The 56,466-nt window shown below is 74.7% G+C and carries 52 protein-coding genes and 3 tRNA genes (2 of these 55 running past the window's edge); 15 read left to right on the top strand and 40 right to left on the bottom strand.

The genetic code is table 11. From position 1 onward, the window contains the following. Nucleotides 1-1,166: the 5' portion of a DAK2 domain-containing protein gene (locus ACI79R_RS05030; RefSeq protein ID WP_456572480.1), read on the bottom strand. Its footprint begins 448 nt before the window's first position; the window shows 1,166 of its 1,614 coding nt (coding positions 1-1,166); it begins with the start codon at nt 1,164-1,166; its stop codon lies beyond the left edge, outside the window. Between the two features lie 162 nt (nt 1,167-1,328). On the opposite strand from ACI79R_RS05030, the gene rpmB reads away from it, so the two are divergent. Further along, on the top strand, nt 1,329-1,520 hold the full coding sequence (gene rpmB / locus ACI79R_RS05025; protein WP_029339036.1) for a 50S ribosomal protein L28: 192 nt from the start codon (nt 1,329-1,331) through the stop codon (nt 1,518-1,520). Between the two features lie 87 nt (nt 1,521-1,607). On the opposite strand, the gene ACI79R_RS05020 is transcribed toward rpmB, so the two are convergent. The 3 genes from ACI79R_RS05020 to ACI79R_RS05010 are packed head-to-tail and all read right to left on the bottom strand — an operon-like array spanning nt 1,608 to nt 3,828. After that, nucleotides 1,608-2,258, bottom strand: coding sequence for a cytidylate kinase-like family protein (locus ACI79R_RS05020; RefSeq protein ID WP_456572479.1), 651 nt, complete (start codon nt 2,256-2,258; stop codon nt 1,608-1,610). 24 nt (nt 2,259-2,282) lie between these two features. Then, nucleotides 2,283-2,807, bottom strand: a complete 525-nt coding sequence (locus ACI79R_RS05015) for a GNAT family N-acetyltransferase (RefSeq protein ID WP_456572478.1) — start codon at nt 2,805-2,807, stop codon at nt 2,283-2,285. Beyond that, complete coding sequence (locus ACI79R_RS05010) at nt 2,791-3,828, bottom strand: thiamine-phosphate kinase (protein ID WP_456572477.1); 1,038 nt, start codon at nt 3,826-3,828, stop codon at nt 2,791-2,793. Before ACI79R_RS05010 ends, ACI79R_RS05015 begins: the two co-directional genes overlap by 17 nt. An 89-nt stretch (nt 3,829-3,917) precedes the next feature. Between ACI79R_RS05010 and ACI79R_RS05005 the strand changes: the two genes are divergently transcribed. After that, nucleotides 3,918-4,151 carry an Lrp/AsnC ligand binding domain-containing protein gene (locus ACI79R_RS05005; RefSeq protein ID WP_369203629.1) on the top strand — a complete coding sequence of 78 codons (234 nt, stop codon included), beginning with the start codon at nt 3,918-3,920 and terminating at the stop codon, nt 4,149-4,151. A 131-nt stretch (nt 4,152-4,282) separates the two neighbouring features. Next, complete coding sequence (locus tag ACI79R_RS05000) at nt 4,283-4,801, top strand: DUF3515 domain-containing protein (RefSeq protein WP_456572476.1); 519 nt, start codon at nt 4,283-4,285, stop codon at nt 4,799-4,801. Nucleotides 4,802-4,803: 2 nt separating this feature from the next. Here the strand turns inward: ACI79R_RS05000 and ACI79R_RS04995 are convergent, their stop codons facing one another. Next, nucleotides 4,804-5,460 carry a hypothetical protein gene (locus ACI79R_RS04995; RefSeq protein ID WP_456572475.1) on the bottom strand — a complete coding sequence of 219 codons (657 nt, stop codon included), beginning with the start codon at nt 5,458-5,460 and terminating at the stop codon, nt 4,804-4,806. Then, nucleotides 5,457-6,587 carry a D-alanine--D-alanine ligase family protein gene (locus ACI79R_RS04990; RefSeq protein WP_456572474.1) on the bottom strand — a complete coding sequence of 377 codons (1,131 nt, stop codon included), beginning with the start codon at nt 6,585-6,587 and terminating at the stop codon, nt 5,457-5,459. The genes ACI79R_RS04995 and ACI79R_RS04990 overlap by 4 nt, the downstream gene beginning before the upstream one ends. Nucleotides 6,588-6,699: 112 nt before the next feature. On the opposite strand from ACI79R_RS04990, the gene ACI79R_RS04985 reads away from it, so the two are divergent. Beyond that, nucleotides 6,700-7,515, top strand: a complete 816-nt coding sequence (locus tag ACI79R_RS04985; protein ID WP_456572473.1) for a CDP-alcohol phosphatidyltransferase family protein — start codon at nt 6,700-6,702, stop codon at nt 7,513-7,515. On the opposite strand, the gene ACI79R_RS04980 is transcribed toward ACI79R_RS04985, so the two are convergent. Genes ACI79R_RS04980 through ACI79R_RS04965 form a run of 4 tightly spaced genes read right to left on the bottom strand, consistent with a single transcriptional unit; the run spans nt 7,508 to nt 12,025 of the window. Beyond that, nucleotides 7,508-9,139 carry a TIGR03767 family metallophosphoesterase gene (locus ACI79R_RS04980; RefSeq protein WP_456572472.1) on the bottom strand — a complete coding sequence of 544 codons (1,632 nt, stop codon included), beginning with the start codon at nt 9,137-9,139 and terminating at the stop codon, nt 7,508-7,510. The two genes, ACI79R_RS04985 and ACI79R_RS04980, sit on opposite strands and share 8 nt — an antisense overlap. Nucleotides 9,140-9,159: 20 nt before the next feature. Then, the gene (locus ACI79R_RS04975; protein ID WP_456572471.1) at nt 9,160-10,302 is read right to left on the bottom strand and encodes a cystathionine gamma-lyase; all 1,143 of its coding nucleotides are present in this window, start codon (nt 10,300-10,302) and stop codon (nt 9,160-9,162) included. Then, on the bottom strand, nt 10,299-11,294 hold the full coding sequence (locus ACI79R_RS04970) for an NAD(P)H-dependent glycerol-3-phosphate dehydrogenase (RefSeq protein ID WP_456572470.1): 996 nt from the start codon (nt 11,292-11,294) through the stop codon (nt 10,299-10,301). Before ACI79R_RS04970 ends, ACI79R_RS04975 begins: the two co-directional genes overlap by 4 nt. Then, the gene (locus tag ACI79R_RS04965) at nt 11,291-12,025 is read right to left on the bottom strand and encodes a lysophospholipid acyltransferase family protein (protein WP_456572469.1); all 735 of its coding nucleotides are present in this window, start codon (nt 12,023-12,025) and stop codon (nt 11,291-11,293) included. Before ACI79R_RS04965 ends, ACI79R_RS04970 begins: the two co-directional genes overlap by 4 nt. Nucleotides 12,026-12,252: 227 nt before the next feature. Between ACI79R_RS04965 and cofC the strand changes: the two genes are divergently transcribed. From cofC to ACI79R_RS04950, 3 genes are read left to right on the top strand one after another with little or no spacing between them, the layout of a single operon-like run. Then, entirely contained in the window at nt 12,253-12,879 is a 627-nt protein-coding gene (gene cofC / locus ACI79R_RS04960; protein WP_456572468.1) for a 2-phospho-L-lactate guanylyltransferase, read from the top strand. Nucleotides 12,880-12,929: 50 nt separating this feature from the next. Beyond that, the gene (locus ACI79R_RS04955; RefSeq protein WP_456572467.1) at nt 12,930-15,011 is read left to right on the top strand and encodes an RNA degradosome polyphosphate kinase; all 2,082 of its coding nucleotides are present in this window, start codon (nt 12,930-12,932) and stop codon (nt 15,009-15,011) included. A gap of 4 nt (nt 15,012-15,015) precedes the next feature. Beyond that, the gene (locus tag ACI79R_RS04950) at nt 15,016-15,930 is read left to right on the top strand and encodes an NUDIX hydrolase (protein ID WP_456572466.1); all 915 of its coding nucleotides are present in this window, start codon (nt 15,016-15,018) and stop codon (nt 15,928-15,930) included. A gap of 68 nt (nt 15,931-15,998) precedes the next feature. Here the strand turns inward: ACI79R_RS04950 and leuD are convergent, their stop codons facing one another. Together leuD and leuC are read right to left on the bottom strand one after the other, a co-directional pair. Continuing rightward, nucleotides 15,999-16,598, bottom strand: coding sequence for a 3-isopropylmalate dehydratase small subunit (leuD, locus tag ACI79R_RS04945; protein ID WP_456572465.1), 600 nt, complete (start codon nt 16,596-16,598; stop codon nt 15,999-16,001). Nucleotides 16,599-16,603: 5 nt separating this feature from the next. Next, a complete protein-coding gene (gene leuC / locus ACI79R_RS04940) occupies nt 16,604-18,028 on the bottom strand; it encodes a 3-isopropylmalate dehydratase large subunit (protein WP_456572464.1) in 1,425 nt (474 codons plus the stop codon). 109 nt (nt 18,029-18,137) lie between these two features. Between leuC and ACI79R_RS04935 the strand changes: the two genes are divergently transcribed. After that, nucleotides 18,138-18,815: an IclR family transcriptional regulator gene (locus ACI79R_RS04935; protein WP_456572463.1), complete on the top strand. Its 678-nt coding sequence runs from the start codon at nt 18,138-18,140 to the stop codon at nt 18,813-18,815. A 3-nt stretch (nt 18,816-18,818) separates the two neighbouring features. Here the strand turns inward: ACI79R_RS04935 and ACI79R_RS04930 are convergent, their stop codons facing one another. The 5 genes from ACI79R_RS04930 to ACI79R_RS04910 form a co-directional block, all read right to left on the bottom strand. Further along, nucleotides 18,819-19,109 (bottom strand): hypothetical protein, encoded by a 291-nt coding sequence (locus tag ACI79R_RS04930; RefSeq protein ID WP_456572462.1) that lies wholly within the window; start codon nt 19,107-19,109, stop codon nt 18,819-18,821. A gap of 25 nt (nt 19,110-19,134) precedes the next feature. Further along, a complete protein-coding gene (locus ACI79R_RS04925) occupies nt 19,135-20,817 on the bottom strand; it encodes a sodium:solute symporter family protein (RefSeq protein ID WP_456572461.1) in 1,683 nt (560 codons plus the stop codon). A gap of 27 nt (nt 20,818-20,844) precedes the next feature. Next, a complete protein-coding gene (galK, locus tag ACI79R_RS04920) occupies nt 20,845-22,014 on the bottom strand; it encodes a galactokinase (RefSeq protein WP_456572460.1) in 1,170 nt (389 codons plus the stop codon). Next, nucleotides 22,011-23,105: a galactose-1-phosphate uridylyltransferase gene (gene galT / locus ACI79R_RS04915; protein WP_456572459.1), complete on the bottom strand. Its 1,095-nt coding sequence runs from the start codon at nt 23,103-23,105 to the stop codon at nt 22,011-22,013. Before galT ends, galK begins: the two co-directional genes overlap by 4 nt. Before the next feature lie 136 nt (nt 23,106-23,241). Further along, nucleotides 23,242-23,314 (bottom strand) — tRNA-Glu (locus ACI79R_RS04910). A gap of 183 nt (nt 23,315-23,497) precedes the next feature. Here ACI79R_RS04910 and ACI79R_RS04905 point away from each other — a divergent pair. Genes ACI79R_RS04905 through ACI79R_RS04895 form a run of 3 tightly spaced genes read left to right on the top strand, consistent with a single transcriptional unit; the run spans nt 23,498 to nt 27,495 of the window. Then, entirely contained in the window at nt 23,498-24,907 is a 1,410-nt protein-coding gene (locus ACI79R_RS04905) for an aldehyde dehydrogenase family protein (protein WP_456572458.1), read from the top strand. A 21-nt stretch (nt 24,908-24,928) separates the two neighbouring features. Next, nucleotides 24,929-25,861, top strand: coding sequence for an alpha/beta hydrolase (locus tag ACI79R_RS04900; protein WP_456572457.1), 933 nt, complete (start codon nt 24,929-24,931; stop codon nt 25,859-25,861). Further along, nucleotides 25,858-27,495: a flavin-containing monooxygenase gene (locus ACI79R_RS04895; protein ID WP_456572456.1), complete on the top strand. Its 1,638-nt coding sequence runs from the start codon at nt 25,858-25,860 to the stop codon at nt 27,493-27,495. The genes ACI79R_RS04900 and ACI79R_RS04895 overlap by 4 nt, the downstream gene beginning before the upstream one ends. 54 nt (nt 27,496-27,549) lie before the next feature. Here the strand turns inward: ACI79R_RS04895 and ACI79R_RS04890 are convergent, their stop codons facing one another. From ACI79R_RS04890 to ACI79R_RS04865, 6 genes are all read right to left on the bottom strand, one after another. Continuing rightward, a complete protein-coding gene (locus tag ACI79R_RS04890; protein ID WP_456572455.1) occupies nt 27,550-29,274 on the bottom strand; it encodes an N-acyl-D-amino-acid deacylase family protein in 1,725 nt (574 codons plus the stop codon). Between the two features lie 140 nt (nt 29,275-29,414). Continuing rightward, nucleotides 29,415-29,487: transfer RNA gene (locus tag ACI79R_RS04885), tRNA-Glu, on the bottom strand. A 42-nt stretch (nt 29,488-29,529) separates the two neighbouring features. Then, nucleotides 29,530-29,601 (bottom strand) — tRNA-Gln (locus ACI79R_RS04880). Beyond that, complete coding sequence (locus ACI79R_RS04875) at nt 29,587-30,888, bottom strand: CPBP family glutamic-type intramembrane protease (RefSeq protein ID WP_456572454.1); 1,302 nt, start codon at nt 30,886-30,888, stop codon at nt 29,587-29,589. Before ACI79R_RS04875 ends, ACI79R_RS04880 begins: the two co-directional genes overlap by 15 nt. Next, nucleotides 30,885-32,372, bottom strand: coding sequence for a glutamate--tRNA ligase (gene gltX / locus ACI79R_RS04870; protein WP_456572453.1), 1,488 nt, complete (start codon nt 32,370-32,372; stop codon nt 30,885-30,887). Before gltX ends, ACI79R_RS04875 begins: the two co-directional genes overlap by 4 nt. Further along, nucleotides 32,369-33,181: a fumarylacetoacetate hydrolase family protein gene (locus ACI79R_RS04865; RefSeq protein ID WP_456572452.1), complete on the bottom strand. Its 813-nt coding sequence runs from the start codon at nt 33,179-33,181 to the stop codon at nt 32,369-32,371. The genes gltX and ACI79R_RS04865 overlap by 4 nt, the downstream gene beginning before the upstream one ends. A gap of 53 nt (nt 33,182-33,234) precedes the next feature. On the opposite strand from ACI79R_RS04865, the gene ACI79R_RS04860 reads away from it, so the two are divergent. Beyond that, complete coding sequence (locus ACI79R_RS04860; RefSeq protein WP_456572451.1) at nt 33,235-33,621, top strand: VOC family protein; 387 nt, start codon at nt 33,235-33,237, stop codon at nt 33,619-33,621. Then, a complete protein-coding gene (locus ACI79R_RS04855; protein WP_456572450.1) occupies nt 33,618-33,947 on the top strand; it encodes a putative quinol monooxygenase in 330 nt (109 codons plus the stop codon). Before ACI79R_RS04860 ends, ACI79R_RS04855 begins: the two co-directional genes overlap by 4 nt. Before the next feature lie 122 nt (nt 33,948-34,069). Here the strand turns inward: ACI79R_RS04855 and cimA are convergent, their stop codons facing one another. Beyond that, nucleotides 34,070-35,638 carry a citramalate synthase gene (gene cimA, locus ACI79R_RS04850; RefSeq protein WP_456572449.1) on the bottom strand — a complete coding sequence of 523 codons (1,569 nt, stop codon included), beginning with the start codon at nt 35,636-35,638 and terminating at the stop codon, nt 34,070-34,072. A 217-nt stretch (nt 35,639-35,855) separates the two neighbouring features. Between cimA and ACI79R_RS04845 the strand changes: the two genes are divergently transcribed. Then, nucleotides 35,856-37,445: an AMP-binding protein gene (locus ACI79R_RS04845; RefSeq protein WP_456572448.1), complete on the top strand. Its 1,590-nt coding sequence runs from the start codon at nt 35,856-35,858 to the stop codon at nt 37,443-37,445. Here ACI79R_RS04845 and ACI79R_RS04840 read toward each other — a convergent pair. From ACI79R_RS04840 to ACI79R_RS04825, 4 genes are all read right to left on the bottom strand, one after another. Further along, nucleotides 37,424-38,938 (bottom strand): MFS transporter, encoded by a 1,515-nt coding sequence (locus ACI79R_RS04840; protein WP_456572447.1) that lies wholly within the window; start codon nt 38,936-38,938, stop codon nt 37,424-37,426. The genes ACI79R_RS04845 and ACI79R_RS04840 overlap by 22 nt on opposite strands. Continuing rightward, nucleotides 38,932-40,422 carry a class I adenylate-forming enzyme family protein gene (locus ACI79R_RS04835; protein ID WP_456572446.1) on the bottom strand — a complete coding sequence of 497 codons (1,491 nt, stop codon included), beginning with the start codon at nt 40,420-40,422 and terminating at the stop codon, nt 38,932-38,934. The genes ACI79R_RS04840 and ACI79R_RS04835 overlap by 7 nt, the downstream gene beginning before the upstream one ends. A 95-nt stretch (nt 40,423-40,517) precedes the next feature. Beyond that, nucleotides 40,518-42,116, bottom strand: coding sequence for a flavin-containing monooxygenase (locus tag ACI79R_RS04830; protein ID WP_456572445.1), 1,599 nt, complete (start codon nt 42,114-42,116; stop codon nt 40,518-40,520). Beyond that, nucleotides 42,113-43,066 (bottom strand): alpha/beta hydrolase, encoded by a 954-nt coding sequence (locus ACI79R_RS04825; protein WP_456572444.1) that lies wholly within the window; start codon nt 43,064-43,066, stop codon nt 42,113-42,115. Before ACI79R_RS04825 ends, ACI79R_RS04830 begins: the two co-directional genes overlap by 4 nt. A gap of 140 nt (nt 43,067-43,206) precedes the next feature. Between ACI79R_RS04825 and ACI79R_RS04820 the strand changes: the two genes are divergently transcribed. Continuing rightward, a complete protein-coding gene (locus tag ACI79R_RS04820) occupies nt 43,207-43,857 on the top strand; it encodes a helix-turn-helix transcriptional regulator (protein ID WP_456572443.1) in 651 nt (216 codons plus the stop codon). A gap of 73 nt (nt 43,858-43,930) precedes the next feature. On the opposite strand, the gene ACI79R_RS04815 is transcribed toward ACI79R_RS04820, so the two are convergent. The 12 genes from ACI79R_RS04815 to ACI79R_RS04760 form a co-directional block, all read right to left on the bottom strand. Beyond that, complete coding sequence (locus ACI79R_RS04815) at nt 43,931-45,013, bottom strand: ABC transporter ATP-binding protein (RefSeq protein WP_456572442.1); 1,083 nt, start codon at nt 45,011-45,013, stop codon at nt 43,931-43,933. Further along, on the bottom strand, nt 45,013-46,062 hold the full coding sequence (locus ACI79R_RS04810; RefSeq protein WP_456572441.1) for an ABC transporter ATP-binding protein: 1,050 nt from the start codon (nt 46,060-46,062) through the stop codon (nt 45,013-45,015). The genes ACI79R_RS04815 and ACI79R_RS04810 overlap by 1 nt, the downstream gene beginning before the upstream one ends. A gap of 9 nt (nt 46,063-46,071) precedes the next feature. Further along, the gene (locus ACI79R_RS04805; RefSeq protein ID WP_456572440.1) at nt 46,072-47,160 is read right to left on the bottom strand and encodes an ABC transporter permease; all 1,089 of its coding nucleotides are present in this window, start codon (nt 47,158-47,160) and stop codon (nt 46,072-46,074) included. After that, entirely contained in the window at nt 47,153-48,283 is a 1,131-nt protein-coding gene (locus tag ACI79R_RS04800; protein WP_456572439.1) for an ABC transporter permease, read from the bottom strand. The genes ACI79R_RS04805 and ACI79R_RS04800 overlap by 8 nt, the downstream gene beginning before the upstream one ends. Before the next feature lie 148 nt (nt 48,284-48,431). Further along, on the bottom strand, nt 48,432-49,841 hold the full coding sequence (locus ACI79R_RS04795; protein WP_456572438.1) for an amidase: 1,410 nt from the start codon (nt 49,839-49,841) through the stop codon (nt 48,432-48,434). A 99-nt stretch (nt 49,842-49,940) separates the two neighbouring features. Beyond that, the gene (locus tag ACI79R_RS04790; protein ID WP_456572437.1) at nt 49,941-51,554 is read right to left on the bottom strand and encodes an ABC transporter substrate-binding protein; all 1,614 of its coding nucleotides are present in this window, start codon (nt 51,552-51,554) and stop codon (nt 49,941-49,943) included. A gap of 74 nt (nt 51,555-51,628) precedes the next feature. Further along, nucleotides 51,629-52,060 (bottom strand): Zn-ribbon domain-containing OB-fold protein, encoded by a 432-nt coding sequence (locus ACI79R_RS04785; RefSeq protein ID WP_456572436.1) that lies wholly within the window; start codon nt 52,058-52,060, stop codon nt 51,629-51,631. A gap of 2 nt (nt 52,061-52,062) precedes the next feature. Next, nucleotides 52,063-53,262, bottom strand: a complete 1,200-nt coding sequence (locus ACI79R_RS04780; protein WP_456572435.1) for a thiolase family protein — start codon at nt 53,260-53,262, stop codon at nt 52,063-52,065. Next, nucleotides 53,262-53,699, bottom strand: a complete 438-nt coding sequence (locus tag ACI79R_RS04775; RefSeq protein ID WP_456572434.1) for a hypothetical protein — start codon at nt 53,697-53,699, stop codon at nt 53,262-53,264. The genes ACI79R_RS04780 and ACI79R_RS04775 overlap by 1 nt, the downstream gene beginning before the upstream one ends. Nucleotides 53,700-53,710: 11 nt before the next feature. Next, complete coding sequence (locus ACI79R_RS04770; RefSeq protein ID WP_456572433.1) at nt 53,711-54,226, bottom strand: FAS1-like dehydratase domain-containing protein; 516 nt, start codon at nt 54,224-54,226, stop codon at nt 53,711-53,713. A 9-nt stretch (nt 54,227-54,235) separates the two neighbouring features. Then, nucleotides 54,236-55,531 (bottom strand): CaiB/BaiF CoA transferase family protein, encoded by a 1,296-nt coding sequence (locus ACI79R_RS04765; RefSeq protein WP_456572432.1) that lies wholly within the window; start codon nt 55,529-55,531, stop codon nt 54,236-54,238. Beyond that, nucleotides 55,528-56,466, bottom strand: partial view of a CaiB/BaiF CoA transferase family protein gene (locus ACI79R_RS04760; RefSeq protein WP_456572431.1) — the 3' portion only. Its footprint extends 261 nt past the window's final position; only the last 939 of its 1,200 coding nucleotides appear in the window; its start codon lies off the right edge, out of view; its stop codon occupies nt 55,528-55,530. Before ACI79R_RS04760 ends, ACI79R_RS04765 begins: the two co-directional genes overlap by 4 nt.

Here is a 56,466-nt window from a genome sequence, read left to right as displayed (position 1 = left end):
CGGTCGGCCGCGCGGGAGGCCACCGGGGTGAGCGCCGGGTCGTTGGGCAGGACGACGACCTCCGCGGCGGCCGAGCCGAGCACCTCGTCGAGCACCTGCTCCTCGCTGACGCCGTCGGGACCGCAGGCGACCACCCGCACCCCCTCCCCCGCGAACAGCGCGCCCAGCCCCTCGCTCGGCACGATCGCGACCACCGCACGCTCGCCGGCCACCGGAGCCGGCGGGCGGACCGGCGCCAGCGGGGTGACCGAGATGCGGTACGGCCGCCCGGCCTCGATGCCGGCCTCGATCGCCGCGCCGATGTCGCTCACGTGCACGTGCACGTTCCACTCGCGGCCGGTCGGGGTGTCGACGCCGACCACCACGAGGCTGTCGCCCAGCGCGGCGAGCCGGTCGTGCAGCCGGGCGACGGCCACCTCGTCGGCGTCGGCGAGCAGGTACTGCACCTCGCTGCCCGGGCCGGCCGGCGGCTGGTGCGGGACGTCGTGGTCGTGGGCGTGCGGGCGCTGCCCGGCCGGGCGGCGGACCAGCGGCGGCCGCGCGGGCTCGACCCCGGTCACGGTGGTGACCAGCGCGTCGAGCACCAGGCACAGGCCGGCTCCCCCGGCGTCGACCACCCCGGCGTCGCGCAGCGCGGCCAGCTGGGCGGGGGTCTCCTCGAGCGCGGCGCGGGCGCCGTCGGCGGCGGCGCGGACGACCGCGGCCAGGTCGGTGTGCCCTGCGGCGACGGCCGCGGTGGCGGCTGCCCCCGCGGCGCGGGCCACGGTGAGGAAGGTGCCCTCCTCGGGGTCGGCCACGGCCGTGTAGGCGCTGTCGGCCGCCTTCTGCAGGCCCTCGGCGAAGGTGGGGCCCTCGGCCGGCTCGCGGCCGGCGAACTGGTCGGCCAGGCCGCGCAGCAGCTGGGCGAGGATCGTGCCGGAGTTGCCCCGGGCACCGAGCACGGCGCCGCGCGCGAGCACCGACCAGACCGACTCGGCCCCGCCGTCGCCGGCCTCCTCGAGCGCCGCCAGCGCGGCCTCGGCGGTCAGCAGGAGGTTGGTGCCGGTGTCGCCGTCGGGGACCGGGAAGACGTTGAGCTCGTCGAGCCGGACCCGGGCCTCGGACAGCGCGGCGACCGCGGCCCGGCACCAACGACCGGCCGCGGCGTCGTCCAGCGCCTGCAGCACGGCCGGAGGGTACCCACGATCGCCGACAGGACCGGGCCGGAACGGGGACCGGACGGCCCCGGCGACGTCGTCCGCGGGGAACGGCTAGACTGGCCGACGGTCTGTACGCGGTCGCTGTCTGCGCACCGCACGATGTGAACGAATCTCTGGGAGTGATCCGCCGTGGCTGCCGTGTGCGATGTCTGTGGCAAGGGGCCCGGTTTCGGTATGTCGGTGTCGCACTCGCACCGCCGCACGCCGCGCCGTTGGAACCCGAACATCCAGTCCGTGCGGGCGCTGATCGCCCCGGGCAACCGTCGCCGGATCAACGCGTGCACCTCGTGCATCCGCGCCGGCAAGGTCGTCCGCGCGTAGCGCGCACGAGCTCGCGAACCATCCCGGCTCCGACCGGGCCGACCCCGGAGGTCTCCTGACCTCCGGGGTCTTCCGCGTGTCCGGGGGTCAGGCCGCCCCGATGCCCCGGGCCCGCGCGGCGGTGACCACCAGCTCGACCACCGTCTCCAGCGGGAGCACCGTGCTGTCGACCACCAGGTGGTAGTTGCGCACCGAGGTGGGGTCGCACCGGTAGAAGTGCCGGACGTAGGCCTCCCGGGTGCGGTCGGCGGCGTCCATCTCCCGCCGCACCTCCTCCTCCGGCCGGCCCGAGCGCGCCACCGCCGCGGCCAGCCGGCGGTCGGGCGGGCCGTCCAGCCGCACGTGCAGGACGTCGGGGCGGTCGCGCAGCACCATCGCGGCCGCCCGGCCGAGCACCACGCCCCCGGCACCGGCGGCGATCTCGCGCAGCACCCGCTCGGTCTGGTCGCGGTAGGCGCGCTCGTCGGGCTGACCCGGCACCGGGAACACGCCGCCGACCGGGTCGGGCATCGTGCCGAGGGAGGCCACCAGCCGCCAGAGGCCGCGGGTGACCCGCTCGTCGTTCTCCTCGGCCTCCTCCACCGGCACGCCCAGCCGGCCGGCCACCTGCGCCGGGATGGCCCGGTCGTGGAAGGGCAGCCCCAGCCGCTCGGCGACCGCCGGGGCGATCTCCGCACCGGCGGCCCCGTAGGCCGCCGACACCGTCACGACGCCCCCGGTCACGATGCCCCCGGTCACGATGCCCCCGTCACGATGGCCCCGTCATGATGCCCATGGCCGCTCCTCCTCCGCGCCCGGCAGCTCCTTGCCGAGGAACACGCCCTCGGCGGAGTCGGCGTAGACGCCGTACCCCGGCACCGGCCGGTAGCCACCCTCGGCGTACAGCGCGAGCGCCTCGGGCTGCCGGCGGCCGGAGTTGAGGACGACCGACCGGTGCCCGGCCGCTGCCGCGCTGGCCTCCAGCTCGTCCATGAGCACCTGGGCCAGGCCGCGCCGCCGGAACGCCGGGTCCACGTAGACCCGCTTGACCTCGACCACGCCCGGAGCGTGCACCCGCCACGCGCCGCAGCCGGCGGGCACGCCGTCGACCTCGGCGACGAGGAACAGCCCGGCCGGCGGGTCGAACTCCGCCGGGTCGACGACCGCCTCGTCGGGGCCGCCGTACCGGGCGACGTACTCCTGCTGCACCCGGCCCACGAGCTCGCGGGCCACCGGCGAGGCGTAGCCCACCGCGCGCAGCCGCGCGGTGCTGCCGTCGCGCAGCCGCCGCTCAGCCGAAGTGGACATGGCCGATCCCCTCCGCTCCCACCGCCGCGGCCGCCTCGGCCGCGGGCTGGCCGCCCACCGTCACGCCGGGGGTGCCGCCCTCGCCGACCACGCCGATCACCGTCCACCCCGCCGGCAGCACCGCCCCGGCCGGGAAGGTGGCCAGCAGCGAGTGGTCCTCCCCGCCGGCGAGCACCCAGGCCATCGGGTCGACCCCGAGCGCCGCGCCCACCTGCTGGAGCGGCCCCGGCGGCTCGAGGGTCGCCCGCACCAGCGCGGCGCGGTCCAGGTCGACGACGACGCCGCTGGCCTCCGCGATGTGCCCGGCGTCGGCCAGCAGCCCGTCGCTGACGTCGCACATCGCCGTCGCGCCGGCCTCGGCGGCGGCCGGCCCGGCGGCGTAGGGGGGCGCGGGCCGCCGGTGCGCGGCCACCGCGGCCACCGGCGAGGTGAAGCCCCGGCGCAGCACCGCCAGGCCGCAGGCCGACCAGCCGAGCCGGCCGGCCAGCGCGACGACGTCCCCGGGGCGCGCGCCGGAGCGCAGCACCGGCGCGCGACCGCCCAGGTCGCCCAGCGCGGTCACCGACAGGACGACGGCGTCGCTGCCCGGTGCCGCCGCGACGGTGTCGCCGCCGACGACGGCCGCGCCCAGGGGCGCGCACTCCGCGGCCATGCCGTCGGCGACCTCCTCCAGCCAGCGGGTGGGGGTGTCCGCCGGGCAGGCGAGGCCCACCAGCAGCGCGGTGCCGACCGCACCCATGGCGGCGATGTCCGCGAGGTTGGCCGCGGCGGCCTTGTGCCCGACGTCCTCCCCCGAGGACCAGTCCCGGCGGAAGTGCCGCCCCTCGACGAGGACGTCGGTGCTCGCCACCACCCGGCCGTCGGGGGCGCGCAGCACCGCGGCGTCGTCCCCGGGGCCGACCTGGGCGACGGCGGCGGCACCGGACCGGGCCACCACCCGGGCGATCACGCCGAACTCCCCGACCACCCGGGCGCTGTCGGCCGGGTCCTCCCGGGGGAGCAGCGGACGGGGCCGTGTCACCGGCCACTCCAGGGTGCTGGGGTAGGTTGCGTCCCGATCCGCACGCCGGCGCCCTCGCGCCGGCCGCGCAGTCCGAGGAAGGTTCTCCCGTGGTCCACGCCTACATCCTGATCCAGACCGAAGTCGGCAAGGCCGCCCAGGTCGCCACGACGATCAGCGAGATCGCCGGGGTGACCAAGGCCGAGGACGTCACGGGCCCCTACGACGTCATCGTCCGGGCCGAGGCCGAGACCGTCGACGAGCTCGGCCGCCTGGTCGTGGCGCGGGTGCAGTCGGTCGACGGCATCACCCGCACCCTGACCTGCCCCGTCGTCAACATCTGAGCGCCCTGACCGACGACGCCGGCCGCACGCCCCCCGAGGACGGCGCGGCCGACACCAGCGATCCGGCCGGGCCGGTCGCGCCGCGCCCGGACCCGTTCCGGCGGCTGGCGCTGATCGCCACGGCGGTCATCGTGCCGGTGCTGGTGGCGCTGGTCGTGCTGGTGCGCCTCACCGACGGCGACGAGCCGGCCGGCGACGGCGCGGTCGCCGAGATCGACGGCTCGGCCGGCGCCGAGCGCGAGGACCTCCCCACGCTGCCGGTGGAGGTGCCCCCGGTCACCCCCGAGGCCGACGCGAACTGCCCGGCGCTGATGACCGACCTGCCGTTGGACCTCCTCGACGAGCCCTCCCGCCGGGTGCAGTCCGAGACGCCGTACGCCTACGCGTGGGGCGATCCGCCGATCGTGCTGGTCTGCGGCGTCGACCGGCCGGCCGGCTACGTCGTGGGCGCCTTCGCCCTCGAGGTCAACGGGGTCACCTGGTACGTCGACGACTCCGATCCCGACCAGGTCGTCTGGACGACGGTCGACCGGCCGGTCTACGTGGAGCTGACCCTGCCCGGCGGCAGCGACAGCGCCCCGGCCGCCGCGCTGAGCGGCATCGTGGCCGCCAACCTGCCCTACCAGGAACCGCAGCCCGGTCCGGCCTGACCTCAGCCGCCCGGCAGCCGGTCCAGCTGCTCGGGCACCAGGGCGGTCACCTCGGCGTCGGCGGCGTCCACGGTGGCCGCGACGGCGCTGACGGCCACGCTGAACACCCCGCGCACGCACCACGCGAAGGCCGCCGGGCCGGTCAGCCCGGTCTCGGGGGCGACCTCCTCGACGGTCAGCAGCCGGCAGTCCCCGGGCAGCTGCGGCGGATCGTGCCGCAGCATCCCCTCGTAGTACTCCGCGCCGTCCCCGGCGAGGTCCTCGGCGTAGGCCAGGGCGCCCTCGGCGGTGTCGAACTGGTCGACGAAGACGGTGGTGACCGGCCCGCGGGCGGGATCGCCCCAGAACCGCTCCCAGCCGTAGCGGTAGCCGTAGTCGTCGAGCACCTGCCGCTCGTAGGCCGGGTCCTCGGCGTAGCCGGCGACGTCGTCGGCCGTCTTCTCCCCCGCCGGGGGCTCGATCTCGTCGTCGGGCACCCGCGCCAGGTCCGAGGGCACCTCGGTGACCAGCAGCGCCGACAGCTCCTCGGCGCTGTCCGGGGTCGGGTCGGCGGCCTGGGCCGTCGCCGCCCCCTCGACGCCGGAGGTGCAGCCGCCGGCCGCGGGAGCCAGCAGGGTCAGCAGCGCGGCCGCCGCCCGGCCGGGCCGCCCGCGGCTCACCGCCGCGCGCCCCCGTCGAGCGCGGAGCGCACCAGCCGGTCGACCAGCTCGGGATAGCCGACGCCGGTCGCGGCCCACATCCGCGGGAACATCGAGATGGGCGTGAACCCCGGCATCGTGTTCACCTCGTTGACCACCAGCCGGTCGCGGCCGTCGGGCCCGGTGCCGAGGAAGAAGTCGACCCGCGCCAGGCCCTGGCAGTCCATGGCCAGGTAGGCCCGGACCGCGGTCTGCTGCACCGCGGCGGTCTGCTCGGCGGTGAGGTCGGCCGGGACGTCGAACTCGACGGCGTCCTCGAGGTACTTGGCGGCGAAGTCGTACCAGTCGGTGCCGGGCCGCAGCCGGATCTCGGCCGGCAGGCTGGCCTCGGGGAGGCCGCCGTCGCGGCCGGCCAGCACGCCGCACTCGATCTCCCGCCCCGGGACGGCGGCCTCCACGACCACCTTGGGGTCGACGGCGGCCGCGGTGGCCACCGCCTCGGGGAACTGCGCCCAGTCGGTGACCTTGCTGATGCCGATGCTCGACCCGGCCCGGGAGGGCTTGACGAAGACCGGCAGGCCCAGCCGCTCGCGGGCGGCCTCGTCGAGGACGTCGGGGTCGGCGCACAGCGCCCCCGAGGCGTCGCGGAGCACCACGTGGTCGCCCTGGGGCAGCCCGGCGGCCGCCAGGAGCTTCTTCGTGTACTCCTTGTCCATCGAGGCGGCGCTGGCGAAGACGCCGGAGCCCACGTAGGGCAGCCCGCTCATCTCCAGCAGGCCCTGGATGGTGCCGTCCTCGCCGTAGGTGCCGTGCAGCACCGGGAAGACGACGTCGACCTCCGTGAGCGCCGGCCCGATCGCCGCCGCGGGCTCCAGCACCGCCAGGCCCCGGCCCGCGGGGTCACCGACCAGCGACACCGCGGTGCCGCCGGTGACCTCGGGCAGCTCCCCGTCGGTGATCGCCAGCCGCTGCCCGGGATCGGGCAGCACCCAGCGCCCGTCGCGGGCGATGCCCACCGGGACGACCTCGTACCTCTCGGGGTCCAGCGCCGCGATCACGCTCCCCGCGGAGACGCAGGAGATCGCGTGCTCGGCGCTGCGCCCCCCGAACACGACCGCGACGCGCAGCCTCCGTGCCTGTCCGCTCATCGCGGCCGACCCTAGTCGAGCGCGCTCCCGCCGCCCGGTCGGCGCCACCGCGGCGGGTCCGGTGGGGCGTCGGCGCGCTGCCCGGCGCCCTCGTGTGGGAGCCTCGTCCCTTATGCCCGAGAACACGGCGACGCCGGGGAGCGCGGCTCCGCCGGTGGCCCCCGGCCGCCCGGACACGACCGGCGCCGCGACGGGCCCGCACTCCCGCGCCCTGCGCCTGGCCGGCGCCGCCGTGCACGCCTACACGGCCCTGGGCACGGTGCTGGCGCTGTTCTTCGTGCTGGCCGCCCTCGAGGGCGACGCGGTCACCGCACTGTGGTTCGGGCTGGCGGCGCTGGTGGTCGACGGCACCGACGGGATGCTGGCCCGGCGGGCCCGGGTGAAGCAGACCATCCCCTGGTTCGACGGCGCGCTGCTGGACAACATCGTCGACTACCTGACCTACGTCTTCGCCCCCGTCGTCCTGCTGTGGACCACCGGAGCGCTGCCGGAGGGGGTGCCCGGCTGGCTGCTGGCCGCGCTGCCGCTGCTGGCCTCGAGCTACCAGTTCTGCCGGGTCGACGCCAAGACCGACGACCACACCTTCCTGGGCTTCCCCAGCTACTGGAACGTGGTGGCGTTCTACGCCGTCGTGCTCGACGCCGGCCGCCCGGTGGTCGCGGCGTTCGTCGTCGTGCTGGCGCTGCTGGTGTTCGTGCCGATCCGTTTCCTGTACCCCTCGCGCAGCCGGGCGCTGCGCATCACGAGCGTGGCGCTCACCGGGGTCTGGTTCGTCACCTACGCGGTGCTGCTCGTGCAGTACCCCGACCCGCATCCGCTCGTGGTCGCCGCCTCGCTGGCCTACCTGGCCTACTACTGGGGCGTCAGCTTCTACCTGACCGCGCTGGCGGCCGCCCGGCGCCGGCGGGCAGCCGCCGCCGTCAGCTGAGCGGCGAGCGCAGCACCAGCTCCACGTTGCGGTCCAGCGGCCGCCCGGCCAGCCCGGACGACAGCCCCGCCCACGGCACGTTGGCCGCGAGCTCGCGGTGCAGCGAGGCCAGCGCCCACGGCTCGCGGGCGGCCGGGTCGAGCGCCTCGGGCGGCCGGGGCGGGCTGTCGTGGTCGACCATCGTGCAGACCATCGACAGCGTGCCGTCGCCGTTGTCGAGGAACTCGACCAGCCGGGCCTGACCGGGCCAGTCGACGACGGCGCAGGTGGCGACCTCCCAGAAGCCGCGGCCGGGCTCGCCGGGGCAGGGCCACGGCCGCACCTCGCTGACGTGGGTGTGCCCGTTGAGCCACAGCACCACGTTGGGGAACCGGTGCAGCAGATCGACGACGTCCGGGCCGCCGAGGACGCCGTCGTCGGCGGCGGGGCGCGCCCGGAAGGACTCCTCGCGGGTCAGCGTGGTGGACCCGTGGTGGGAGAGGACGACGACCAGCCGGTCGGGGTTGCCGGTGCGCACGACCTCGCCGTCGTCGTCCCGGTGGGACGACGAGACCTCGCGCAGCCGGTCGACCAGCCAGCGGGCCTGGACGGCGTCCACCGACCCGGCGCTGCCCCCGGTCACGCGGGTGGTGTCCAGGCAGACCACCCGGATGCCGGGCAGCCCGTCGTACACGTAGTAGGCGGTGCCGTCGCGGTAGTTGCCCTCGGTGAAGCCGTGCCCGTGCGGCTGGCCCGGATCGGCGAGGTGCGCGGCGACGAACGAGCGCCGGTCGACCACCCGCCGGTCGGCCAGCGGCGTGATCTGGCGCGAGGGCGCGGTGGTGAACACCTCCGAGGAGTGGGTGAACAGCCGCAGCGCGTCCTCCAGCGGGAGGTCGGGGGCGATCTCGACCGGCTTCTGGTCGGCCAGCAGGAAGCCCTGCAGCGCCGGGGTGGGCACGCCCACGCCCTGGATCAGCGCCTCGTGGTTGCCGTGGCAGCCCAGCCACGGCAGCCGCAGCCCCTCGGCGGTGAACCCGGCGAACGCCGCCGCCAGCAGCCCCGGCCGGTGCGGGAAGCCGTGCTGGGCCCGGAACAGGTCCGGCTGCCCGTGCCCGTCGCCGTCCGGGCGCCAGAACAGGTCGTGCGGCCAGCCGGCGGCCTGCACGCCGTCGTAGGCGGTCAGCCCGGCGCCCGGGTACACCGTGCCGCCGGCCAGGATGTCCAGCCAGAGGCTCAGCTCGTTCCACTGCGCGTTGTCGATGGCGTCTCCGGTGGTGACCACCAGCTGCACGGGATGCCGGGTGCGCGGCCCCCCGGCCAGCCCGTTGAGGGTGCGCACGAGCGCGTCCATGGCGTGCGCGGTGAGCGCCTCCTGCGGCCGCTGCATCGGCACCAGCGCGGCCATGCGCGGATCGGTGGCGAAGCGGTTGAAGAACTCGAAGCGGGCCGGGGAGCAGACGTCGGCCAGCTGCATGTCGGTGACGTGCGCCAGGCAGCCCAGGGCCCGCACCCCCGAGCGCGGCGGCTCCCAGGTGCTGCCCACCAGCTCCCGGCGGACCCGGTGCGGCTCGCCCGGGTGCCAGGCCAGCCCCGTGTAGTCGGTGACCGTGCCGCGGCGCAGGACCTCCCCCGCGCCCAGCACGCGCTCCAGCGTCGTGCGGCTCAGGCCGGCCCCCCGAGCGCGCGCACCAGGTCGGTCACCAGGTCGGCGGTGTCCTCGACGCCGCAGGAGAAGCGGACGAACCCCGGCGGCACCGGGTCACCGCCCCACTGGGCCCGCCGGTCGACGGTGCTGTGCAGGCCGCCGAAGCTGGTCGCCGCCGTCCACAGCCGGCTGGCCGCCAGGAAGCGGGCCACCGCCTCCTCGTCGGCCAGCTCGGCGGAGACGATGCCGTGGGGGCGCAGCATCTGCCGCGCGGCCAGGGCCGCCGACGGATCGGAGGGCAGCCACGGCCAGCGGACCCCGCGCACCACCGGGGAGGCGGCCAGGGCCTCGGCGACCGCGGCGGCGTTGGCCGCCTGCCGGCCCAGCCGGAGGTCGAGGGTGCCCATCGAGCGGTGCCCCAGCCAGGCCTCGAACGGGCCGGGGGTGGCGCCGGTGTGGTCCCGCCAGCCCTTGAGGCGGGCGTACAGCTCGTCGTCCCGGGTGCTGACGTGCCCGAGCAGCAGGTCGCTGTGCCCGGTGAGCGCCTTGGTGTCGCTGCCGACGGTCATGTCGGCGCCGAGGTCCAGCGGCTTCTGGCCCAGCGGCGTGGCCGTGGTGTTGTCCACCGCCACCAGGGCACCGGCGGCGTGCGCGGCCTCGGCCACGGCGGCGATGTCGCAGACGTCGAGCAGCGGGTTGCTCGGCGTCTCCAGCAGCACCAGCCGGGCGCCGGCGAGGTCGCCCCGCGCGGCGACCGCCCCGATCTCCGTGGTCGGCACGTACTCCGCGCGGACGCCGAGGCGCTCCAGCTCGTCGCGGGCGAGCATCCGGGTGGCGTAGTAGCCGTCCGACGGCAGCACCACCCGGTCGCCGGCCCGCACGCAGGCGAGGACGGCGGCGCTGATCGCGGCCATGCCGGTGGCGAACGACAGGCACCGGCCGCCGTCGAGCTCGCCGACCGCCGTCTCGAACACCCGCAGCGTCGGGTGCTCGGTGCGGGCGTAGGCGTCGGCGCCGGCGGCGCGCGGCGGCTGGTCGCCGAGGTGGAACGGGGCGGCGAACACCGGCGAGGGCCGCAGCGGCGTGCCGGGGACGGCGGGCTCGTCGCCCGCGCGCACCGACCGGGTGCCGTCGCCCCACCCGGCGGGGAGACCGCTCACTCCGGCTTCGCTTCGCGGGACATGATCTCCTTCACCAGCTGCTCGGCCGGCACGCCCTCGTGGCAGACCCGCACCACGGCCTCGGTGATCGGCATGTCGACCCCGCTGGCCCGCGCCAGGTCCAGCACCGGGCGGCAGCTCTTGACCCCCTCGGCGGTCTGCCGGGTGGTGGCCTGGACCTCCTCCAGCGACATGCCGCGGCCGAGCTTCTCCCCGAAGGTGCGGTTCCGCGACAGCGGCGAGCTGCAGGTGGCCACGAGGTCGCCGAGCCCGGCCAGGCCGGCGAAGGTGGTCAGCTCCGCGCCGAGCGCGGCGCCCAGCCGCGCGGTCTCGGCCAGGCCCCGGGTGATCAGCGAGGCGCGGGTGTTGTCGCCGAACCCCATGCCCTCGGTGATGCCGCAGGCCAGGGCGATCACGTTCTTCACCGCGCCGCCCAGCTCGCAGCCGACGAGGTCGCGGTTGGTGTACGGGCGGAAGTACGGCGTGTGGCAGGCCGCCTGGATGGCCGCGGCGCGCGCGGTGTCGGTGCAGGCGATGACGGTGGCGGCCGGCTGCTCCTCGGCGATCTCGCGGGCGAGGTTGGGCCCGGACAGCGCGGCGACGCGGTCGGGCCCGGCGCCGGTGACCTCGCAGATCACCTGGCTCATCCGCTTGGTGCTGCCCAGCTCGATGCCCTTCATCAGCGACAGCAGGCTGGCGTCGGGCGGCAGCAGTGGCGTCCAGGCGGTGAGGTTCTCCCGCAGCGACTGCGAGGGGACGGCGAGCACCACGATCTCCGCGCCGTCGAGCGCCTCGGCGGCGTCGGTGGTGGCCGACAGGCCGTCGGGCAGCCGCACGCCCGGCAGGTAGTCGGCGTTCTCGCGCGATGCGCTGATCGACTCGACCAGCTCGGCCCGGCGGGCGTGCAGCGTCACCGTGCAGCCGGCGTCGGCGAGCACCTTGGCGAACGTCGTCCCCCAGGAGCCGGCGCCGAGCACCGCGGCCCGCGTCACGCGGCCGTCCCGGGCAGGTCGCCGGGCAGCGAGCGGCGCGGGCGCGGCGCGAACGCCTGCGGCGCGGGCTCGCCGCGCAGCTCGGCCAGCTGGTCGCGGACCCGCGACATCACCAGGTCGGTGGTCTCGCGCAGCAGCTCGGGGCTGAGCGGGCGGCCGGCGCGCACCTCGGCGCGCACCGCGGAGAGGTCGACCGGCTCGCCCACCAGGTAGTCGGCGGGCGCGCGGAAGCGGAGGTGGAACTTCTTGGTGTGGTAGTCGTGCACCCGGTGCGGGCCCCACTGCGCCACCGGGAGGACGACGGCGTCGGTGGTCAGCGCCAGCCGGGCCATGCCGGTGCGCGACTCCATCGGCCACCAGTCGGGGTCGCGGGTGACCGAGCCCTCCGGATAGATGACCACGACGTTGCCCGCGTCGAGGTCGGCCTTCGCCCAGCGCAGCGAGCCGGTGGCGTCGGTGGAGTTGCGGGCCACCGGGATCTGGCCGGCGTGCCGGAGGATCCGGCCGGCCAGCCCCTTGAAGATGGCCTCCTTGGCCAGGAAGTGCGGAACCCGGCCGTGGTCCCAGACCAGGCGGGCGCAGGCCAGCGGGTCCAGCACCGACACGTGGTTGGCCACCAGCAGCACCGGCCCGCCGGCCGGGATCCGGTCGCCGTGCCGGTAGCGCAGCTTGAACAGGAGCGAGGCCGTCGGGTAGATGACGACGACGGCCAGCCGCAGCGACCAGGGCACCGGACCCCGGGTCTGCCGCCTGGGCGGGCGCCGGCCGGGCCCGTCCGGCCCCGCCGCCGTCCCCGCGGACGTCTCCTCGGTCACGGGCACCCTCTCGCTCGCTGTCGTCGCCCCCGGCACCGGCCGGGCGTGTGATCCGGCCCATGATCGACCCTGGGCCGGACCGCGCGCCGCACCGGGTCCCGCTCCGCGCCGCGCGCGGGCCCCGGTGTGTTCACATTGTGGCCGTGGAGTGGTCCGTGGTCGTGCCGGCGAAACGGCTGGCCGTGGCCAAGACCCGCCTGGCGCCGGTGACCGCGGGGGCGGCCGCGGTGCCGCACGCCGAGCTGGTGCTGGCCCTGCTGGCCGACACGGTGGCCGCCGCGACGGCCGCGGTGGGCGTGGTCGACGTCGTCGTCGTCACCGACGATCCGCGCGCCGCGGCCGTCGTCACGTCGCTGGGCGCGCGCACCGTCGGCGACGAGCCCGACCGCGGGCTCAACCCCGCGCTGGCGCACGGCGCGCGGTCGGCGCGCACCCGGGCGGTCGCCGCGCTCTCCTCCGACCTGCCGGCGCTGCGGCCGGCGGAACTGGCCGCCGCGCTGGCCGCCGCGGGCCGGGTGCCCCGGGGCTTCGTCGCCGACGCCGCCGGTACCGGCACCACGCTGCTGACCGCGGCGGGGGTCGCCCTCGACCCGCGCTTCGGGTCCGGGTCGGCCGCCGCGCACGCCGCCGCGGGGGCGGTGCCGCTGGCCGGCGAGTGGCCCGGCCTGCGGCGCGACGTCGACACGGCCGGCGACCTGGCCGCGGCGCTGGCCCTGGGGGTCGGGCCGGCGACGTCCGTGCTGGTCCCGCGGCTGCCATGGGCCTGCTGAGGCCCTGCCGCCGACGCTTCCCGTTCACCTCGGTGGGGCACGATGGCCGCGTGGCTGCCACGACCCCGACCGAGACCAGCACCCCCCGGGCCGAGCTGCCGGCCGACCGCTTCCTCAACCGCGAGCTGTCCTGGCTGGACTTCAACGCCCGCGTGCTGGAGCTGGCCGAGGACGACTCCCTGCCGCTCCTGGAGCGGGTGAAGTTCCTCGCGATCTTCGCCAGCAACCTCGACGAGTTCTACATGGTGCGCATCGCCGGGCTGAAGCGCCGGCAGAGCACCGGCCTCACCGTCCGCTCCCCCGACGGGCTGACCATCCGCGAGCAGCTGACCCGCGTCACCGACCGCACCCAGGAGCTGGTGCACCGGCACGCGCAGGCGTTCGAGGGCGACGTGCGGCCGCGGCTGGAGGACGCCGGCATCCGGATCGTGCACTGGGCCGACCTCGCCGAGCCCGAGACCCGGCGGCTGCGCGACTACTTCCGCGACCAGGTCTTCCCCGTGCTCACCCCGCTGGCGGTCGACCCGGCGCACCCCTTCCCCTACATCAGCGGGCTCTCCCTCAACCTCGCCGTGTCGGTGCGCGACCCCGACACCGGCGCCCCGCGGTTCGCCCGGCTCAAGGTGCCCAACAACGTGCCGCGGTTCGTGCCGGTGTCGGTGGACTCCGAGGCGACGTTCCTCCCGCTGGAGGACCTCATCGCCGCCCACCTGCCGGCGCTGTTCCCCGGCCTGGAGGTCATCGACCACCACCTGTTCCGGGTGACCCGCAACGCCGACCTCGAGGTCGAGGAGGACCGCGACGAGGACCTCCTGCAGGCCCTGGAGCGGGAGCTGGCCCGCCGCCGGTTCGGGCCGGCGGTGCGGCTGGAGGTCACCGAGTCGATGGACCCCCAGATCCTGGCGGTCCTGGTGTCGGAGCTGGAGGTGAGCCCGCAGGACGTCGTCACGGTGCCGGGGCTGCTGGACCTCGCCGCGCTCATGGGCCTCTACGACCTCGACCGGCCCGAGCTCAAGGACGAGCCGTTCGTGCCGGCCACGCACCCGCGGCTGTCGGAGGGCGAGACCCCGAAGAGCGTCTTCGCCACCCTGCGCGAGGGCGACGTGCTGGTGCACCACCCGTACCACTCGTTCGCCACGAGCGTGCAGCGGTTCATCGAGCAGGCCGCCGCCGACCCCGACGTGCTGGCGATCAAGCAGACGCTGTACCGCACCTCCGGGGACTCGCCGATCGTCAACGCGCTCATCGAGGCCGCCGAGGCCGGCAAGCAGGTCGTCGTCCTCGTGGAGATCAAGGCGCGGTTCGACGAGGAGGCCAACATCACCTGGGCCCGCTCGCTGGAGCGGGCCGGCTGCCACGTCGTCTACGGGCTGGTCGGGCTCAAGACGCACTGCAAGACGGCGCTGGTGGTGCGCCGCGAGCAAGGCGTCATCCGCCGCTACGTGCACATCGGCACCGGCAACTACAACCCGAAGACCGCGCGCCTCTACGAGGACCTCGGCATCCTGACCGCCGACCCGCGGGTGGGCGCCGACCTCACCGACCTGTTCAACACGCTGACCGGCTACTCGCGGCAGACCAGCTACCGCCGGCTGATGGTGGCCCCGCACGGCGTCCGGTCCGGGCTGGTCGAGCGGATCCGCCGCGAGGCCCGGCACGCCACCGAGGGGCGGCCGTCGGGCATCCGGATCAAGGTGAACTCGCTGGTCGACGAGAAGACCATCGACGCCCTCTACGACGCCTCCTGCGCCGGGGTGCCGGTCGAGCTGTTCATCCGCGGCATCTGCGCGCTGCGCCCGGGCGTCGAGGGGCTGTCGGAGAACATCCGGGTGCGGTCGGTCGTCGGCCGCTTCCTCGAGCACTCGCGGGTCATCAACTTCCTCAACGACGGCGACCCGGAGTGGTGGATCGGCAGCGCCGACCTCATGCACCGCAACCTCGACCGCCGCGTCGAGGTCCTGCTGCAGGTCTGCGACGAGACCGCGCACCGGGAGCTCGAGCACGTCTTCGCCACCGCCATGGCCCCCGGGGTCCGGTGCTGGGAGCTGGGCAGCGACGGCCGCTGGGTGCGGCAGGAGGGCCGCGACTTCCAGGCCGGGCTGATGGCCCGCGTCACCGAGTCGGCGGGCTGAGCCGGTGGGCGACGTGGTCCGCGCGGCCGGCGGCGCCGTGTGGCGCGCGGCCGGGGGCGGCCGCATCGAGACCGCGGTCGTGCACCGGCCGCGGTACGACGACTGGTCGCTGCCCAAGGGCAAGCTCGACGCCGGCGAGTCGCTGCTGGAGTGCGCCGTCCGGGAGGTGGCCGAGGAGACCGGCCTGTCCGTGGTCGTCGGCCGGCGCAGCCTGCGCACGGAGTACGCCGTGGACGCCGGGCTCAAGAGGGTCGACTACTGGTTGATGCGCTGCGTCGGGTCGACGGCCTTCGAGGCCGACGACGAGGTCGACGAGCTGCGCTGGCTGCCGGTCGCCGACGCCGCCGCGCTGGTCACCCACGACCACGACCGCGCCGTCCTCGCCGACCTGGCGCGCACCGACGTGCCGCGGGCGCCGTCGCTGCTGCTGGTGCGGCACGCCCGCGCCGGCTCGCGCCGCGACTGGGACGGCCCCGACGAGCTGCGCCCGCTCGACGCCCGCGGCCGCGCCCAGGCGCAGCGGCTGGCCGCCGTCCTCCCGGCCTTCGGGCCGGCCGAGATCCTCACCGCGGAGCGGACCCGCTGCCGGCAGACGGTGGAGCCGCTGGCGGAGCGGCTCGGCCTGGAGGTGCGCCCGCTGCCGGAGCTGGGCGAGGAGGAGTACTCCGCCGACCCCGGCGCGGGGCTGGCCGCGATCGAGCGGCTGCTGGCACCGCGGGCCGACGGCAGGGTCACCGTCGTCTGCAGCCAGGGCGGGGCGATCCCCTCGGTGCTGGCGGCGCTGGGCGTGCACGCGCACGGCGTGCCCGGCCTGCCGGCGCCCTCGGCCAAGGGCAGCGTGTGGGCGCTGGGCGGGCGCCCGGGGGCGCTCACCGCCGACTACTACCGCTCGTTCCCCACCGACGCCGACGAGGCATAGGAGGCTCTACCCACGTCCTGGGCCCCGGGACGTGGGTAGTGCCTCCTATGCCTGGGGGCGCGTCGCGGTCAGAGCGCCGGGAGGGCCTTCGGCTTCCACGACGGCCGCTGCGCCTCGTAGGCCTCGATGTCGGCCAGGTGCCGCTCGGTGAGCCCGATGTCGTCCAGGCCCTCCAGCAGCCGCCAGCGGGTGTAGTCGTCGATGTCGAACCCGACGGAGTGCTCGCCCCAGCTGACCGTCCTGGCCCGCAGGTCGACGGTCACCGGGGTGGCCGGGTCGGCCTCGATCGCCGTCCACAGCGCCTCGACCTCGGCCTGCGGCAGCACCACGGTGAGCAGGCCCGACTTGGTCGAGTTGTTGCGGAAGATGTCGGCGAACCGGGAGCTGATGACCACCCGGAAACCGCCGTCCAGCAGCGCCCAGTTGGCGTGCTCCCGCGAGGAGCCGGTGCCGAAGTCGGGGCCGGCGACCAGGATCGAGGCGTTCGCGTACTGCGGCTGGTTGAGCACGAAGTCGGGCTCGTTGGTGCGCCAGGCGACGAACAGCCCGTCCTCGAACCCGGTGCGGGTGATCCGCTTGAGGTACTCGGCCGGGATGATCTGGTCGGTGTCGACGTTGCTGCGGCGCAGCGGGGCCGCGGTGCCGGTGTGCGTGGTGAAGGCGTCCATGGTGGTCAGGCTCCAGCGGTCGCAGGGACGTCGGGCAGGTCGGCGGGGGCGGTCAGCCGGCCGGTGAGGGCGGTGGCGGCCGCGACGGCGGGCGAGACCAGGTGGGTGCGCCCGCCCTTGCCCTGCCGGCCCTGGAAGTTGCGGTTGCTCGTGGAGGCCGAGCGCTCCCCCGGCTTGAGCTGGTCGGGGTTCATGCCCAGGCACATCGAGCACCCGGCGCCACGCCACTCGGCGCCGGCGTCCAGGAAGACGCGGTCCAGGCCCTCGGCCTCGGCCTGCGCCTTGACGGCGACCGACCCCGGGACGACGAGCATCCGGGTGTTCCCCGCGACCTTGCGGCCGCGGACCAGCTCGGCGGCGACCCGCAGGTCCTCGATCCGCCCGTTGGTGCAGGAGCCGACGAAGACGGTGTCGACCTCGATGTCGCGCAGCGGCGTGCCCGGGGTCAGCCCCATGTAGGCCAGCGCCTCCTCGATGTCGCGGCGGGCGCCCTCGTCGGGGGCCTCGGCCGGGTCGGGCACGCGCTCGCTGATCGGCAGGCCCTGGCCGGGGTTGGTGCCCCAGGTGACGAACGGCGTCAGCGTCGAGGCGTCGATGTGCACCTCGCGGTCGAAGACGGCGTCCTCGTCGGTGCGCAGCGTCTCCCAGTAGGCGACGGCGGCGTCCCAGTCCGCGCCCTGCGGGGCGTGCGGGCGGCCCTTCAGGTAGTCGAACGTGGTCTGGTCGGGGGCGATGAGCCCGGCCTTGGCGCCGGCCTCGATCGACATGTTGCAGATCGTCATCCGGGCCTCCATCGACAGGCTCCGGATGGCGCTGCCGCGGTACTCGATGACGTACCCCTGGCCGCCGCCGGTGCCGATCTGGGCGATGACGGCGAGGATGACGTCCTTCGCCGAGACGCCCGGGGGCAGCTCGCCGTCGACGGTGACCGCCATCTGCTTGGGCCGGTACTGCGGCAGGGTCTGGGTGGCCAGCACGTGCTCGACCTCGCTGGTGCCGATGCCGAAGGCCAGCGCGCCGAAGGCGCCGTGGGTCGAGGTGTGGCTGTCGCCGCAGACGATCGTCATGCCCGGCTGGGTCAGGCCCAGCTGCGGGCCGATGACGTGCACGATGCCCTGGTCGCGGTCGCCCATCGGGGCCAGCCGGACGCCGAACTCGGCGGCGTTGCGGCGCAGCGCCTCGACCTGCGCCCGGGAGACCGGGTCGGCGATCGGGGCGAGGATGTCCAGCGTCGGGACGTTGTGGTCCTCGGTCGCCATCGTGAGGTCGGGACGGCGCACGGTGCGCCCGGCCGCCCGGAGCCCGTCGAAGGCCTGGGGGCTGGTGACCTCGTGCACCAGGTGCAGGTCGATGAAGAGCAGGTCCGGCTCGCCCTCGGTGCTGCGCACCACGTGGGCGTCGTAGACCTTCTCGGCCAGGGTCTTCGGCACGGCGTGTCCCTCCAGAGGACGTCTTCGGCTCGCTCCCGGGCCACGGCACTGGCCTTCTCACATAGTGGGATGCGAGTATTGCTGTGTGGGACAGCCTAACCCCGTCGCCGTGCTGGACAAAGCAGTGGCCATCCTCCGCGCCGTCGCGGCCGAGCCGGCGACCCTCGCCGACCTGGTCGCGCGCACCGAGCTGCCGCGGGCGACCGCGCACCGGCTGGCGGTCGCGCTGGAGGGGCACCGGCTGCTGCGCCGGACGGCGGCCGGGGCGTGGGCGCCCGGGCCGGCGCTGGCCGAGCTCGGCCGGGCCGGCGCCGACCTCGCCGACCTCGCCTCCCGGCACCTGGTGACCCTGCGCGACGCCAGCGGGGAGAGCGCCCAGTTCTACGTGCGCGACGGCGCGACGCGGGTCTGCATCGCCGCCGCCGAGCGCACCAGCGGGCTGCGCGACACCGTGCCGGTGGGCGCGCGGCTGCCGATGACGGCCGGCTCGGCCGCGCACGCGCTGCTGGCCTTCGCGCCCGCCGACGAGGTCACCCCGCTGCTGCCCGCGGCCAGCTTCACCGCGCGCACGCTGCTCGACGTGCGCCGCCGCGGCTGGGCGCACAGCATCGCCGAGCGCGAGCCGGGGGTCGCCTCGCTGTCGGCGCCGGTGCGGGACGCCTCCGGCGGCGTGCTGGGGGCGGTGTCGATCTCCGGGCCGGTCGAGCGGCTGGGCCGTCGCCCGGCGCCGGAGGTGGTCGGCGCGGTGCTCGAGGCCGCCGGGGCGATCGGCCGCGCCGCGCGCTGAGGATCAGTGCCCGGCGGGGCGCTCCCCGTCGCCGTCCCGGTCGCCGGCGGCCTGGTCCACGACCGTCGGGCGCAGCCGCGACCACAGCGCGAACCCCGCGGCGACGAGCACCATGACGATGCCCGACCACAGGTTGGCGTCCACGCCGCCGGTCTTCTCGTGCGCCTCCCCGGAGTCGACGATCCCGTAGACCAGGAGGACGACGCCGTAGAAGCCGATCAGCGCGGCGATGACGTTGCGGACGTCGAACGCCCCCGCGGTGTGCTTCCCGGTGCTGCGGGAGGGAGTGCTCATGGGGTGCTCCTGCTCGGTCCGGGGCTCAGCGGAAGATGACGTTCAGGGCGACGACCAGCACCAGCGCGATGCCGGCCAGCGGCACCGGCGACTGGTACCAGGGCAGCCGGTGCGCGTCGGGGTCGGTGCGCTGCTCGCGCGGGGTCTCGGAGTAGACGAGTCCGGCCAGCTCGTGCACCGGCTTGGGCCGGGTCACCGCCGTGACCGCCACGCTCACCACGATGTCGACGACGAAGGCCGCGCTGGCGGCCACGAAGCTCGCGCCCTGGCCGCCGAGCGGGATCACGCCGACCGACGCCGCACCGAGCGCGTCCTCGCTCAGCACCGCCACCAGGACCGCGGCCAGCGTGCCCGACACCAGGCCGGTCCAGCCGGCGGTCGCCGTCATCCGCTTCCAGAACATGCCGAGGATGAACGTGGCGAACAGCGGGGCGTTGAAGAAGCCGAACAGCGTCTGCAGGTAGTCCATCAGGTTCTGGTAGCCCGACGCGATGATGGCCGCCCCGATGGCGACCACGGTGGCGCCGACCGTGGCCCAGCGGCCGACCTTCAGGTAGTAGCCGTCGGGCCGGTCCTTCTTGATGTACTGCTGCCAGATGTCGTAGCTGAACACCGTGTTGAAGGCGGAGATGTTGGCCGCCATGCCGGCCATGAAGGCGGCGAGCAGGCCGGCGATCGCGACCCCGAGCAGGCCGTTGGGCAGCACGTCGCTGATCAGGCCGAGGATCGCGTTGTTGTACTCGAACTCCGGGTCCTGGGCGGCCTTGGCGTCGACGACGTCCTTCACCAGGACGCCGGCGAGCATGCCGGGGACGACCACGATGAACGGCACGAACATCTTCGGGAAGGCGCCGATGATCGGCGTGCTGCGGGCCGCGGACATCGACTTGGTCGCCATGGCGCGCTGCACCTCGACGAAGTTCGTCGTCCAGTAGCCGAAGGAGAGCACGAAGCCCAGGCCGAAGACGATGCCGATCACCGACAGCAGCGGGTCGTCGAAGGTCGACAGCTCCGTGCCCGGCCAGGAGCGCAGCTGGTCGGCGTCGCCGGCGTCGGTCATCTTGTCGACGAGCCCGTCGATGCCGCCGGCCTTGTGCAGGCCGATGAGGGTCAGCGGCAGCAGCGCGGCGACGATGACGAAGAACTGCAGCACCTCGTTGTAGATCGCCGCCGAGAGGCCGCCGAAGGTGATGTAGCTGAGCACCACCGCCGCGGCCACGATCAGCGAGACCCACAGCGGCCAGCCGAGGAGCAGCTCGACGATCTTGGCCAGCAGGAACAGGTTGATGCCGGCGATGAGCACCTGGGCCAGGGCGAAGCTCAGCGCGTTGACCAGGTGCGCCCCGGTGCCGAACCGGCGCCGCATGAACTCCGGGACGCTGCGTACCTTCGACCCGTAGTAGAAGGGCATCATCACCACGCCCAGGAAGAGCATGGCGGGCACCGCGCCGACCCAGAAGTAGTGCATCGTCGGCATGCCGTACTGGGCGCCGTTGGCCGACATGCCCACGATCTCGACCGCACCGAGGTTGGCCGAGATGAACGCCAGGCCGGTCACCCAGGCCGGCAGCGAGCGGCCGGACAGGAAGAAGTCCAGGCTGTCGGACACCCGCCGCCGGGCGGCGTAGCCGATCATCAGGACGACGGCGAAGTAGGCGACCACCAGCAGGTAGTCGACCCAGTTGGCGTCCAGGCGCAGGTCGTCCACAGCGGCTCCTCGGGGTCGGGTGGTGGGTCAGGCGAGCCGGCGGGCCCCGGCGGAGGGGACGACGACGGAGGTGCGGGTCGCCCCGTAGCCCTCGCGGTCGAACCGCGCGCCGATCTCGTCGGCCACCCCCGCCGCCCGGTCGGCCGCGACGAGGACGACGGCGCTGCCGCCGAACCCGCCGCCGACCATCCGGGCGCCCAGCGCGCCGGCCGCGAGCGCGGTCTCCACGCAGGCGTCCAGCTCGGGGGTGGAGATCTGGAAGTCGTCGCGCAGCGAGGCGTGCCCGGCGGTGAGCAGCGGGCCGATCGCGGCGGGGCCGTCGGGGCCGCGCAGCACGTCGACGACCTGCAGGACGCGGGCGTCCTCGGTGACCACGTGCCGGGCCCGGCGCAGCAGCAGCGCGCCGTCGCCGGTGCCGTCGTCGAGCGCGGCGAGCGCCGCGACGTCGGGGACGTCGCGCAGCGCGGGGACGCCGAGCCGCTCGGCCGCCCGCTCGCACTCGCGCCGGCGGTCGCCGTAGCCGCCGGTGGCGTGGCTGTGCGTCGTCCCGGTGTCGACGACGAGCAGCACGAGCCCGGCCGCGGCGAGGTCCAGCGGCACCTGGTCGCTGCTGCGGTCGCGGGTGTCGAGGAACAGCGCGTGGCCGGCGGTGCACAGCAGCGACGCGGACTGGTCGAGGATGCCGGTGGGCGCACCGACGAAGTCGTTCTCGGCGCTGCGGGCGACGTCGACGAGGTCGGCGACGGCGAGCTCCGGGGCCAGCAGGTCGCGCACCGCCAGCGCCACCGAGCACGAGAGCGCGGCCGACGACGACAGCCCCATCCCGGCGGGGACGTCGCCGTCGACGACCACGCTCAGCCCGCCGAGCAGCCGCTCGCGCAGCGCGGCCACGACGCCGGCCGGGTAGCCCGCCCAGCCCCCGGGGCGGCCGGGCTCGAGCTCGGCGACGGCCACCTCGACCCGCTCCCCCGGGTGCTGCCGGGAGACCAGGGCGACCCGGCCGTCGTCGCGCCGGGCGACGGCGGCGCGGGTGGTCTGCGGAAGGGCCACCGGCAGCACGAAGCCCTCGTTGTAGTCGGTGTGCTCGCCGATGACGTTCACCCGGCCGGGGGCGGCCCAGACGCCCTCGGCCTCGGCGGCGAAGGCCTCGCCGAAGGTGGCCCGTGCCCGCTCCGCGAGCTCCGCGTCCCCGGTCACGGCAGGACCACGGCCCGCAGCTGCTCGGCGACGTCCTCCGGCGTGGTGTCGCTGATGAACGCGCCCATCCCCGACTCGGAGCCCGCCAGGTACTTCAGCTTGCCCGGGGCCCGGCGGAGGCTGAACAGCTGCAGGTGCAGCCACCAGTCCTCGCGGCCGGTGCGCACCGGCGCCTGGTTCCACGCGGCGATGTAGGGCATCGGGTCGTCGAAGCGGTGCGCGAACCGGCCCAGGACGTCGAGGTAGATGCCGGCGAGCGCGTCGCGCTCCTCACCCGTCAGCGCGGGCAGGTCGGGCACCCGGCGGTGCGGGAAGAGCTGGACCTCGTAGGGCCAGCGCGCGGCGGCCGGGACGAACGCCGTCCAGTGCTCGTTCGTGGTGACCACCCGCGGGCCGGACCGCTCGGCGGCGACGACCTCGGCGAACAGGTCGCCGCCGGTGCGCTCGCGGTGGCCGGCGACGGAGGCGAGCACCTTCTCCACGCGCGGCGGCAGGAAGGGGTAGCCGTAGATCTGCCCGTGCGGGTGCGACAGCGTCACCCCGATCTCCTCGCCGTGGTTCTCGAAGGCGAAGACCGACTCGATGCCCTCGATGGCGCCCAGCGCCTCGGTGCGGTCGGCCCACACGTCGACCACCAGCCGGGCGCGCTCGGGCCCGAGGTCGGCGAAGTCGCGGGAGTGGTCGCTGGTGAAGACCACGACCTCGCACCGGCCGAAGCCCGGCCGCTGCTCGGCGTAGGGCGCACCGGGCGCGGTCGGCGGCACGTCGCGGTCGACCGCGGTGGCCAGCGACGGGAAGCGGTTCTCGAAGACCACGACCTGGTAGTCGGCCTCGGGCACCTCGGTCTCCGGCCGGCCCGGGCGGGTCGGGCACAGCGGGCACAGGTCGGCCGGCGGCAGGAAGGTGCGGGTCTGCCGGTGCGACGCGTAGGCGACCCACTCCCCGGTGAGCGCGTCGAAGCGGAGCTGGGAGTGCGTGCTGACCGGCGGGAGGTCCCGCGGATCGGCCGCGTCGCGCGCGACGGCGGTGCCGTCCGCGTCGTAGTAGAGGATCTCCCGGCCGTCGGCCAGCCGACGACTCGTGCGGATCACCGGACCACCCTTTCCTGCTCGTCACTGTGCGTGACCAGCGCCCCGACGCTAGTCCCGCTGCTGGTCAGAGGCCATTCGGGGTGGCCCGGACACGGCGAGAGCCCCCGGTCGGGTGACCGGGGGCTCTCGCGATGCGTAGCCCCGAAGGGATTCGAACCCTCGCTACCGCCGTGAGAGGGCGGCGTCCTGGGCCGCTAGACGACGGGGCCGTTGCGCGGTCCATCCTGCCACGGCGTCCCCGACGCCCGTGCGGTGACCCCCGCCGGGCTCCCGCCCACAGGGAGGGGGTGTGGCGCAGGCCACGTCGGGTTCCTACCGTCGGCCCGTCCGGGGATCGCCGGTCCCCTCCCGCACGTCCCGGCGACGGGCGTGCCCGCACCGCAGGAGGTCCCGTGGAGACCCACGAGCGCGTGTACGTCGACGGCCGCTGGACCGAGCCGCACGGCACGGAGCGGTTCGAGCTGGTCGACCCGCGCACCGGGCAGCGGTCGGCCGAGGTGCGGCTGGCCGACGAGGTCGACGTCGACGTCGCGGGGGCCGCCGCCCGCCGGGCCTTCGACGCCGCGGACTGGCCGCTGGCCGCCCGGCTGGAGGTGCTGCGCGCACTGCACGCCCGGGTGACCGAGCGCCTCGAGGAGTTCGCCGAGACGATCTCCACCGAGATGGGCGCCCCGGACGCCTTCGCCCGCCAGGTGCAGGTCGGCATGCCGCTGGCCGTGCTGGCCACGAGCATCGACGTGGCCGCCGGGTACCCGTTCGAGGAGCGCCTGGGCCCGTCGCTGCTGGCCCGCGAGCCGATCGGCGTGGTCGCCGCGATCACCCCGTGGAACTACCCGCTGCACCAGGCCGTGGCCAAGGTCGGCGCCGCGCTGACCGCCGGCTGCCCGGTGGTGCTCAAGCCGGCCGAGATCACCCCGCTGTCGTCGCTGCTGCTCGCCGAGGTGGCGCACGAGGTCGGCGTCCCGGCCGGCTGGTTCGCCGTCCTGCCCGGCCGCGGCACCGTCGTCGGCGAGGCGATGGCGGCACACCCCGGCGTGGACATGGTCACCTTCACCGGCTCCACCGCCGTCGGCCGCCGGATCGGCGCCACCGCGGCGGCCACGGTCAAGCGGGTCACCCTCGAGCTCGGCGGCAAGTCGCCGGCCGTGCTGCTCGACGACCTCGACGACGAGGGGTTCGCGCGCGCCGTCCGCACCGCCGCCGGCTTCTCGCTGATGAACGCCGGGCAGACCTGCGCCTCGTGGACGCGGCTGGTGGTGCCCGCGTCCCGCTACGACGACGCGGTCGCGCTGGCGGCCGAGACCGCCGGCGCCGCCGTTCCCGGGCAGACGCTCGGGCCGCTGGTCTCCCGCACCCAGTGGGACCGGGTGGCCGGGCACCTGCGCGACGCCGTCGCCGACGGCGCCGAGGTCGTCGCCGGCGACGCCGCGCCGGAGCCGCCCGAGGCCGGCTTCTGGATGTCCCCGGTCGTGCTCGGCCGGGTCACCCCGCACATGCGGGTCGGCCAGGAGGAGGTCTTCGGGCCGGTCCTCGCCGTGCAGACCCACACCGGGGACGACGACGCCGTCCGGATCGCCAACTCCACCGTCTACGGCCTGTCCGCCGGGGTCTTCGGCGCCGACCAGGACCGGGCGATCGCGGTGGCCCGGCGGATCCGCTCCGGCACCGTGCACGTCAACGGCCTCAACAGCAACCGGCTGGCGCCCTTCGGGGGCTACGGCCAGTCCGGCAACGGCCGCGAGTACGGCCGCTTCGGCCTGGAGGAGTTCCTCGAGGTCAAGTCCATCCAGCCGCCCGCCTGAGATCCCAGGAGGTCCTCCCCCGTGGCTCTCGACGCCGCCACCACCGCCCTGCTCGGCCGGCTGGCCGCCGCCGGCGGCCCGCCCATGCACGAGGTGCCGCCCGCCGAGGCCCGGCAGCGGATGGCCGGCCTCGCCCGGCTCTACCCGCCCGGCCCCGAGGTCGCCCGCGCCGAGGACGTCGTCGTCCCCGGCCCCGGCGGCGACCTGCCGGCCCGGGTGCTGGCGCCCGCCCGGCCGCGCGGCGTACTGCTCTACCTGCACGGCGGCGGCTGGGTGGTCGGCTCGATCGCCGAGCACGAGGCGCTGGGCCGCACGCTGGCCGACCGAACCGGCTGCACCGTCGTCCTCGGCTCGTACCGGCTGGCCCCGGAGCACCCGTGGCCGGCGGCGCTGGAGGACGCGCAGGCCGCCCTCGAGTGGGTCGACGCGCACCGGGCCGAGCTCGCCGGGGCCGATGCCCCGCTGGTCGTCGCCGGGGACAGCGCCGGGGCCAACCTGGCCACGGTGCTGGCGCGGCGGGCCCGTGACGCCGGCGGCCCGGCGATCGCGCTGCAGGTGCTGGTCTACCCGGTCACCGACGCCGACTTCACCACCGCCTCCTACACCGATCCGGCCAACCAGCTGGCGCTCAACCGGCAGACGCTGCAGTGGTTCTGGGACCACTACGCGCCCGCCGACCGCCGGTCGGACCCCGACGTCGCGCCGCTGCGGGCACCGGACCTGTCCGGGCTGCCGCCGGCCGTGGTCGTCACCGCCGAGCACGACGTGCTGCGCGACGAGGGCGCGGCCTACGCCGAGCGGCTGCGCGCGGCCGGCGTCCCGGTCGAGTACCGCGACTTCCCCGGCCAGATGCACGGCTTCTTCACGATGGTCGGGCTCCTGCCCGGCCACACCGAGGCGGTCGACCACGTGGCCGCCGCCATCCGCGAGACCCTCGGGAGGACCCCCGCGTGACCACGCCCCGCACCGTCGACGCCGTCGTCGTCGGCGCCGGCTTCGCCGGCCTCTACGCCCTGCACCGGCTGCGGGGCCTGGGCCTGCAGGTCCGGGTCTTCGAGGCCGGCTCCGACGTCGGCGGCACCTGGTACTGGAACCGCTACCCCGGCGCCCGCTGCGACATCGAGAGCGTCTTCTACAGCTACTCGTTCGACGAGGACCTCACCCGCGAGTGGACGTGGACGGAGCGGTACGCCGCGCAGCCGGAGATCCTCGCCTACCTGCAGCACGTCGCCGACCGGTTCGACCTCCGCCGCGACATCGCCCTCGACACCCGGGTGGTCTCCGCCCGCTACGACGAGGCCGCCGACCGCTGGACGGTCGCCACCGACACCGGGGAGCGGGTCTCCTGCCGCTACCTGGTGCTCGGCGTCGGCCTGCTGTCGAGCACCAACCTGCCGGCCATCCCCGGTCGCGACGCGTTCGCCGGCCCGGTGCTGCACACCGGCCACTGGCCGCACGAGCCGGTGGACCTCGCCGGCAAGCGGGTCGGCGTCATCGGCACCGGCTCCTCCGGCATCCAGGCCATCCCCCGGATCGCCGAGGTGGCCGCGCACCTGACGGTCTTCCAGCGGACGCCGAACTACAGCCTCCCGGCCCGCAACGGCACCCCGGACCCGGAGCGGGTGGCCGCGCTCAGGGCCGACCCGGCCGCGGTCCGCGAGGCGCTGCGCACCTCCTCCTACGGGATCCTGCTCGAGCCGCCGACCCGGTCGGCCCTCGAGGTGCCCGAGGACGAGCGCGAGGCCACGTACGCCGAGCGCTGGGAGGAGGGCACGCTCACCGGCATCCTCCAGGCCTACAACGACCTGGTCCGCAACCGGGAGGCCAACGAGACCGCGGCCGAGTTCGTGCGCCGCAAGATCGCCGAGATCGTGCACGACCCGCAGGTGGCCGAGGACCTCATGCCGCGCGGCTACGCCTACGGCACCAAGCGCCCGTGCCTCGACACCGGCTACTACCAGACCTTCAACCGGGCGAACGTCGAGCTGGTCAACCTGCGGCGGACGCCGATCGAGGAGATCACCGCTCACGGCGTCCGGACGACGGCCGGCGAGCACCCGCTCGACGTCCTGGTGTTCGCGACCGGATACGACGCCATGACCGGCCCCCTGCTGGCCTTCGAGATCACCGGGCGGGGCGGGGTGTCGCTGGCCGAGCGCTGGGCCGAGGGGCCGAGCAGCTACCTCGGGATCATGGTGCACGGGTTCCCGAACATGTTCACGATCACCGGCCCGGGCAGCCCGTCGGCGCTGTCCAACGCGGTGGTCTCCATCGAGCAGCACGTCGAGTGGGTGAGCGACCTGGTCGCGCACCTGCAGGAGACCGGGCAGCACGTCGTCGAGCCCGACGCCGCGGCCGAGGCCGAGTGGACCGAGCACGTGCAGGTGGTCAGCCGGTACACGCTCTACCCGGAGACCGACTCCTGGTACATGGGCGCGAACATCCCCGGCAAGCCCCGCGTCTTCCTGCCCTACATCGGCGGGGTCGGCAACTACCGCAGGACCTGCGACGAGATCGCCGCCGAGGGCTACCGCGGCTTCCACCTGCGGGCCGCCGCCGACGCCGTCCCGGCGGTCACGGGGGCCTGACCACCCTCGGACACGGGAGAGCCCCCGGCCGCCCGGCCGGGGGCTCTCCCCCCGTCAGGAGGGCCGCTGCGCGCCCCGCACCAGCCGGCCCGGCAGCTCGCCGGTCGCCTGGCCGTCGGTGTAGGTCTCGACGCCGGAGACGACGGTGTGCCGGTAGCCGTCGGCCCGCTGCAGGAGCCGCCGGCCGCCGGCGGGCAGGTCGTGGTGCATCTCCGGCTTGTGCAGGTGCAGGCCCGCGAGGTCGATGACGTTGAGGTCGGCCTTGTGGCCGGGGACGAGCAGGCCGCGGTCGAGGAAGCCCACCGCCTCCGCCGTCGCCCGCGCCTGCCGGGCGACGACGAACTCCAGCGGGAGCCGGCCGCGCTCGCGGTCGCGCACCCAGTGCTGCAGGAGCGTGGTCGGGAAGCTGCCGTCGCAGATCGTGCCGACGTGCGCGCCCCCGTCGGACAGGCCCGGGATGGTGAAGTCGTGGGTCAGCATCTCGTGGCAGCCGTCCAGCGCGCCGTCCACGTAGTTTGTGAACGGGAGGTAGAACATCCCGCGGCCCTCGTCGCCGATCATGATGTCGTAGACCAGCTCGGCCGGGGTCACGCCGAGGCGCGCGGCCCGCTGCTCGATGGTGTCGGCCGGGTCGGGCTCGTAGTCCGGCGGGTCGGTGAGCTCGAACATGATCTCGAAGCGGTCGAGGAACTGGCCGCCGACCAGCGTCGGGTGCTTGACGATCCCGATCTCGAGGATCTCCCGCCGCAGCTCGGGGTCGGCCATGGCCCGGGCCTGCTCGGGCACCGGCAGGGAGGAGATCCGCTGCCACGCGGGGTTGGAGCGGAACGGGTTGAGGGTGCAGTCCAGCCCGAGCAGCAGCCCGATGCCCCGCGCGGAGACCTGCGCCCGCAGCCGGTGCCCCTCGGCGTTGGCCTCCTCGAGGAAGCGCAGCACGCTGCGGTACCGGTCGGGCGTGCGGGGGCTCTGGGCGAGGGAGAACGACATGGGCCGGCCGGCCGCGGCGACCATCGCCCGGATCAGGTCGAAGTCGGTCCCGATGCTCTGGTCGTCCCAGTCGGTGACCAGCTGCAGCACGCCCCTGCCGGTCGCGCCGATCGCGGCGGCGATCGCGGTGAGCTCGTCGCGGCCGGCGGCGTAGGACGGCGTCAGCTCACCGGAGATGGACTTGTGGTTGAGGGTGCGGGAGGTGCTGAACCCGACCGCGCCGGCCTCGACCGCCTCGGCGGCCAGCGTGGCCATCAGGACGATCTCCTCGTCGGTGGCCAGGGTGTGCGCCGCCGCCCGCTCCCCCATCGCCCGCACCCGCAGCGCCGCGTGCGGCACCTGGGCGGCGAGGTCCATGTCGTGCGGCCGGCTCTCCAGCGCGTCCAGGAACTCGGGGAAGGACTGCCAGGTCCACGGCAGGCCCTCGACCAGGGCGACGCCGGGGATGTCCTCGACCCCCTCCATGAGCTCGACCAGCCGGTCGTGGTCCGCCGGGACGACGGGGGCGAAGCCGACGCCGCAGTTGCCCATCACGACCGTGGTGACGCCGTGCCAGGAGGAGGGCTGCAGGCGGCTGTCCCAGGTCGCCTGGCCGTCGTAGTGGGTGTGGACGTCGACGAAGCCGGGGGCCACCACCGCGCCGTCGGCGTCGATCTCGCGCGCGGCCCGGCCGGAGACGCGGCCCACCTCGACGACCAGCCCGTCGGTGACCGCCACGTCGGCGGTCCGGCCCGGGGCTCCGGTGCCGTCCACGACGGTGCCGCCTCGGATGATCAGGTCGTACGAACTCACCCGCGCGCCTCCGGATCCGCTGGACTCCGGTCCAGCGTCCGCCGGAGGAGACCCGGGGCACAGAGCGCCTCCCGGTCAGCGGCCACCGCCCCCGGACGCACGAGAGCCCCCGGCCGGGTGGCCGGGGGCTCTCGGTCGCGTAGCCCCGAAGGGATTCGAACCCTCGCTACCGCCGTGAGAGGGCGGCGTCCTGGGCCGCTAGACGACGGGGCCGTGCGGTACTGCGGTGGTGCCTGAGGAGATGGTGCTTCCTCGCTGGGGTACCAGGACTCGAACCTAGACTAACGGAGCCAGAATCCGTCGGGCTGCCAATTACCCCATACCCCAAGGGTTCGTGCTGTGGGCACCTCGCGGCGCCGGAGAAGACTGTACCCGACGCCCGGACGGGGGCTGCGCACCCCCCTCCGCCAGCGCGGCGGGCACCCTCAGGTCCTGGGCGGCCGTGACCGTCTCCGGTCGCAGCCGGGGCACCGCCCGGCGCACCAGCAGCACGTAGCCGCCCATCGCCAGCACGGTCAGCAGCAGGAACAGCCACCCGCTGCCGTCGGGCACCTCGGTGGTGGCCACGCCGTCGCCCAGCGACCCGGCCAGCACGAAGACGACCACGTTGTTCACCGCGTGCAGCACGATCGCCGCCTCCAGGCCGCCGGTCAGCCACGTCACCGCGGAGGCGGCCAGGCCGAAGGCGAACCGGTCGAGGAAGGTGCCCAGGTCCGGCGGGACGTGCGCGAGGGAGAACAGCGCCGCGGTGACCAGCGCCGCCACCACCGCCCCGGCCGGCTCGCGGCCGATCCAGCCGGCGATGGCCTGGCTGAGGTAGCCGCGGAAGAGGTACTCCTCGGCCGCCGACTGCAGCGGCGTGGTGAGGAACACCACGACCAGCAGCCAGCCGAACGACCGGACGGGGCCGGTCACTCCCCCGCCGTCGAGGAGGAGGGAGAACAGCACCGACAGGCCGATCCCCACCCCCAGCGCGAGCAGGCCCAGGGGCACCAGCCGCGGGAACAGCCGCCAGCGCAGCCGGCCGGTGACCGACGCCGACCAGCCCGGCCGCAGCCCGTGCGCGGCCACCCACGACAGCCACACCGCCGGGATCGCGATGATCAGCGTGAGGTTGGTGACCAGCAGGTCGCCGGGGTCGACGAGACTGATCAGCGCCAGGTCCGGCGCCCAGCCGGTCAGCAGGGCGAGCAGGACGACGACGGTCGAGGCCACCGAGTAGACGACGGTGAGCAGCAGCAGCCCGAGCAACGGCCGCCACCACCGCCAGTCGCGGGTGCGCATGGCCTGGGTGAACGGCTGCGGCACGTCGTGCGGGGGCGTGCCGGGCGGCGGCTCGAACCGCATGCCGGGCGGCGGCACGAAGGTGCGGGGCACGTTCCACGGCGCGGGCGGCACCGGCGTGCCGGCCAGGGGCACGTGCGCCATCGGCACGGGGCCCAGCGGCCAGGGCACCGGCCCGCTGAGCGGGCCGGCGCCGGGCGCGCTCAGCGGCCCGTGGTGGGCCCACGGCACCAGCGGGGGCGCGGCGTAGCGGCCCGTGGGCGGCGGCCCCGTGTAGGGCTCGTCGTCCGGACCGGGATCCGCGCCGCCCGCCGGCGCCCAGGCGGTCATCCCGCCGTCGACGTCCCGCCGGCGCTGCGGGCGGCGGCCAGCCGGGCGAGGGTCCGCTCGCGGCCGAGCAGCTCGATCGACTCGTACAGCGGCGGGGACACGGTGCGGCCGCTGACCGCGACCCGCACCGGCCCGAAGGCCTGGCGGGGCTTGCGGCCCAGGCCGTCGACGAGCGCCGTCTTCAGGGCCTGCTCGATCCCGGCGGCCGACCAGTCGTCCAGCCCGCCGAGCGCGGCCGACGCCGCGTCCAGCACCTCGGCGGCCTCCGCGCCGGCCAGCTGTTTGGCCGCGGCGGCGGGGTCGATCTCGACGTCCTCGACGAACAGGAAGCGCAGCAGCTCGACCGCGTCGGAGAGGACGACCATCCGCTCCTGCGCCATCGGGGCGATCGCCCGGAGCACGCGGTCCTGCTCGGCCGTCGGCGGGTCGGCCACCAGGCCGGCGCCGGCGAGGAACGGCACGACGCGGGCGAGGAACTCCTCCTCGGGGAGCGCGCGCAGGTGGGTGGCGTTGATGGCCTCGGCCTTCTTGAGGTCGAAGCGGGCCGGGTTGGCGCTCACCCGCGTGACGTCGAAGGCCTCGGCCAGCTCGGCCATCGAGAAGACGTCGCGGTCCTCGGCGATCGACCAGCCCAGCAGCGCCAGGTAGTTGGCCAGGCCCTCGGGGAGGAAGCCGCGCTCGCGGTAGACGTCGACGTTGGACTGCGGATCGCGCTTGGACAGCTTCTTGTTGCCCTCGCCGGTCACGTAGGGCAGGTGGCCGAAGCGCGGGGTGCCCGAGGCGACCCCGATGTCGGTGAGCGCCGCGTAGAGCGCCAGCTGCCGCGGGGTGGAGGGCAGGAGGTCCTCGCCGCGCAGCACGTCGGTGATGCCCATGAGGGCGTCGTCGACGGGGTTGACGAACGGGTACAGCGGCACGCCGTTGGCCCGGACGATGACGAAGTCGGGCACCGAGCCCGCCGCGAAGCGCACCTCGCCGCGGACCAGGTCGGTCCAGGTCAGGTCGGTGTCGGGCATCCGCAGCCGCAGCACCGGCTCGCGGCCCTCGGCGCGGAAGGCGGCCTTCTGGTCGTCGGTGAGGAACCGGTCGGCGTTGTCGTAGCCGAGCTTGGGGTCCTGGCCGGCCGCGCGGCGGCGGGCGTCGACCTCCTCGGGCGTGGAGAACGACTCGTAGGCGTGGCCGGCGGCGACCAGCCGCGCGGCGACGTCGCGGTAGACGTCGTGCCGCTGCGACTGCCGGTAGGGCTCGTGCGGGCCGCCGACCTCGGGGCCCTCGTCCCAGTCCAGGCCGAGCCAGCGCAGGCAGTCGACCAGGTGCCGGTAGGACTCCTCGGAGTCGCGGGCGGCGTCGGTGTCCTCGATGCGGAAGACGAACGTGCCGCCGGTGTGCCGGGCGTGCGCCCAGTTGAACAGCGCCGTCCGCAGCAGGCCGACGTGCACCATGCCCGTCGGGGACGGGCAGAAGCGGGTGCGCACCTCGCTCATCGGGCCCCGCCCGCGGTCGAGACGGTGTCGGCGCCGGTGACCGGGTTGGCCAGCGAGCCCAGGCCCTCGATGCTGACCTCGACCCGCTGGCCGGGCCGGATCGGCCCGACCCCGGCCGGGGTGCCGGTGAGGACGACGTCGCCGGGCAGCAGCGTCATGACCTGCGAGATGTAGGAGACCAGCGTCGGGACGTCGAACAGCAGCTGGCTGGTGCGGCCGGACTGGCGCAGCTCGTCGTCCACCGTGCAGGTGATCGACAGGTCGGCCGGGTCCTTGCCGATGCCGGGCAGGTCGGTCTCGATCCACGGGCCCAGCGGGCAGAAGGAGTCGAAGCCCTTGGCGCGGGTCCACTGCCCGTCGAGCCTCTGCATGTCCCGCTCGGTGACGTCGTTGGCGATCGTGTAGCCGAAGATGCTCGCCGGCACCTGCTCCGGGGTCAGGTTGCGCGCGCCGCGGGCCCCGATGACGACGGCCAGCTCGGCCTCGTGGTGCACGTTGGTGCTGCCGGCCGGGATGCGGATCGCGTCGCCGGGGCCGATGACCGACGTGGAGGGCTTCAGGAACAGCAGCGGCTGGGCCGGCGCCTCCCCCGTGTTCATCTCCTTGACGTGCTCGGCGTAGTTCTTGCCGACGCAGACCACCTTGCTCGGCAGGATCGGCGAGAGCAGCCGGATGTCGGCCTGCGCGAAGCGCTGGCCGGTGAAGGAGATGGTGCCGAACGGGTGGCCCTCGATCTGGGCGACCTGGCCGTCCCCGTCGAGGACACCGAAGGACATGCCCGAGGGCGAGGCGAAGCGGACGATGCGCACGGGTCGAGGCTACTGACCCTGCCCGACGCCGGCGCCCGCCCTACGGTGGGGCCGTGGCGTGCCGGCTGAGCGAGATCGTCATCGACTGCCGCGATCCCGAGGCGCTGGCGGACTGGTGGGCGCAGGTCCTGGACTACGTGGTCCTGTCCCGGGAGGACGGCGAGGTGGAGATCGGGCCGCCGTCCGGGTTCGGGGGCGCGGTCCCGACGCTGGTGTTCTCGCGCTCCGACGACCCGGTGCGCGGCAAGCCGCGGCTGCACGTCGACGTCAACGCCACCGACCGCGACCAGGACGCCGAGCTCGAGCGGCTGCTCGCCCTCGGCGCGACCCCCGCCGACGTCGGCCAGACCGGTGAGGAGAGCTGGCACGTGCTCGCCGACCCGGAGGGCAACCCGTTCTGCCTGCTCCGCCGCCGGCTCGACCCGTTGGAGACCCCGTGATCCTGATCGTCGTCAAGTTCCCCGTCCGCGCGGAGCTGACCGACCGCTTCCCCGAGCTGGTGCGCGACTTCACCGAGGCCTGCCGCGCCGAGGAGGGCAACGTCTTCTTCGAGTGGTCGCGCAGCCTGGAGGAGCCCGACACCTACGTGCTGGTCGAGGGCTTCCGCGACGCCGCGGCGGGCTCCGCGCACGTGGGCACCGAGCACTTCCGCCGCTTCGTCGAGCAGGGCCCGGACCTCGTCGCCCGGCAGCCGCAGATCATGTACATCGACTCCCCCGACCTCGCCGGCTGGGGGCCGATGGGCGAGATCCAGCCGCGCGCCTGAGCGCCCGCCGCTCCTCCTCCCAGACGATCAGGGTCCCTGGTCGTAGCGGGTCCTCCCCGACCGCCCACCGCCCGGGAGGACCCCGCACGACCAGGGACCCTGATCATGTGGGGGGGCCGCCCTCAGCGGTGGCGGACGGCGTAGGTGAGCGCGTCGACCAGCGCGTGCCACGACGCCTCGACGATGTTGTCGTGGACGCCGACGGTGGTCCACTCCCCCACCCCGTCGGTGGTGTCGATGAGCACCCGGGTGGTGGCGCTGGTGCCGCCCTTCCAGCCGAGGATGCGCACCTTGTAGTCCGCCAGCGAGACGTCGGCCAGCTCGGGGTAGCGCCCGACCAGCGCCTGGCGCAGCGCGTTGTCCAGGGCGTTGACCGGGCCGTTGCCCTCGGCGGTGCTGATGATGCGCTCGCCGTCCACGTGCACCTTGACCGTGGCCTCGCTGACCACCAGGCCGTTGCCCCAGTGCTCGACCGAGGTGCGGTAGCTCTCCAGCTCGAACAGCGGCGCGGGGGCGTCGGGCAGCGCCGCGCGCAGCAGCAGCTCGAAGGAGGCGTCGGCGGCCTCGAACGACCAGCCGTCGGCCTCGAGCACCTTGACCTGGTCGACCACCCGGCCGATCACCTCGCCGTGCCCGGTGAGGTCCACGCCGAGCTCGCGGCCCTTGAGCTCGACCGACGCGCGGCCGGCCATCTCGGTGACGAGGATGCGCATGTCGTTGCCGACCAGCGCCGGGTCGAGGTGGTTGTACAGCTCCGGGCTGACCTTGATGGCGCTGGCGTGCAGGCCGGCCTTGTGCGCGAACGCCGAGGCGCCCACGTAGGGCTGGTGGTCGTCGGGGGCGATGTTGGCCAGCTCGGCGATCGCGTGGCTGACCCGCTGCAGCTCGGGCAGGCAGCCCTCCGGCACGACCGGCAGCCCCATCTTCGTGACCAGGTTGGCGATCAGCGCGAACGTGTCGGCGTTGCCGGCCCGCTCGCCGTAGCCGTTGGCGGTGCCCTGCACGTGGGTGACCCCGGCCTCGACGGCGGCCAGGGTGTTGGCCACCGCGCAGCCGGTGTCGTCCTGGCAGTGAATGCCGAGCATCCCGCCCACCCGCGAGCGGACGTCGGCGACCACGCGCCCCACGCCCATCGGGAGCATGCCGCCGTTGGTGTCGCACATTACGCCGACCTCGGCGCCGGCCGCGAACGCCGTCTGCAGCACCCGCACGCCGTAGTCGGGGTCGGCGGCGTACCCGTCGAAGAAGTGCTCGCAGTCGACGAAGACCCGCCGGCCGTGCGCGACCAGGTGCGCGACGGTGTCGGCCACCATCGCCAGGTTCTCCTCCAGCGTGGTGCGCAGCGCCTCGCGCACGTGCCGGACGTCGGACTTCGCCACCAGGCAGACCACCGGCGTCTCGGCGTCCAGCAGCGCCTGCACCTGCGGGTCGTCGGCCACCGGGACGCCGGCCTTGCGGGTGGCACCGAAGGCGACCAGCTGCGCGTTGCGGAGCTTGAGCTCGGTGCGCGCCCGCGCGAAGAACTCGGTGTCCTTGGGCAGCGCCCCCGGCCACCCGCCCTCGATGTACCCGACGCCGATCTCGTCGAGCAGCCGCGCCACGGCCAGCTTGTCGGCGACGGAGTAGCTGATGCCCTCGCGCTGGGCGCCGTCGCGCAACGTGGTGTCGAAGACGTGGAAGTCGGTGCTCATGGGGTCTCCTGCGGTGGCGGACTCGGCCCGAACACGAAAAAGACCCCCCGGGTACGGGAGGTCTGCGCGCAGTTCGGAGGTGAACTGCGCGCTAGGCGATGATGATCGAGCCGGTGGTGTGCATCACCGCCATTAGACCACGGGCCCGGCAGCGCTCCGCCCTCTCGCCGGGAGACGAGCACCCGGTCGGTCGCTTGCTCGGGAGATGATGGCCGGCATGGACGGCTACCCGACCTTCGCCGAGCTGGTCGCCGCACGGGCCGAGGACGACTCCCCCGCGCTGCTGTTCGAGGACCGGTCCTGGACCTGGCGGGAGGTCGTGGCCGAGGCCCGGCGGCGGGGCGGGCTGGCCCGGCAGCTGCGCCGGGAGGGGCCGTGGCACCTCGGCGTCTTCCTGGAGAACACCCCGGAGAACCTCTTCTGGTGGCTGGGGGCGGCGCTGTCGGGCGCCACCGTCGTCGCGCTCAACCCCACCCGGCGCGGCGCGGAGCTGGCCCGCGACATCACCTTCACCCGCTGCCAGCTGCTGCTGGTCGACCGGGCGCGGGCCGGCCTGCTCGAGGGCCTGGACGTCGGCCTGCCCGCCGACCGCGTCCTCGTGGTGGACGACGACGACCACGCCGGCCGGCTCGCCGCGGCCACCCCCGTGCCCCTGGACCCGGCCGCGGTCGACCCGGCGACGCCCCTGTCGCTGATCTTCACCAGCGGCACCTCCTCGGCGCCCAAGGCGGCGATCTGCACGCAGGCCCGCATGGGCCGCCTCGCCGTCCAGCAGCGGGAGCGCCGCGGGCTGACCGCCGAGGACACCGCCTACGTCGTCATGCCGATGTTCCACTCCAACGCCATCCAGGCCGGCATCGCACCGACGCTGGCCGCCGGCGGCACCATCGCCCTGCGCCGGAGGTTCTCGGCCTCGGCGTTCCTGCCCGACGTGCGCCGCTACGGCGCCACCTACTTCTGCTACGTCGGCAAGCCGCTGAACTACGTGCTGGCCACCCCGGAACGGCCCGACGACGCCGACAACCCGCTGCGCCTGGCGTTCGGCAACGAGGCCACCGACCGCGACATCGCCGCGTTCTCGCGCCGGTTCGGCTGCACGGTCGTGGACTCCTTCGGCTCCAGCGAGGGCGAGATCGGCATCCGGCGCACGCCGGACACCCCGCCCGGCTCGCTGGGCGTGGCCGCCGAGGGCACGCTGGTCATCGACCCGGAGACCCTGCGGGAGTGCCCGCGGGCGGTCGTCGACGCCGCCGGCCGGCTGCTCAACGGCGACGAGGCGATCGGCGAGATCGTCAACACCACCGGCGCGCACCTGTTCGAGGGCTACTGGGACAACCCCGAGGCCGAGGCCGCCCGGCTGCGCCACGGCTGGGTGTGGTCCGGCGACCTCGCCTACCGCGACGAGGCCGGCTTCTGGTACTTCGCCGGGCGGACGGCGGACTGGCTGCGGGTGGACGGCGAGAACGTGGCCGCCGCGCCGGTGGAGCGGCTGCTCGCGCGCTTCGCGGCCTTCTCCTCGGTGGCGGTGGTGGCCGTGCCGGACGAGGCGGTGGGCGACCAGCTGGCCGCGGTCGTCGAGCTCGCGCCCGGCGCGGACTTCGACCCGGTCGCCTTCGGCGACTTCCTCCGCGCCCAGCCCGACCTCGGCAGCACCTGGGTGCCGCGCTACGTGCAGGTGGTCGACGCGCTGCCGCGCACCCCGACCAGCAAGGTGGTCAAGCGCGGGCTGGCCGCTGCGCTGCGCACCACCGGTGCGGTCTGGCACCGCCCCGGCAGGGAGCCGGACTACCGGCCGCTGGCTCCCTGAGCGCGGGCGGCGTCCCCCGCGACCTCGGGCAGCGCCTCGTCGACCGGGACGACGCCGTCGGCCGACTGCGCCGCCTCGGCCGGCACCCCGCCCCGGGCCGCCGCCTCGGCCGCGGCCCGCCCCGCCGAGCGGGCGAGCACCAGGCAGCCGACCGTGGCCAGCACCGAGACGCCCAGCCCGGTGGCCGCGCCGACCGCGAACCCGGCCTGGGTGGGGTGCCCGGCGTCGTCGGCCAGGCCCTGCACCACGGCCAGCGAGAGCGCGCTGCCCACCGCGAACCCCAGGTAGCGGACGACGAGGTTGAAGCTCATGGCGCTGCCGGTCTCCTCCGGCGGCACGAACCGCAGCATCAGCCACGGGATCGAGTTGAACGTCATCCCGCTGCCGATGCCGCCGACGAGCATGACCAGGCCGACCTGCCACAGCTGCGCGTGCAGGAGCAGGAGCAGCAGCTGCGCCAGGCCGAACAGGAGGCAGCCGGCGGGCAACAGCAGGTCCGGCCCCATCCGCGGCCCGATCCACAGCGCGAAGCGGTTGCCGGCGACGCTGGCCACCGCGTACGGCACCAGCATCAGCCCGGCCACCACCACCGAGTGGCCCAGCCCGTAGCCCGGGCCGTCGGGGCTCTGCACGAGCACCATGACCAGGCTCATCATCATGTACATCCCGCAGCCGGCCAGCAGCGCCGCGACGTGCGCGCCCACCACGCCGCGACGGGCGGCCACCCGCAGGTCGACCAGCGGATGGGCGGCCCGGCGCAGCCAGGCCGCGCAGACGGCGAGCAGCAGCAGCCCCCCGCCGAACAGCAGCAGGATCGGCGCCGACGTGTAGCCCCAGCGGTCGGCCTGGCTGATCGCCAGCAGCAGGCACAGCGTGCCGCCGCCGAGCAGTGCGGCGCCGGCCCAGTCCACCGAGCCCGGCACGTGCTGCGCCGAGCCCGGCACGCTGAGCAGGCCGACGGCCAGCGCCACCACCATGAGCACCAGCCCCAGCCAGAAGGCGCCCTTCACCCCGGCCAGCGAGGCGGTGAGGGCGGTGGCCGGGAAGCCGAGACCGGCGGAGGCCACGTTGGCCACCGACAGGGCGGCGATCGCCGAGCGCTGCCGCTCCGGGGGCAGCGCCTCGCGGGCGACCGAGAACGCCAGCGGGCTGAGCGAGAACGCCAGGCCCTGCAGCGCCCGCCCCACCACCAGCGCGGGGAAGCCGAGCGGCAGCGCGGCCAGGAGGGTGCCCAGCGCGACGACGGCCACCGTCCCGAGCATCACCGGGCGGCGCCGCCGGCCGGCGCCGATCCGGCTCACCACCGGGGAGCCCACGGCGCCCACCAGCATGGTGACCGTCAGCGCCCACTGCGCGGTGCCCAGCGAGACGCCCTCGCCGCGGGCGATCTCGGGGATGAGGGGCGCGCCGAGGCTGCCGACGATGCCGGAGACGGTGACCACCAGCAGCAGCCCGGGGAAGATCCACCGCTCCCGGGCCGGCGCGGTCACCATGCGCCCTGCATCCGCCTCGTGACGATGTCGCGCAGGGCGGCCCGGGAGACCTTGCCGGTGCCGGTGGCCGGCAGCTCGTCGAGGAACACGTACTCGCGGGGCACCTTGTAGGCGGCCAGGTGCTCGCGGCCGTGGGCGACGAGGTCGGCCGGAGCCGGCGCCGTCCCGTCCGGCACGATGCAGGCGACCAGCCGCTGTCCCTGACGGGGGTGGCCGAGGCCGACGACGGCGGCGGCCGCGACGCCCGGGTGCGCGCACAGCACCTGCTCGACCTCGCGCGGGTACACGTTGAAGCCGGACACGATGATGGTGTCGGTCCGCCGCCCGGCCACGCACAGCCGCCCGCGCTCGTCGAGGACGCCCATGTCGCCGGTGTCGAACCACCCCCCGACGGCGAGGTCGGGGGCGTGCGCGTACGGCCGGCAGACGTTGTAGCCGCGCACGAGGATCCGGCCGTGCGCACCCGCGGGCAGGTCCAGCCCCTCGTCGTCGCAGATGCGCAGCTCGACGCCGGGCAGCGGCGGCAGCATCGGCACCGGCGCGGGGTCGTCGGGGTCGACCAGGCCCACGGCGACCGTGCCGCAGGTCTCGGTCATCCCGTAGCCGACCGCCAGCTCGGCGATGCCCAGCGAGCGCACGAGCTCCCACATCGCCGGCGCGGACACCTCGGTGCTGCCGGTGACGGCCAGCCTCGGGGTGTCCCCCGTCGCCGCGGGGCCGGCGGCGGCGAGGTCGTGGTGCACCGTGGGCGGGCCGGCGACGACGGTCAGCCGGTCGCTGCGCACGACGGCGGGCAGCGAGGCGGCGTCGTAGCTCGGCACCAGGCGCACGTAGCCGCCGGCCAGCAGTCCGGCCAGCAGGATGCCGTTGAACCCGAACGAGTGCGCCAGCGGCACCACGCACAGGAAGCGGTCGCTCTCGCCGAAGCCCAGCCGGGTGGCGGTGTCGCTGTAGACCCGCAGCAGCTGGTGGTGGGTCATCGGCACGTGCTTCACCGCACCGGTGGTGCCCGACGTGCAGAGCACCAGCGCCTCGGCGTCGCTGTCGACGAGGACGCCGGGGTGCCGCCGCGGCTGCGGTGCCAGCGCGGCCAGCTCGGAGAACGGCACGACGGTCCGCGCGGGGCCGGTGTCGGGCCACAGGCCGTCCTCGACCAGGAGCAGCCGCGGCTCGAGGCCGTGCACGACCCGCTCCCGCTCCCCCGCGCTCATCCCGAAGCCGATCGGCACGATCGTCGCGCCCGCGAGCGCGATGCCGAAGGCGGCCACCACCCAGGTCGTGCAGTTGTGGCCGGCCAGCAGCACGTGGTCGCCGGGGCGCACACCGCGCGCCTGCAGCAGCGCGGCGACGGCGCGGGCGCGCCCGGCCAGCTCGGCGTAGCTGAGCACCGTGCTGCCGTCGCCCACGGCCGGCGCGTCCGGGTGCGCGCCGGCCCGCGACTCCACCAGGTCGGCCAGGGTCTGGCGCATCGGGTGGGCGGACATGGAGGCAGTACAGCACCCCGGCCCCGGCCTGCGGTGCAGGCCGGGACCCCGCCGGGAGCCCGTGCCGCGGCGGCCCCGGCCGGGCGGGGACGGGCTCACGAGCCGAGGACGAACCCGGCGTAGTCCTTCTCCCGGACGGCGCCGCAGTGGCCGATGTAGGTGGCGAAGCCCCCGATGTAGGGCATGAAGACGCGGCTCTTGCCCTCGATGTTGGCGCCGAGGTACCAGGAGTCGGCCTGCGTGAACAGCGTCGTGTGCGCCACCTCGTCGACGTGCCGCGACCAGTTCTCCGCGGCGTCGCGGCGCGGCTCCACCCGCGTGTAGCCGTGCTCGTCGCTGTACCGGACCAGGTCCAGCACCCAGTCGGCCTGCTGCTCGGCCGACAGCACCATGTTGACCAGCACCGACGGGCTGCCCGGGCCGGACAGGCTGAACAGGTTCGGCATGCCCGGGACGGCCACGCCCAGGTAGGTCACCGGGCCCTCGGCCCACAGGTCGGCCAGCCGGTCCCCGCGCGGGCCGCGGACGTCGATGCGGGTCAGCGCCCCCGTCATCGCGTCGAAGCCGGTGGCGAAGACGAGCACGTCGAGCTCGACCGAGCGGGTCCGGGTCTTCACGCCCCAGGCGGTGATCTCGGTGATCGGGTCGCGGCGCAGGTTGACCAGCGTGACGTTCTCGCGGTTGAACGTCTCGTAGTAGCCGCTGTCGGTGCAGATCCGCTTGGTGCCGATCGGGTGGTCGGTCGGGATGAGGTCCTCGGCGACCTGCGGATCGCGGACGACGGAGCGGATCTTGGCCTCGGCGAACTCCCGGGCGAGGTCGTTGACCGCCGGGTCGACCGTCTGCTTCGGGAAGGTCTTGCCGAAGAGCACGCCACCCTGCTGCCAGCGGGCCTCGAAGGCGGCCCGCCGCTCCTCCTCGTCCACCTCGAAGGCCTCGCGGGGATAGGCGTCGTGCGGGGTGCCGGCCGGGCTGTTCCACGACTTGGCCCGGCGCTGGGCGTAGGTGCGCCGGATCTCGACCTGCTCCTCCTCGGTCAGCGGCCGGTTGAACGCCGGGACGCTGTAGTTCGCCGACCGCTGGAAGACCGTCAGGTGCGCGGCGGACTCGGCGAGGATCGGGATGGACTGGATGCCCGAGGACCCGGTGCCGATGACGCCGACGCGCTTGCCGGCGAGGTCCAGGCCCTCCTCCGGCCACTGCGCGGTGAACAGCACCTCGCCGGCGAAGTCGTCGACGCCGGGGATGTCGGGCTTGTTCGGGGCGGAGAGGCAGCCGGTGGCGAACAGCACCCAGCGGGCGCGGACGGCCTCGCCGGCGTCGGTGGTGACCAGCCAGGTGGCCGAGTCGTCGTCGAAGTGGGCGCTCACCACCCGCTGGCCGAAGCGGAAGTGCCGGCGGAGGTCGTACCGGTCGGCCACGTGCTCGGCGTAGCGGAGGATCTCCGGCTGGGTCGCGTAGCGCTCCGACCAGACCCACTCCTCCTGCAGCTGCGGATCGAAGGAGTAGGAGTAGTCGACGCTCTCGACGTCGCAGCGGGCACCGGGGTAGCGGTTCCAGTACCAGGTGCCGCCGACCCCGGGGGCGGCCTCGATGCCGACGGTGGTGTAGCCGGAGGAGACGGCGCGGTGGACGGCGTACATGCCGGCGAAGCCGGCGCCGACGACGAGGACGTCGCAGGTGGTCGGGGTCATGCGGATTCCCTCTCGGAGGAGTGCGACAGCAGCCCGGCGACGTCGGCCCACAGCAGCTCGCGGGCGGCGATCGCCGGCCCGAACGCCGCGAGGGTCAGGAAGCCGTGGAAGAGCTCGGGGTAGTGCCGGTGGCGCACCGGGACGCCGGCCCGGCGCAGGGCGGCGACGTAGCTCTCGCCCTCGCTGCACAGCGGGTCGCGGCCGGCGGTGACCACGACCGCGGGCGGCAGCCCGGCGTGGCTGTCGGCCCGGAGCGGGGCGACGTACGCCGCCGGCTCGGGGACGTCGGCGCCACCGAGGTACTGCTCCCAGTACCACTGCATCGCCGCCCGGGTGTTGAAGTGCCCGGTGGCGTAGCGCTGGTAGCTGGGGGTGTCGAAGTCGGGCTCGATCACCGGATAGGCCAGCACCTGGCCGGCCGGGCGGGGGCCGCCGAGGTCGCGGGCCATGAGGCAGACGACGGCGGCCAGGTTCCCCCCGGCGCTGTCGCCCATCGTCACGATCCGGGTCGGGTCGGCACCCAGCTCGACGGCGTTCTCGGCCACCCAGCACAGGGCGGCGTGGGCGTCGCGCGCCGCGGCCGGCGCGCGATGCTCGGGGGCCAGCCGGTAGTCGACGGAGACGACGAGCGCGCCGGTGTTCTTGGCCACCCGCCGGCAGAACCCGTCGTGGCTGTCGAGGCTGCAGAAGACGAAGCCGCCGCCGTGGAAGAACAGCACCACCGGCAGGGGGGCGTCGACCTCGCCGTGCGGCCGGTAGACGCGGACCGGCACCGGCCCCTCGGCGGTCGGCACCAGCACGTCCTCTGCGCTGCGGACGTCGTCCAGGTTGTCCACCGGCTGGGCGCGGGCGGCCACCGCCGCGCGGGCCTCGGGGCCGGTCATCTCGTGCACCCGGGGGAAGCCGCCGTCGAGCAGTTCCAGCATCCGGGTGACCTCGTCGTCGAGCACCGTGCACGCCCCTCTCGTCTCGTCAGGAGTATTACTATTCGGCATGCACCGATGCAAGGAGCGTTTCCCGCGGAACGGGCACGTTCCGTCGGTTAAGGTCTGGCGATCCGTTGCCGGGCACTGAGAGGGAGGGTGCGGAGATGGCATCCGACCAGGAGACCGACGACCCGGGCCCCTCGCTGCGCCCGACCAGCTGGGCGGTCCTCGGCCTGCTGTCCTTCGGCGAGGAGCTGTCCGGGTACGACCTGAAGAAGTGGGCCGACTGGAGCCTGCGCTTCTTCTACTGGGCGCCCTCCTACAGCCAGATCTACGGCGAGCTGCGCCGGCTCGAGGAGATCGGGTACGCCACCTCGCGGGTCGTCACCAAGGACGACGTCCGCGGCAAGCGGCTGTACTCGATCACCCCCGCCGGCGAGGAGGCCGTCACCCGCTGGGCCAACGACGCGCCGGTCGAGCCGGCGGTGCTCAAGCACGGCGTGATGCTGCGGATGTGGCTGGGTCACGCCAGCGACCCCGAGCACCTGCGCTCGATGCTGCTGGAGCACCGCGCGCAGTCGGAGAAGATGCGGGTGCGCGCCGTGGCCGACGCGGAGGGCGCCTCCGAGGTGCCCGGCTGGGCCTATCCGGAGATGGTGCTGCGGTGGGCCGAGCGGTACTACGCCGACGAGCGCGACCGGGCCGACACGATGCTGGCCGAGCTCGACCAGGTGGCCCGCAAGCGCAGCACGGCCTCCCGGCGGCGCGAGGCGGCCCGCCGCACGTCCGAGGAGCTGCGCCAGCACACCGTCTGAGCCGACGACCGGCGGACAGGGAACGGGCCGGCATCCCCGAGGGGGGATGCCGGCCCGTTCCGTCGTCCGGGGGTCAGACGCGCAGGCCGTCGGCGGCCGCCGGGGTCACCGGCACCGGGGCCGGCACCGCCGCGCCGGTCGCCGCGGCGCCGGGGACCGCCGTCTCGACCGCGACGTTGTGGCAGGCCACGTACTGGCCGTCGCCGACGTCGCGCAGGACCGGCTCCTCCACCGTGCAGCGCTCGGTGGCCAAGGGGCAGCGCGTGCGGAACCGGCAGCCGCTGGGCGGGTCCAGCGGCGAGGGCAGCTCGCTGGAGGTCGCGGTGATGCGCTCGGTGGTGATCTCCGCGTCGGGCAGGTGCGCCTCGGGCACGGAGTCCAGCAGCAGCCTCGTGTAGGGGTGCAGGGCGTGTCCGGCCAGCCGGCCCGAGGGCGTGATCTCGCAGACCTTGCCCAGGTACATGATCATGATCCGGTCGCTGATGTTCTTCACGACCGCGAGGTCGTGCGCGATGAAGATCATGCTCAGCCGGTAGCGGCTCTTGGTCTCCTCGAGCAGGTTGAGGATCTGCGCCTGCACCGAGACGTCGAGGCTGGAGACGGGCTCGTCGCAGATGAGCACCCGCGGGTCCTGCATGAGCGCCCGCGCGATGCTCACCCGCTGGCACTGCCCGCCGGAGAGCTCGTGGGGGCGCCGGTCCCAGACCACCTGCGGGTCCAGGCCGACCGCACGCAGGACCTCCTCGATCTGCTCCTTGCCGACCGGCCGGCCCCAGATCCGGGGCCCCTCGGCGACGAGGTCCTTGACCTTGCGCCGCGGGTTCAGCGACGAGACCGGGTCCTGGAAGATCATCTGCATCTTCGCGCGGCGGCGGCGCAGCCGGGCCGACTTCAGCCCGGTCAGCTCCTCACCGGCCAGGCGCACCGCGCCGGAGGTGGGCGGCGGGAGCTGCATGAGGGCCTTGCCGGCGCTGGACTTGCCACAGCCGGACTCCCCGAGGATCCCGAGGGTCTCGCCGTCGAGCAGGTCGAAGCTGATGCCCGACACCGCGTGCACCGTCCGCCCGCCCTTGGCCGGGAACTCCACGACGAGGTCCTCGACCTCGAGCACGCGCTCCTCGGACCCCCGCAGGTGTGCGGTGCCGGTGCCGGCCATCAGCGTCCTCCGATGTTGACGGGGTGGTGGCAGGCGAACGCGTGCCCGGGCGCGGTGATCCCGGACCCGAGCTCGCCGTCCAGCGGCGGGACGACGCTGCGGCAGTCGTCCTGCGCGTAGCGGCAGCGGGGCGCGAACCGGCAGCCCGCCGGCGGCCGCAGCATGTTCGGCGGCGCGCCGTCGATGGCCTCCAGCCGCACGTGCGGCGCCTGCTCCAGCCGCGGGATCGCCGACAGCAGCGCCTCGGTGTAGGGGTGGTGCGGCGCCCCGAACAGCTCCGCGGCCGGGGCCGTCTCGGCGATCCGCCCGGCGTACATGACCGCCACGCGGTCGGCCCGCCCGGCGACGACGCCGAGGTTGTGGCTGATCAGGATCACGGCCATGCCGAGCTCGGCCTGCAGCCGGTCGAGCAGGTCGAGGATCTGCCGCTGCACGGTGACGTCGAGCGCCGTCGTCGGCTCGTCGGCGATGAGCAGCGCCGGCTCGTTGGCCAGCGCCATGGCGATGACCACGCGCTGGCGCATGCCGCCGGAGAGCTCGTGCGGGTACTGGTCGATGCGCCGGCGCGGATCGGGGATGCCGACGAGGCCGAGCAGCTCGACCGCCCGCTCCCGGGCCTGCGCGCGGTTGAGGCCGCGGTGCTTCTGCAGGCTCTCGGTGAGGTGCACCCCGACCTTCTTGACCGGGTTGAGCGCGGTCATCGGGTCCTGGAAGACCATGCCGATCTCGGCGCCCCACAGCTCGCGCAGCTGCTTGGGCGACATGCCGTGCACCTCGCGGCCGCCGAAGCGCACCGAGCCGGTGATCGTGGTGAGCGGGCCGGTGGTGTGCAGCCCCATGATCGTGCGGCCGAGCACCGACTTGCCGGAGCCGGACTCCCCGACGATGCCGAGGGTCTCCCCGCGGCCGAGGGTCAGGGAGACCCCGTCGACGGCGCGCAGGTCGCCGCGGGCGGTGTGGATCACCGTGTGCAGGTCGTCGACGACGAGCAGCGGCCCGTCCGGGGTGCCCGGCGAGGGCGCGTCGAGGACGGCGGTACTGGTGGTCATCTGCGGCTCCTAGATCTTGGCCGCGCGGGAGTCGAAGCGCTTGCGCGCCTTCTCCCCCAGCAGGTTGAAGGAGAAGACGGTCAGGAACAGCACGATCCCGGGGACCAGCACGATGTGCGGGTACTCCTCGAAGGTGTCGCCCTCGCCCTCGGCGATCATGTTGCCCCAGGACGGCGCCGGGGCCTCGATGCCCAGCCCGAGGAAGCTCAGCGACGCCTCGGCCACGATCAGCACCGACACCATGACCATGCCGTAGCTGGCCAGCGGCAGGAGCACGTTGGGCAGCAGCTCGCGCAGCATGACCCGCCAGTGCGAGGCGCCCATCGCCTTGCTGGCCAGCACGAACTCGCGCTGGACGAAGCTCATCGTGCTCGCCCGGGCCATGCGGATCATGCTCGGCAGGGCCAGCAGGGACAGGGCGAAGGCGATGTTGCGCAGCGTCGGCTCCAGCACGGTGGCCAGGGCGATGAGCAGGATCAGCGGCGGCACCGCGAGCAGCGAGTTGGTGAAGATGCCGGCGATGGTGTCGGTGGCCTTGCGGAAGTAGCCCGCGGCGATGCCGATGGCCCCGCCGACGACCATCCCGAGCAGCACCGCGCCGATCGCCACGACCAGCGAGGCCCGGGCGCCGTAGACGACGCGGGCGAGCAGGTCCAGCCCGAAGTTGTTGGTGCCGAGCGGGTACTCGCTCTGCAGGTCGGGCTCGGCGTAGGAGGGGTTGCGCAGGGTCGCGGCGATGTCCAGGTGCTCGCCCAGCGGCAGCAGCGGCGCCAGGATCGCGGCCAGCACCAGGATCACCAGCCAGGCGATGCACAGCCACGACAGCAGGTCGAAGGTGCGCCCGAAGCGGTACCGGCCCAGCTGCACCGCCCCCAGGTAGGTGACGACCAGGGCGGCCACCACGAGGAAGAACTGGCTCCAGCCGCCCTGCCGCTCGTAGGTGAGCGCGACGACGGTGCCGGCCAGGCCGGCGACGGCGAGCGCCAGCCCGCGCCACAGGTGGGCGCGCGACCGCGCGACCGGTGCCTCGGGAGCGGCGACGGGGTCGGCGGTCGCCGGGTCGGTGGAGGCCGGCGAGAGCGCGACGATCTCAGACATGGGCCCTCCGGATGCGGGGGTCGAGGTACCCGTACGACAGGTCGATCAGGGCGTTGACGACGACGTAGATGACGGCGATGACCAGCACCGCGCCCTGGACGGTCATGAAGTCACCGGTGTTGGCCGCGCCGATGACCAGCGAGCCCATCCCCGGCAGCGCGAAGAGGTACTCGACGATCACCGTGCTGCCGATCAGCCGGCCGAGGCTGATGCCCATCAGGGTCAGCAGCGAGAACGACGACGGCCGCAGCGCGTCGCGGAACAGGATGTGCCAGGAGCCCATGCCCTTGGCCTTCGCCGCGAGGATGAAGTCCTCCTGCAGCGTGGTGATCAGGTCGTTGCGCAGGATGCGGGTGAAGGTGGCCGTCTCCGCAAGCGCGATGACCAGCGCGGGGAGGAAGGCGTGGTACAGGTTGTCGCCCAGGCCCTCCCCGATCCGCGCCCACTGCCCCCGCGGGAACCAGCCCAGCCCGTTGGCGAAGATCATGATGATCAGCAGGCCGGCGAGGAAGCTCGGCACCGACAGGACGGCGAAGCTGGCCGCGCTGATGACGCGGTCGACGCGGCCACCGGCGTGCTGGGCCGACCACATGGCCAGCGGCACCGAGAAGACGATGGCCATCGCCATGCCGAGCACGGCGATCTCCACGCTGACCGGCAGGGCGTTGACGATCCGGTCCATGATGTCGGCGTAGGGCGGCACCACCTGGTCGCCGAGGTCGCCGCCGAGGGCGTTGCCCAGCCAGCGGCCGTACCGCTCGAGCAGCGGGTCGTCGAGACCGAGCTCCTCGCGGACGGCGGCGTACTCCTCCGGCGTCCGGCCCTCGCCGAGGATCGACACCGCCGGGTCGGTCGGGATGAGCGACACGAGCAGGAACGTGCCGAAGCTGACCACCGCGAGGACGGCGACGAGCTCGGCGAGCCGGCGGCCGAGGATGCGCAGCGGCCCGCCGCTGCTGCGACGGCGGCGCCGGGCCGCCGGATCCGGTGCGCCCGGTGCGGCGGTCGAGCCGCCGGGGGCCGGCGCGGACTCCGCCGGCGCCGGCGCGGACAGCGACATGGCCGCCACCTGCGTCCGGGACAGCGGCCGGAGCACGCTCCGCCAGGCCGTCGACCGTGGCACGGTGGCCTCCCTCCGCGGAGCCCGGGGGCCCCGACGTCCCCGGCGTCCCGGGCCGGTGCGATCCCCCGGGGACGCCGGTGTCGGGGAGGCCGCCGCGGACGTCGTCCGTCCGCGAAACACTATCTACTAGGAATACTCCTGACAAGCATCACCCGAGGGCGCGGAGCCGCTCCGGCGGGGCGGTGAGCGGCCACGGCGCAGCCTCCTCGAGCTGGGCCGCGACCGCCAGCAGGCGGCGCTCGGTGCCCGCGTCGCCGCCCAGCTGCACCCCGATCGGCAGGCCGTCGGGGTCCTGGCCGGCGGGCACCGCGACGGCCGGCTGGCCGGTCACGTTGAAGACGCCGGTGAACTGCCAGAAGTCGCCGAACCGCTCCCCCATCGACGCCGGGTCGGTCGGGTCCAGGTGGCCCAGCAGCGGTACCCGCGGCCGGATCACCGGCGACAGCAGCACGTCGTGCGCGGTGAGGAACTCCCCCATCGCCCACGCGGTGCGCTCGGCGGTGCGCAGCGCCTCCTCGAGATCGCCGGCCGTCAGCCCGCTGCCCCGCTGGTGGAGCAGGTGGGTCCAGGGCTCGAGGTCGTCCTCGAGCAGCTCGCGGCCGAGCTCGGCCAGCCGGCGGCGCACCGTGCCGACGAGGTCGACGCGGAACATCGTGTTCATCGCGGCGCCGACGGCGGCGGTCTCCCACGGCGGGCGGGCCTCGACCACGGCGTGCCCGAGGTCGGCGAGCACCGCGGCGGTGCGCTCGACGGCCGCGGCGACCGCGGGGTCGGCCGGGGCGCCGTCCTGCGTCGTCGTCGTGACCGCGATCCGCAGCCGGCCGGGGCCGGTGGCCAGCGCGGCGAGGTGGCCGCCCTCCGGGCCGATCGGGGGCTCGCCGGGCATCCGCCGAGCGGCGAGGTCGAGCAGCAGCGCGCTGTCGCGCACGGTGCGGGTCACCGCGTGGTGCACGCCCAGCGGCGAGGACAGCGTGGTGGGCTCCGGCCAGGTGGGCACCAGCCCGCGGGTGGGCTTGAGCCCCACCAGGCCGCACATCGCGGCGGGGATGCGGATCGATCCGCCGCCGTCGGTGGCGTGGGCGACCGGCACCAGGCCGCCGGCGACCGCGGCGGCCGAGCCGCCGCTGGATCCGCCGGTCGAGTGCGCGGGGTCCCAGGGGTTGCGGGCCGGACCGTGCAGCAGCGGCTCGGTGCTGGTGCTGCGGCCGAGCTCGGGGGTGGTGGTGGAGCCGAGCACGACCATGCCGGCCGCGCGGTAGCGGCTGACCAGCACGCTGTCGACCCGGCCCACCGAGCCGGCGAACAGCCGGCTGCCGCCGCTGTAGGGAAGTCCGGCGACGGAGCAGCCGAGGTCCTTGACCAGCACCGGCACGCCGCGCAACGGCCCGTCGGGGAGGCCGGCGTCGACCTCGGCGAGCGCGGCCTCGAAGCGCTCGTACACGACCGCCCCCAGCAGGCGGCCGGTGGTCTCGATCCGGTCGATCGCGGCCGCGACCACCTCGCGGGGGCTGACCGTGCCGGCGCGGACGGCGGCGGCGGTCGCGATGGCGTCGTCCACGGGACCTCCGGGGTGGTGCGGACCAGGGGCGGGACGGACGGGTCGCCCGGCGGTCCCGCGAGGGACCACCGGGCGACCGCGTCGGTCAGGGAGCGGGGGTCACTCCTCGATCCACGCCTTGTCGAGCAGCACCATCGAGCTCATCGTGCCGACGACACCGTGGACGTTGTCGTTCCACGCGATGACCTCGGCGAACGGGCCCCAGTTGAGGAAGGGCACCGTCTCGTTGATCTGCTGCTGGATCCGGTCCATGATCTCCAGCTGCTCCTCGTAGGTGCCCGCGGCCTGGAACTCCTCGATGAGGGCGTCCATCTCGGGGCTGGTGTAGCCGCCGTAGGTCTGGGTGCCGGAGCTGTGCAGGGTGGAGAACAGCTTCACGTAGGGGTCACCCTCGCGGTAGCTGTTCCCCCAGCCGACGATGTCGTAGTCGCGCTGCGCGCCGATGCGGGCGATCTGGTCGGCGACGGTGCGGACGTTGTCCAGCTCCACGGTGAAGCCGATCGCCTCGAGGCTGGCCTTCAGGGCCAGGCCGGTGGCGCGGGAGGCCGGGTCGGAGGCGTCGAGGTACTGGATGACGCCGTCGTAGCCGTCGGCCTTGGCCTCCTCGAGCAGCTGCCGGGCCTGGTCGGGGTCGTACCCGAGGCCCTCGGTCTCGGTGTGCCAGCGCGAGTAGTCCTGGAACAACGTCGAGCCGTAGAGGCCGTAGCCCTCGTAGGCCCGCTGCTGGATCAGCTCGGGGTCGATGCCCATGGCCAGCGCCTGGCGGACCCGCAGGTCGGCGCCCGGACGGCCCTCGGCGGTGTTGATCAGGGCCACGTTGGACGCGGCGACCATCGACAGGTAGCCGTGGCCACCGTCCTCGAGGAAGTTGTCGACCTTGTCGGGGTCACGGATGAGCGCCGAGTCGATGGCGCCGCTGGCCATCGAGTCCAGCGCGGCCTGCTGGTCGGAGAGGAAGACCGAGCGGATCTCGTCCAGGTGCGGACGGCCGTTCCAGTACGCGTCGTTGGCCCGCAGGACCAGCTCCTCCTGGGGCGACCAGTGGTCGAGCACGAACGGACCGGCGCCGATCGGGGTGAACGTCGCGGTGGCGTAGGCCGCCGGGGCCACGATCAGGCCGGGGCCGGTGCTGAGGATGCTCGGGAAGGCCGCGTAGGACTTGTTCAGCGTGTAGACGACGGTGCTGGCGTCCGGGGTCTCGATGCCGGTGACGTTGCCCGCCCAGACCGCCGACTCCGGCCCGCGGTTGGCCACGTAGCGCTCCTGGCTGGCCTTGACCGCGGCGGAGTCCAGCGGGGTGCCGTCGCTGAAGGTCACGCCCTCGCGCAGCGTCAGGGTGAACTGGGTGTTGTCCTCGTTGGCCTCGAGCGACTCGGCCATCTGCGGGACGAACTCACCGGACTCGCTGTCGTAGCGCATCAGCTGGTCGTAGATGTTGACCATCTCGATGCCGCCCGTGGTGGCCGACACGATCGTCTTGGCGGGGTCCAGCGAGCTCGGCTCGGCGAAGGCGGCGAAGTCGAAGGTGCCGCCGTCGACCGGATCGCCGCCGGAGTCCTCGCCGATGATGCCCTCGGTGTAGGGACTCTCGGTGCGGTCCTGCGGCTGGTCGGCCGAGTCCTCCTCGGACGACGACGAGCAGCCGGCGACGAGCCCGGCCACGGCGAACGCTGCGATGACGGAGCGCAGCGCGTGGGTCCTTCCTCGGTTCATCGATCTCTCCTGACTGGCACCCCACCGTTGGGGCGATCGCGCCGGACCATATCTAAAAGGAATAGTTCTGTCGATCACTCCGGTCGGTAGCGGAGCAGCGTGACGCCCTGCTCCGGCACGTCGCAGAACACCGGCACCACGCGCATCCCGATGGAGATGTCGGCCGGCGCGACGTCGACCAGCTCGGTGCTGAACCGGGGGCCCTCGTCCCACTCGACGACGGCCAGCAGCTGCGGCACCGCGTCGGCCCACGGGGGCGCCGTGGGCCGCTCGGCGACGGTGTAGGTGTAGAGCGACCCGGCGCCGCTGATCTCCCGCCACTCCAGGTCGTCGGCGAGCGTGCGGGGCGCCAGGGTGCGCGGGTAGAAGACGTACTCCCCCAGCGACGGGGAGTACTGGATGCGGATGCGGTGCTCGGCCAGCGCCTCCCAGAACGGCTGCGAGACCGGCGTGGGCTCGGGCAGCGGGCGGGGCCCGGGCATGCGCGGCGTGCTGCTCTCGGTCACGGTCAGTCCCCCTGCAGGAGCAGGGCGACCTGCTCGCTCATGATGCCGCCGTTGCCGGTCACGAAGGCGGTGTCGCAGCCGGCGACCTGGGCGTCCCCGGCCCGGCCCATGACCTGCCGGGCGCCGTCGACCACGTGGTGCATGCCGCCGGCCATGCCGGCCTGGCCGAAGCTCAGCTGGCCGCCGGCGGTGTTGACCGGGAAATCGCCGCGGCAGGTCAGGTCGTGCTCCAGCACCCACTGCATGCCGGTGCCCTTGGGGGCGAAGCCGGCGTCCTCCAGGCTCATGAGGACGGTGATCGTGTAGCAGTCGTAGATCGACGCGACGTCGACGTCGGCGCGGGAGACCCCGGCCATCGCGAAGGCCCGGTCGGCCGCGCGCGCGATGGGCGTCTGCAGGAGGTCCTCGGCGTAGGTCGGCGTCTTGAACGCCACGTGCTCGCCGAACCCGGTGATCCACACCGGCCGGTTGGCGCTGCGCCGGGCCAGCGACTCGTCGACGACGAGGACGGCGGCGCCGCCCTGCACCCGCATGACCACCTCGAGCATGTGGATCGGGTCGGCGATCATCGGGCTGGCCAGCACGTCGTCGACGGTGATCGGCCTGCCGTGGAAGACCGCGCCGGGGTGCGCGCAGGCGTTGGCACGCTGGTCGACGGCGATCTTGGCGGTGGCCCGCGGATCGTAGCCGTACTCGGCGGCGTAGCGCCGGGCGATCTGGGCGTAGGGCGCGTTCTGCCCGACGTTGCCGTAGGGGATCTCGAACTCCGCCTGCGGCGAGCCGTACTTGTTGCTCGACGCCCCGTACCAGCCGACCTCGGGCGCGGCGGTGCGCGTCGAGCGCGGCAGCACCAGCGACCCGGGGACGACGCACAGCACGGCCTGGCAGATGCCGAGCTCGACGGCGGCCGCGGCCCGCCACACCATCCCCGCCGAGGTGGCGCCGCCGAGGTCGACGCGCTCGCCGAAGTCCAGGGGCAGCCCGAGGTACTCCGACAGCGTCGCCGGGGCGAACATGTCCGATTCCTGGATGCCGTGGGTGACCAGGCCGTTCACCACCGAGGCGTCGAGCCCCGCGTCGGCGAGCACCATGGCCGCCAGCGACGCGTACTGGTCGAGGGTGAACTGCGCCGGCCGCGTCTGCTTCTTCTCCGCCGGCAGCTCGGCGATGCCGACGATCGCGGCCTTGCCCGCCAGGCCCATCAGGCGCCGTCCCGCAGCGGGAGGGCGACGGTGGCGGTGCCGGGCATGAGGACGTCGTCCCCGCGCCGGCCGGCGAGCTCCAGGTCCACCAGGCCGCGGCCGTCCTCCAGCCGGGTGGCGGTGACCCGGCCGCCGAACGTCAGCTCCTGGCCGGGCAGCGCGACGGCGCGGTTCTGCGCGGAGTAGGTGACCAGCCGGCCGTCGCCGCCGATCCAGTCGGTGACCGCGCGGGCCAGCAGCGCCGACTGCAGCGGCCCCTGCACCAGCACGTCGTCGTAGCCCTCGACGTCGCGCGCCCACGCCTTGTCGTAGTGGATGCGGTGGGCGTTGTAGGTGGCGGCGCTGAACAGGAACATCTGCGTCTCGTCGACGGTGACGACGAGCGCGGGCAGCTCGTCGCCGACGGCGACGTCCTCGAAGTGCACCTGATCGCTCATGCGTCCTCCGCTCAGGGCCGGGCGATCATCGAGGTGGCGGCCTCGGCCACCAGCTCGCGCCGCTGGTTGGTGTAGGTGGTCCGCCAGCTGACCAGCACGAAGCGGCCCGACCGGCCCTGCTTCTCGACGACGGAGTCGACGGTGCGGACCATCGTGATCTCGTCGCGGTGGTACGCCGGGCCGTGCCAGGTGGTCGTCTCGCCGCCGGCCATGCGCCGCGGGGCGTCGGGGAACACGAGGTTGCCCGAGGCCGCGCCGGAGGAGCCGTCGGCCCGCAGCACCCGCATCGGCGTGACGCCGAGGACGGCGTACTGCAGGTAGACCGGCGGGCAGACGACGTCGGCGTAGCCGTGCTCGCGGGCGTACTCGGGGTCGAACCACAGCGGGTTCTCGTCGCCCACGGCGACCGCCCAGCGCTGCCACTCGCGGCGGTTCACCTCGCCGGTCGCGGTGGCGGCCACGGTGCCGACGCGGGCGGCCACCTCCTCGGGGATCAGGGAGTCGGGGGTCGTGGAGCCCTCGGTCATCTGCGCCTCTCAGGCCAGCTGGTGGCCGGTCACCAGACCGCGGGCCACCAGGTCGTCGTAGCGCTCCGGCGAGTAGCCGAGCAGCGTCCGGTAGACGTACTCGTTGTCCTCGCCGAAGCCGGGCACGGGCCGGTCGAAGCGCAGCGCGAAGTCCTCGCTGCGCCACGGGTGGCCCGGATAGCGGTGCGTGCCGATCGCCGGGTGGCTGCGCTCGCGGAACCAGCCGCGGGCGGCCAGGTGCGGGTCCTCGAGCAGCCGCGGCTCGCTCATGACCTCCCCGGCGGGCACGCCGGCGGCCTGCAGCGCGGTCACGACCTCCTCGGCGCCGCGCGGCGCGCACCACGCCGCGATCGCGTCGCGGATCGGCCGGCTCGCCGCCCGCCGGGCCGCGGCGTCGCGGCCCTGCCCGGCCAGCCCGGGGACGCCGAGCACGCCGGTCAGCGCCGTCCAGTCGCGGTCGTCGCGCACCGACACCGCGACCCACCGGTCCTCCCCCGCGACGGCGAAGACGTCCTGCAGCACGTGCGGGTCGGTGTTGCCGAGCACCTCGGGGTCGCGGCCGTTCATCTGGTGGTCGAGGAAGAACTCGCCGATCTCGGCCATGACGTTCTCGGCCTGCGCGAACTCGATCAGCCCGCCCCGGCCGGACTCCTCGCGGTCCCACAGCGCGGCGAGGACGGCGAAGGCCAGCCCGGCCGGTGCGGCCTCGTCCATGTGGTAGTTCTCGCCGGCGGAGTCGGGCTCCTCGCCCTCGTAGCCGTCCATCGCGGCGATGCCGACCAGGGAGTTGAAGTTCGGCCCGTAGCCCAGGTAGTCGCTCATCGGCCCGGTCATCCCGAGCGGCGGCATGCGGGCGACGACCAGCCGGGGGTTGACCTCCAGCAGCCGCTCGTGCCCGATGCCGAGCTTCTCCAGGACGCCGTTGGAGTTGTTCTCGACCAGCACGTCGCTGATCCGGATCAGCTCGAGGAACGCCTCGTGGCCCTCCGGGGTGTCGAGGTTCATGCAGGCGCTGAGCTTGTTGCGGGCGTGCCAGTTGAACACCGCGGAGCGGTCGTAGGGCCGCTCCCCCGGATCCTTGTCCGGATAGGTGCCCCCGTGGTACCCGGTGGCCGCGATCAGCTCCTTGGTCACCTTCGACGACACCTGCCGGCTGAGCCGGTCGTTGCCCTCGACGCGGATGACCTCGGCGCCGAGGTCGCCCAGCAGCGCGGTGGCGCCCGGGCCGGACCAGACGACGGTCAGGTCGACGACGCGGTAGCCGGCCAGCGGCAGGTCCGGGTCGACCGGCGGCTGCGCGGTCACCGGGCCACCTCCACGGCGGCGAGCTCGGCGCGGATGTCGGCGCCGTGCTGGTCCAGCAGCGGCGCAGGGGTGCGCAGCGCGTAGCCGCGCTCCATCCGCCAGGGCGGGCCGGCGTACTCGAGCGTGCCCGCGACGGGGTGCTCGGCGGTCACGAAGGCGCCGCGGCCGCGGAAGTGCGGATGGGCCAGCACCTCCGACACCGACAGGTAGGCGGTGACCGGGATGCGGGCGGCCTCGGCCGCCTCCATGACCTCGACCTTGGGCCGGACGGCGAACCACCGGGCGACGTACTCGAGGAACTCCTCGCGGTCGGTGTCGGCCACCCGCTGGCGGTCGAGGTACCGGGCGCGGAAGTCGGGGTCGTCGGCGCCGACCAGGTGCACGAAGCGGTTCCAGAACGCCAGGTTGGTCACGTAGACCATGACGAACCCGTCGGAGGTGCGGAACGGGCCGGTGAACGTCGCGCCGTGCCGGTGCGGGCTGCGGGCGCCGCGCGGCGCGGTCATGCCCGAGTAGGCCGCCGACAGCAGGTAGGAGGCCCGGCGGTCGGCGCCGGCCAGCAGCACCTCCTGCCCGGAGACGTCGATCGTGGCGCCCCGGCCGGTCCGCCGGGCCCGCAGCACCGCGGCGAGCGTCGCCTGCCCGGCGCTGCGGCCGACGGTGTAGTGCTCGAGCAGGCCGGGCTTGCGCAGGGGGGCGCGGTCGGCCTGGCCGGTGGCGTTCATCGGCCCGCCGGCGGCCTGCAGCACCAGGCCGCTGGCCTCGCGGTCGCGGTACGGGCCGGTCTGGCCGAACGCGCTGATCCGGGTGACGACCAGGCGGGGGTTGATCCGCCGCAGCTCGTCGGGGCCCAGGCCCAGCCGCTCGAGCGTGCCGGGCCGGAAGGACTCCACCACCGCGTGCGCCGAGCGGAGCATCGCGGTGAGCACCGCGCG

The organism is Blastococcus sp. SYSU D00820 (assembly GCF_054050695.1).
The sequence above is the reverse complement of the archived record's forward strand: the minus strand, read 5'-3'. Positions and strand labels throughout refer to the sequence as shown.

Bases quoted from the DNA above. Each gene is read 5' to 3' on its own strand.
- ACI79R_RS05015 (WP_456572478.1), bottom strand. From the start codon at position 2,807: ATGTCCACTTCGGCTGAGCGGCGGCTGCGCGACGGCAGCACCGCGCGG.
- ACI79R_RS04990 (WP_456572474.1), bottom strand. From the start codon at position 6,587: ATGAGCGGACAGGCACGGAGGCTGCGCGTCGCGGTCGTGTTCGGGGGG.
- ACI79R_RS04985 (WP_456572473.1), top strand. From the start codon at position 6,700: ATGCCCGAGAACACGGCGACGCCGGGGAGCGCGGCTCCGCCGGTGGCC.
- leuD (WP_456572465.1), bottom strand. From the start codon at position 16,598: ATGGACGCCTTCACCACGCACACCGGCACCGCGGCCCCGCTGCGCCGC.
- ACI79R_RS04930 (WP_456572462.1), bottom strand. From the start codon at position 19,109: ATGAGCACTCCCTCCCGCAGCACCGGGAAGCACACCGCGGGGGCGTTC.
- ACI79R_RS04875 (WP_456572454.1), bottom strand. From the start codon at position 30,888: ATGACCGCCTGGGCGCCGGCGGGCGGCGCGGATCCCGGTCCGGACGAC.
- gltX (WP_456572453.1), bottom strand. From the start codon at position 32,372: ATGAGCGAGGTGCGCACCCGCTTCTGCCCGTCCCCGACGGGCATGGTG.
- cimA (WP_456572449.1), bottom strand. From the start codon at position 35,638: ATGAGCACCGACTTCCACGTCTTCGACACCACGTTGCGCGACGGCGCC.
- ACI79R_RS04845 (WP_456572448.1), top strand. From the start codon at position 35,856: ATGGACGGCTACCCGACCTTCGCCGAGCTGGTCGCCGCACGGGCCGAG.
- ACI79R_RS04840 (WP_456572447.1), bottom strand. From the start codon at position 38,938: ATGGTGACCGCGCCGGCCCGGGAGCGGTGGATCTTCCCCGGGCTGCTG.
- ACI79R_RS04835 (WP_456572446.1), bottom strand. From the start codon at position 40,422: ATGTCCGCCCACCCGATGCGCCAGACCCTGGCCGACCTGGTGGAGTCG.
- ACI79R_RS04830 (WP_456572445.1), bottom strand. From the start codon at position 42,116: ATGACCCCGACCACCTGCGACGTCCTCGTCGTCGGCGCCGGCTTCGCC.
- ACI79R_RS04820 (WP_456572443.1), top strand. From the start codon at position 43,207: ATGGCATCCGACCAGGAGACCGACGACCCGGGCCCCTCGCTGCGCCCG.
- ACI79R_RS04815 (WP_456572442.1), bottom strand. From the start codon at position 45,013: ATGGCCGGCACCGGCACCGCACACCTGCGGGGGTCCGAGGAGCGCGTG.
- ACI79R_RS04810 (WP_456572441.1), bottom strand. From the start codon at position 46,062: ATGACCACCAGTACCGCCGTCCTCGACGCGCCCTCGCCGGGCACCCCG.
- ACI79R_RS04805 (WP_456572440.1), bottom strand. From the start codon at position 47,160: ATGTCTGAGATCGTCGCGCTCTCGCCGGCCTCCACCGACCCGGCGACC.
- ACI79R_RS04790 (WP_456572437.1), bottom strand. From the start codon at position 51,554: ATGAACCGAGGAAGGACCCACGCGCTGCGCTCCGTCATCGCAGCGTTC.
- ACI79R_RS04780 (WP_456572435.1), bottom strand. From the start codon at position 53,262: ATGGGCCTGGCGGGCAAGGCCGCGATCGTCGGCATCGCCGAGCTGCCG.
- ACI79R_RS04775 (WP_456572434.1), bottom strand. From the start codon at position 53,699: ATGAGCGATCAGGTGCACTTCGAGGACGTCGCCGTCGGCGACGAGCTG.
- ACI79R_RS04770 (WP_456572433.1), bottom strand. From the start codon at position 54,226: ATGACCGAGGGCTCCACGACCCCCGACTCCCTGATCCCCGAGGAGGTG.